This is a genomic window from Jejuibacter sp. L23 (assembly GCF_050815825.1).
Lineage (GTDB): Bacteria > Pseudomonadota > Gammaproteobacteria > Enterobacterales > Enterobacteriaceae > Jejubacter > Jejubacter calystegiae.
This window is the reverse complement of sequence record NZ_CP138199.1, coordinates 1,782,063-1,837,492: the sequence shown is the minus strand read 5'-3', so window position 1 is coordinate 1,837,492 and position 55,430 is coordinate 1,782,063. Positions and strand designations below refer to the sequence as shown.

The following is a 55,430-nucleotide window of genomic DNA, read 5'->3' as shown; positions in this document are numbered from 1 at the left end:
TCGTCACTGAGGAGATTGTGGTTAAAAACCATAATGCCGTGGGGCGTCGCCTGGGCCAGCTTAAGCTGACCGATCAGGGCTGCTTCCTGAACCGCGTGATCCGTAGCCAGATCGAGATGCCTATCGACGACAATATCCTGCTGAATAAAGGTGACGTCCTCCAGGTCAGCGGCGATGCCCGCCGGGTAAAAACCGTGGCCGACCGTATCGGCTTCGTCTCGATTCACAGCCAGGTTACCGATCTGCTGGCCTTCTGCTCTTTCTTTATTATCGGCCTGATGATCGGGATGATCAGTTTCCAGTTCAGCACCTTCAGCTTCGGTATCGGTAACGCCGCCGGGCTGCTGTTTGCCGGTATCATGCTCGGCTTCCTGCGCGCCAACCACCCGACCTTCGGCTACATCCCTCAGGGGGCGCTGAATATGGTGAAAGAGTTTGGTCTGATGGTCTTTATGGCCGGGGTGGGGCTGAGTGCCGGTAGCGGCATCAACCACAGCCTGGGCGATGTGGGCTGGCAGATGCTGGTGGCCGGTCTGCTGGTCAGCCTGCTGCCAGTAGCAATCTGCTTTCTGTTCGGCGCCTGGGTATTGCGTATGAACCGGGCGCTGCTGTTTGGCGCCATTATGGGGGCCAGAACCAGCGCACCGGCGATGGAGATTATTAGCGACGTGTCGCGCAGCAACATTCCGGCGCTGGGCTACGCCGGTACCTATGCCATTGCCAACGTCCTGCTGACGCTGGCCGGTACCCTGATTGTGATCATCTGGCCGGGGCTCAGTTTCTAGTCCGATAAAGAAAAAGTTAAGTTTTTTGCAAAACCCGTGAACTTTTTGGGGCGGCGCCAGTCATATTAAGTGCCACTGCTTTTCTTTGATGTCCCCAATTTGAGGAGCCCATCAATCCCGCCGATTTCGGTTCAAGATTGATGGGTTTTTTATTATCTTCACGACAGATAGCCCACATTTTCATCCTTATCCTGGCGACTTTTCGCTCCGCTCCCCCGCGCTTTTAAGCCCTAAAGTGACGTCCCGCTATTAATTAGCAGGATTCATTTGACATTTTGTGCCATCTTTTTCTTCCCGTCGACCATGCTTCACCGAATCAAAAGCCGTTGATGTACAAAAGGATAGAGAGTTGCTAGTGTCTCTCTTATTTTCTTACTCTGGATACTCATGACGGCTGTCTCCTCCCGCAAGGCCCTGCGTCAGCGCTGTTGGGCTCTGTTTGCGTTGTTCTTTCTTCCCGGTCTGCTTATGGCCTCCTGGGCCACCCGAACCCCGGATATTCGCGATACGCTCGGCGTTTCCATCTCGGAAATGGGGATGGTGCTGTTCGGTATCTCCGTCGGCTCTATGAGCGGCATTCTGTGTTCCGGCTGGCTGGTTAAGCGCTTCGGCGCCCGTCAGGTTATCCGGGTCGGTATGGCGCTGGTGGTGGGCGGGATGCTGCTGATGAGTCTGGCGCTGTGGCTGGCCTCGCCCTGGCTGTTCGCCGCCGGATTGGCCCTGCTGGGCGGCGGACTGGGCAGCGCCGAAGTGGCAGTTAACGTGGAAGGCGCCGTGGTGGAACGTCTGATGAATAAGACGGTACTGCCAATGATGCACGGTTTCTACAGTCTGGGAACCCTGGCAGGCGCCGTTGCCGGTATGGCCCTGACCGGCCTGAGCCTGCGCGCCGACCACCACCTGCTGCTGGCGGGGCTTATCGCCATTATCCCGATTATTATCGCCATCGGCGCTATTCCCGACGGCACCGGCCAGCAGCCTGCCGAAGGCGCTGAGCAGTCCACCACCGCCCCTCACCGCCCGTTCTGGAAAGACAGCACCCTGATGCTGATAGGCGTTATCGTCCTGGCTATGGCCTTCGCAGAGGGCTCTGCCAACGACTGGCTGCCGCTGTTGATGGTGGATGAACACGGTTTTAGCCCCACCTCCGGCTCCCTGATCTACGCCGGATTCACCCTGGGGATGGCACTGGGACGCTGCTGCGGCGGCTGGTTTATCGATCGCTTCGACCGGGTGTCGGTGGTGCGCGCCAGCGCCATACTGGGCGCGCTGGGCATCGGGCTCGTTATCTTTGTCGACAGCCCCTTCATCGCCGGACTGTCGGTGCTATTCTGGGGACTGGGCGCCTCGCTGGGTTTTCCGCTCGCTATCTCAGCCGCCAGCGACACCGGCCCGGATGCCGCAACCCGCGTCAGCGTGGTAGCAACCACCGGCTACATCGCCTTTCTGGTCGGGCCGCCGCTACTTGGCTTTTTGGGGCAGCACTACGGTCTGCGTAGCGCCATGCTGCTGGTGCTGGCGCTGGTGGTGATTGCGGCAACGCTTGCCCGGGCAGTGGCGAAACCCAAAGCTTCAACACAACAGCCATAACAGGAGACAGCATGGACACCATTGAGTGGCAGGACTTTGAACGTGTAGAACTGCGGGTGGGTACAATTATTCATGCCGAACCCAACGTGAAAGCGCATAAGCCCGCCTGGGTCATGGATATCGACCTTGGCGATCTGGGTGTCAAGCGTTCGAGCGCCCAGATAACCCAACACTATCCGTTAGAATCGCTGCCCGGCCGTCAGGTTCTGTGCGTCTGCAACTTTGCCCCGCGCCGTATCGCTGGCGTAAAATCCGAAGTGCTGGTCACCGGCGCCCACGATGCCGACGGTTCGGTGGTACTGGCCGAATTCACCCTGCCGGTGCCCAACGGTACCCGGCTGGCCTGATTCTGAATCGCGGAGGTCCCGTGACAATCAAACTGATCGCCGTTGATATGGACGGCACCTTTCTTGATGATACCAAATGCTATAACCGCCCGCGGTTTATGGCGCTATATCAGCGTATGAAACACCAGGGAATTCGCTTCGCGGTCGCCAGCGGCAATCAATACTGGCAGCTACGCAGCTTTTTTCCTGAGATTGCCCACGAGATTGGTTTTGTGGCCGAAAACGGCGCCTGGGTGCTGTGCGGCGATCGGGATCTGTTTAACGGCGCCTTCAGCTATGAACAGTTGCGCCGCGCCATTGCCGAGCTGCTCCAGCTACCGGATGTGGAGATCGTCGTCTGCGGCAAGCGCTGCGCCTGGACGCTGTCCCACTATCGCGACGAAGTGAAACAGGCCGCGGCGCACTACTATCCACGACTGGAGCAGGTCGATGATTTCGCCGGTATCGAAAGTCGCGATACCTTCTTTAAATTCGCCCTTAACCTGCCGGATGCCTCCCTGGCGCACACCATGGCGCGGCTGCGCGATACCCTGGGTGATATCATCACCCCGGTCACCAGCGGCCATGGATCCATCGATCTGATTATTCCCGGACTACACAAGGCAAACGGACTGGATCTGCTACGCCGTCACTGGAACATCGACAGCGGTAAGGTGCTGGCCTTTGGCGATGGCGGCAACGATACCGAAATGCTGCAACAGGCAGATTTCGGTTTCGCGATGGCCAATGCCCCCGCAGTGGTACAGGCACTGACGCCCCACCGGGCGCCAGACAATAACCGGGAAGGGGTTCTGGAGATTATCGAACGAGCCCTTAACCGCACGCCGCCGTTCGACTGAGGTTGCCACTCAGGGCTGCAGCGCCGCACCGGCGCTGTGGTCGCGCAGGAACAACATCACCAACCCCAGCCACAGCAGGCCGCTCGTCAGGTTCACCAGGTTAAACAGCCCATTACCGCCGCTCAGCCAGGCGTGTTTACTTACTTCAATGCCGAAGGTGAAGATCAGCATCTGCATCATCCCCATAGCCGCCGCCACGGTGCCCTTGCTCATCTCACTGGCGAACAGAGTCAGGCGCACCAGACCGGCATTGGATAAACCGATGCCGAAAGCGTACAGGCTAAGCCCGGCTATCATCCACAGCCAGGCGTGCGCCGCCACCTGAGTCGCCACCGCAGCCAGCGCCAGCCCGCCCACAATCGGTATGACGCCCGCCAGGATAAGACGCCGCACGCTATGGTGAGCCGTCAGGCGCGCCAGGGTCAGGTTGCCGATGATCAAACCGCCGAATACCGGAACCTGTAACAGTCCGTACTGATAGCTGCTCATATTCTCGCCCTGTATCAGCATCACCGGCGACTGGGCTATCCACGTCAGCAGCGGCAGCGCCGCGAAGCCGGTAGCCAGCGCCCCGGCGACAAAACGGCCATTATGCAGCACTTCGCGGTAGTCGCGCCCCAGGCGCGGAAGGGAAAGCGGTTCGCCAATACGGGTGGCGGTTTCCGGCATCGCGCGCCACAGCCCGGCCAACGCCACCGCAGCCAGCAACGCGAACAGAACAAACATCATCTGCCATGGCGCGACATGAATCCAGGCGGCCCCCACCAGCGGCCCCAACAGCGGAGCAATCAACGCCACATTAGCCATCAGGGCGGTTATTTTAATACAGACCGACTCTTCAAAGGATTCCTGCACCGCCGCATAGCCCACTGCGCCGATAAAGCACAGGCTCACCCCCTGCAGGAAACGCAGGAAAGTAAACTGTTCAATATTCTGCGCCAGCAGCGTTCCCAGGCAGGTCAGGATAAACCACAGCACGCCAGCCAGCATAACCGGACGACGGCCGACCCGATCGGAAAGCGGCCCCAGCAGCCACTGCAGCAGCATACCGCCCGCCAGATAGGCGGTCATCGAGGTCGGCACCCACTCGCTTCCCGCCTGATATTGCTCAACCACCGCCAGCATTCCCGGCTGGATCATGTCGTTAGCGATATAGGTAGAAAATTCGTAGAGCACCAGGCAGAGCGGAAACAGCAGCGCGCCGCGTCCAAGGGGTTTTGCAGCCAGGGTTTGCATAAAAAACAACCAGAGAAGAAAAAGACGCGCAGAGTGTAATGAAATTCCGGTTTTCGGCAAAGCAAAATCTTTACCGGTACAGATATCCCTTTTCGTTTAAGGTTTTCTTCATCCAGCCCCACTATTCTGACGCCACTCCCGATTGCTGTGGACAGGCTTATGTTGTTCACCCGAACTCAGTGCGACACCGCCGATACCCTGATAAATAAGAAAAACCTGCTTTACGCCCTGCCGCGTAGCTTCTACCTTTACCAGGCTCTGGGACTCACGTTCTGCGGCGCTATTTTTTTCTGGCTGTCGCGCAGCGAAGCACTGGATCGCCTGCTGACCGGTTACTGGTACGATGCGGCGAGCCGCCGCTTTCCCTGGCGAGACAATCGCTGGCTGGCGCTTTTCAACCATCAGTTGTTAAAGGATGTCATTATCGTCGCCGCCGTGGTCCTGCTGCTGTGGGGCATTTTTCGCCGTCGGCCGCGGGCGACAATGGTCGCGCTGCTAATGGGTCTGGGCGCATTAAGCGTGGGGATCCTGAAAGCCACCAGCTATCACAGCTGTCCCTGGGATCTGGTGGAGTATGGCGGTCAGGCCGTGGGCTACCCGCTGTTTGACCCGGCGCCGCTTAACAGCGGTTACGGGCACTGTTTTCCCGGCGGGCACGCTTCCAGCGGCTTTATGGTAATGGGGCTGTTTTTTCTGTTTTACCGCGAGCGCCCCCGACTGGCCTGGGGCTGCTTTCTGGGAGGCATTGCGCTGGGATTGACCATGGGCTACGGCCAGGTCATGCGCGGCGCGCACTTTTTTTCCCACAATTTGTGGGCTGGATGGTGGGTCTGGTTGACCCAGGTCACGGTCTGGTGGGCCGTGACCCGATTACGAAAAAAGGAATCTGTTTAAGATGTTAGAAGAGCTCAACCGAAGCTGGTTTTTACTGATTAACGCCACCCCCAACAGCGCCGGATGGATGCTGGACAGCGCCCAGTATATTGCGCGCGATCTAATCCTCGTGATGCCCGCGCTGGTCGTGATCCTCTGGCTGTGGGGGCGTAAGCACGAAGTCTCTGCCCAGCGCCAGATGGTTCTCAAAACCGCTATCGCGCTGGTGGCCAGCCTGGCCATCTCCTGGTGTATGGGGCATCTGTTCCCCCATGCCCGCCCGTTCGCAATCGGTCTGGGCCATAATTTCCTCTATCACGCGCCGGACAACTCCTTCCCGAGCGATCACGGTACCACCAGCTTTACCTTCGCGCTGGCCTTCCTGTTCTGGCACCGCCTGTGGTCCGGCGCGCTGCTGATGGCGGCGGCCGTCGCTATCGCCTGGTCCCGGGTCTACCTGGGGGTTCACTGGCCGATGGATATGGTGGGTGCCCTGTTCACCAGCCTGTGCGGCTGCCTGATCGCCCAGCTTATCTGGAACCAGTGGGGCTCCGTGCTGTACCAGCGCATCTCTCAGCTCTATCGCTACTGTTTCGCCATGCCGATTCGTAAAGGATGGGTGCGTAACTAGTCGGCCTGCCCGCAGAAGGGGGTCTCCCCTTCTGCTTTTTGGTCAGACTAACCCCGTCAGGTAGAAGAGCTCGATAAGATTGGCTACCGGATCCTGTTGTTCTCAATGTTGCAGGACGACGAGACAGTTCCGTTGATGGAAGAGATTCTGCGTCATCGGGTTGAAGTTCTGGTGCTGATCTCCAGCAGACGGGCTTGCCTGTACTCCTGCTTAGCCGCGGTAACGACAGCAATTCGGTCTCCAGCGTCACCAGCGATAACCTGATGGTCAGTGCCGAAATTGCCGATTTTCTGATAGCTGGCGGACACCGCCAGATGGCATTTATCGCCGTACGGGGAACGACCCGCCCGAGTGCGTGACTCGCCGCCCCCGCGCCGTTAAGATAGTCAGGAATCTCCCCTCCCTCTGCGGGAGGGGTTTTCTTTTTATGCCGCGGAGAAACTATGGAAACACGCCGGGAAGCGCGTATTGATCGCCTGGTTCAGGCGCTAAAACGCAGCGATAAACTGCGCCTGAAAGAGGCCGCCGCGCTGCTGGGGGTGTCGGAAATGACGGTGCGTCGCGACCTTCAAGACGAACACCAGCCCGTGGTGCTACTCGGCGGCTATGTGGTACTGGCGCCTGGCAGCACGGCAGCCAGCCACTATCTGCTAAGCGATCAGAAGGGGCGCCACGTCCGCCAGAAACGTCAGGCGGCCCGGCTGGCGACGACGCTGGTTCAGGCGCACCAGACGCTGTTTTTTGACTGCGGCACCACGACTCCGTTTATCATCGAAGCGCTGCCCCATGACCTGCCCTTTACCGGCATCTGCTATTCGCTGAATACTTTTTTGGCCCTGAGCGAAAAGCCCGGGTGTCGGGTAATTCTGTGCGGCGGTGAATTTCAGCCCGGCAATGCCATTTTCCGGCCGCTGAACTTTCGCGAGATTCTCGGCAACCTGTGCCCCGATATCGCCTTCTTATCGGCGGCGGGTATTCATCCCCAGACCGGGGTGACCTGTTTTAATCTTGAAGAGCTGCCGGTGAAGCAGTGGGCGCTGGAGATGGCCCAACGGCGGGTACTGGTGGTGGATGAGAGTAAATTCGGCAAGGTCCGTCCGGCCTGCATGGGGCCGCTATCGGCATTCGATATGCTGGTAAGCAACTCGCCACCGCCAGAGGCGCTGGTAGAACAGGCCCGCAGCCTGGGCGTTATGCTCAGTCACGAATAAGGGCACTACGGCCCTTATTCGTTAAGGCCGTCAGGAGAAGAAGCGCTCAAACCAGCCGCCGGTCCACTGATTCACCTTCATCAGCACGAAGTCGAGGATGCGTCGGAAGAATCCGCCCTCTTCCACCGGCTCCATCACCACCAGCGGGCGCTGTTCAATGGATTTTCCATTAAGCTGGAAATCGATGGTGCCCACCACCTGACCTTTCTTCAGAGGCGCGGTCAGTTGTTTATCATTCAGGGTGTAGCTGGCCTTCAGGTTTTTCAACTGCCCCTTGGGAATGGTAATAGAGCCGCTGTCGCCCGCCCCCAGCTTCGCCTCTTTGGTATCGCCAAACCAGACCCGCTGCGTCACAAAGGGGGTATCCGGCTTAATGGGGGTGACCGTTTCAAAGAAGCGGAAGCCCCAGGTCAGCAGCTTCTGGGATTCCCGAAAGCGGATACCGTCAGTTTTGGCGCCCAGCACCACGGAAATCAGGCGCATATCGCCCTGAGTGGCGGAGGAGACCAGATTAAAGCCCGCCCCGGCGGTGGTGCCGGTTTTAACGCCATCCACGTTCAGGCTGGTGCTCCACAGCAGCCGGTTACGGTTCGGCTGGCGGATATTGTTAAAGGTGAACTCTTTCTCTTTGTTAATGGCGTATTCATCCGGCACGTCGCGAATCAGCGCCTGAGTCAGCAGCGCCATATCCCGGGCAGTACTGAACTGCCCCGGCGCATCCAGACCGTGGACGGTTTTAAAGGTGGTATTGGTCAGCTTCATGCGCTGGGCATAGCTATTCATCAGGCCGATAAAAGCATCCTGACTGCCCGCCACATAGTCCGCCAGGGCGATACAGGCGTCATTGCCTGACTGGATAATGATCCCTTTATTAAGATCTTCCACCGACACCTGAAGCCCGGGCTTCAGGAACATCACCGAAGAGCCACGCAGCGCCGGATTGCCGGTCGCCCATGCGTCCTTACCGATGGTCACTTTATCATCAAGATGTATTTTACCGGCCTTCAGGGCCTGGCCGACCACATAGCTGGTCATTATCTTGGTCAGACTGGCTGGGTCCAGCTTTTCATCCGCATTCCCCTCTGCCAGTACTTTGCCGCTGTCGTAATCCATCAGGATCCAGGCTTTGGCATCCACTTGCGGCGCGCCCGGCGCCTGTTCAGCCTGCACAACAGGGGAGACAACCAGCAGCAGCGTGGCGCCTGCTGCTAATCCGCGCAACACAGAAAACGTTCTACTCGTCATATAAGCCCCGGAAATCCATTCGATCAAACTCCCCGCAGGCCGGGCGGCCCGGGAGAAACCGAGAGTAAACCCCACAAATCATCTTAAAGAAACAGCGGGTTGGTAAAGTTTGTTAAGTTTATTCGATATCGCCCGGTCATGCCTTAGCTGCAGTAATTTTTTATGAGCCCTGGCGCACTCACCGGTGGCAGAGCATACTAATAACCGCCATTCGCTATGTTAACGGGAGCTTTGATGATCACAGTCTGGGGCAGAGAAAATTCCACCAATGTGAAAAAGGTATTGTGGTGTCTGGAGGAACTGGAACTAAGCTATCATTCCATCCCCGCCGGGGGCCAGTACGGCCTGAACCACGATCCCGACTACCTGGCCATGAACCCTAACGGCCTGGTTCCCTGCCTGCGCGACGAGTCCGCCGACCTGACGCTCTGGGAATCTAACACCATCGTGCGCTATCTGGCCGCTCAGTACGGCGCAGGCGGTCTGTGGCCTTCGTCACCGGCCCTGCGGGCCCGGGGGGAAAAATGGATGGACTGGGCCATCGCCACTCTGGCGGGCCCTTTCCGGGATGTATATATCAGCCTGATTCGTACCGCTCCGGAGAAGCGCGATCCGGCCGTGATTGAGCGCGGTAAACAGGCCTGCGAAGCGGCGTTCGCGATTCTTAATAACGCCCTGGCGCAAAGCCGCTGGCTGGGCGGAGAAGCCTTCGGACCCGGCGATATCGCCCTGGGGCCCTTTATTTACGGGCTGTTTAATCTGGAGATTGACTGGGCGCCGCGCCCTGAGCTGCGGCGCTGGTATCAGCAACTGGGTGAACGCCCCGCGTTTCGCAAAACGGTGATGCTGCCCCTCAGTTAATCCTGCGTCGGGCTGACCTTTAACAACTGGCCGTCCGATTCGTCGGTCAACACATACAGGTAGCCGTCCGGCCCCAGCTTCACATTGCGGATCCGCTGGTTACGCTCGGTCAGCAGGCGCTGTTCATCCTTCACCGTATCGCCATCCACGGTCAGGGCGATCAGCGCCTTCTCTTTCAGCGCGCCGATAAATAATTTCTGGCCCCACTGTGGGAACTTATCGCTGTTATAAAACGCCATGCCGCTAATGGCCGGGGAGACTTTCCAGTGCCAGATGGACTTTTCCATACCCGGTGCTTCACCGCCCCGGGTTTCCGGATAGGCCTCGCCGCCATAGTCGATGCCCCAGGTCGCTATCGGCCAGCCGTAGTTAGCGCCCGGATGGGGAATATTGATCTCATCGCCGCCGCGCGGACCGTGCTCATGTAGCCAGATCTGATGACTCCAGGGATTCAGGGCCAGCCCCTGAGGATTGCGGATGCCATATGACCAGATCTCCGGTCGCGCGTCTTTGCGCCCCACGTACGGATTATCTTCCGGTACAGTCCCTTCCGCCGTCAGGCGTACCACTTTACCTTGCAACTTAGTCAGATCCTGAGCGGTATTGCGCTGGTTATTTTCCCCCAGCGCCACGTAGAGGTAGCCCTTACCATCAAAAGCCATGCTGCCGCCAAAATGGTTGCCGGTGGAAAGCTTCGGCTGCTGGCGCAGTACCACCCGGAAATCCTCAATCCGGGTCATGGACGGATTCAGTTTGCCGTATCCCACCGCAGTGCCCGCCTTACCGTTTCCGTCACCTTCAGCGAAACTCAGCCACACCCGGCGACTGGTCGCGAAATCCGGCGCCAGGGCCACATCCAGCAATCCCCCCTAGCCATTGGCCCAGACGTCGGGAACGCCGTTGATGGGGTCGGAAAGCCCTGCGCCAGGCTGCCATCGTTTTAGCTGGCCGTCCTTCAGGGTTATCAGAATGCCCTGGTTTTCTGGCAGAAAGGCCAGCGACCAGGGATGATCGAGCTTACTTTGCAGCACCTCAACCTGGGTCGTGGCAGCCAGGGTACTACCTGCGGTGATTAACGTCAGTCCGGCGATCAGCGCGCGGGGGGAAAAAAATGCCATGGCGGTCTCCTTGATTTTCGCTCCCCGTAAAGGTTAGACAGCCGTGGCGCAAAAGGGGCTGAATTTACATATTCTTAAGCCGGGTGATAGGCAGTTGAGGCGTGCGGGTCAGCAGCGTTATCGCTGGTTCCGGATTATCAGGCAGCTGCCAGCATACATTATCCGGGGGGCCGACGACGCCTGGCAGGCCAGCTACCCCAAAGCCGTCCCTTTCCCCGGTTTGCAGTACCCTTACGGACAGGAACCCTGTAAAATCCCAGCCCTGATAATTCCATAAACGATGAATTTTTGAGCTTATGAGCAATGTGAACCCGGCGCCGAAAATCGGTTTTGTCTCTCTCGGCTGCCCGAAGAACCTGGTGGATTCAGAACGTATCCTGACCGAGCTGCGTACCGAAGGCTATGACGTGGTGCCCAGCTATGACAATGCCGATCTGGTGATCGTCAACACCTGCGGCTTTATCGACAGCGCGGTGCAGGAGTCGCTGGAAGCCATCGGTGAAGCGCTGAACGAGAACGGTAAGGTGATCGTTACCGGTTGTCTGGGCGCCAAAGAGGATCAGATCCGTGAAGTGCATCCCAAAGTGCTGGAGATCACCGGTCCTCACAGTTATGAGCAGGTGCTGGAGCACGTTCACCGTTACGTGCCCAAACCGCAACACAACCCGTACCTGAGCCTGGTGCCGGAACAGGGCGTCAAACTGACGCCGCGTCATTACGCTTATCTGAAGATTTCCGAAGGCTGCAACCATCGCTGCACCTTCTGCATTATCCCTTCCATGCGCGGCGATCTGGAAAGCCGGGCCATCGGCGAGGTACTGGCCGAAGCCCAGCGTCTGGTGGAATCGGGGGTCAAAGAGCTGCTGGTAATCTCTCAGGACACCTCGGCCTACGGCGTGGACGTGAAGCACCGCACCGGTTTCTGGAACGGACAGCCGGTCAAAACCAGCATGGTCAGCCTGTGCGAGCAGCTTGCGAAGCTCGGGGTCTGGACCCGCCTGCACTATGTCTACCCCTATCCTCACGTCGATGAGGTGATTCCGCTGATGGCCGAAGGCAAGCTGCTGCCCTATCTGGACATTCCGCTGCAGCACGCCAGCCCGCGCATTCTGAAGCTGATGAAGCGCCCGGGCGCGGTAGAGCGCACCCTTGAGCGTATCCGTCGCTGGCGTGAGATCTGCCCGGATCTGACCCTGCGATCCACCTTTATCGTCGGCTTCCCGGGTGAAACCGAGGAGGACTTCCAGATGCTGCTCGACTTCCTGAAGGAAGCGCGTCTGGATCGCGTAGGCTGCTTTAAATACAGCCCGGTAGAAGGCGCTGGCGCTAACAGTCTGCCGGATCAGGTGCCAGAAGAGGTGAAGGAAGAGCGCTGGCACCGCTTTATGCAGTTGCAGCAGCAGATCTCCGCCGAGCGACTGCAGGAAAAAGTGGGCCGCGAGATTATCGTGATGATCGACGAGGTGGATAAAGAAGGCGCTACCGGTCGAAGCATGGCGGATGCGCCGGAGATCGACGGCGTGGTGTGGCTGAACGGCGAACGCAGCGTGAAGCCCGGCGATGTGGTGCGGGTGAAGGTAGAACACGCCGACGAGTACGATCTGTGGGGCAGCCGGGTGTAAACCACCGGGCTACCTGCCCGAAGCCGGTCAGACGACCGGCTTTTTTTATTCCTTAATCTTCGGATCCAGCGCGTCGCGCAGCCCGTCTCCCAGCAGATTAAACGCCAGCACGGTCACAAAAATCGCCAGACTCGGAAACAGCGCCACATGAGGCGACATCACCATATCCGACTGGGCCTCGTTCAGCATCGCTCCCCATTCCGGCGTGGGCGGCTGCGCCCCCAGCCCCAGAAACGACAGGCTGGCGGCAGAGATAATCGCCGTGCCAATGCGCATGGTGAAAAAGACCACAATGGAAGAAAACGTGCCGGGCAGAATATGACGCAGCAGAATCACCCAGTCCGGTGCGCCGATACTGCGCGCCGCCTCGATAAAAGTCTGATGTTTCAGCACCAGGGTATTACCGCGCACCAGTCGGGCAAAGGCGGGAACGCTGAAAATGGCCACCGCGATCACCACATTCGCCATGCCGCTTCCCATAACCGCTACCACCGCAATCGCCAGCAGGATCCCCGGAAAAGCGAACAATACATCGCAGACGCGCATAATCAGCCGGTCCCACCAGCCTTCGTAATAACCTGCCATCAGGCCAAGTAGCGTCCCCACCGTACCGCCAATCAGCACCGAAAACAGCCCGGCCGTCAGCGAGATACGAGCGCCAACCAGCACCCGGCTATAGATATCCCGCCCCAGCGAGTCCACGCCGAACCAGTGCATCATCGACGGGCCTTCATTGAGCCGGTCGTAATCAAAATAGTTTTCCGCATCGAACGGCGCTATCCAGGGTGCCAGCAGCGCTACGGCCAATAACAGCAACACCACGATGCCAGCGATAAGCGCCACCGGCTGGCGGGAAAAGCGGCGCCAGAACTGCGCCATGGGGGTCCGTACCGGCGGCTCGCGCAGTACCGGCATGGCATTGATGATCGCCTGACGGCGCCAGTTAATCAGTCGCATCCTTATCGGTACCTGATGGTTGGGTTAATGGCAGCGTAGAGGACATCCACCACCAGATTGATTAGAATGAATTCCAGCGAAAACAGCAGTACCTCGGCCTGAATCACCGGGTAGTCGCGCATCTCCACTGAATCCACCAGCAGGCGTCCCAGCCCCGGCCAGTTAAAGACCTTTTCCACCACAATCGAGCCGCCCAGCAGAAAACCGAACTGCAACCCCATCATGGTCACCACCGGAATCATGGCGTTACGCAGACCGTGCTTGATGACCACCAGCCGTTCGCTCACCCCTTTGGCCCGGGCGGTGCGCATATAATCTTCCTGCAGCACTTCCACGAAGGAGGCCCGGGTAAAGCGCGCCATCACCGCCGCCACCGCCGCCCCCAGGGTAATCGACGGCAGAATATAGTGACGCCAGCTATCGGCTCCCACCGTCGGCAGCCAGCCCAGCTCCACCGAAAAGATCTGCATCAGCAGCATCCCCAACGCAAAAGCGGGAAACGAGATGCCGGAAACCGCCAGGGTCATGCTCAGCCGGTCCGGCCAGCGATTTCGCCACACGGCGGAAACCACACCGGCAAACAGCCCAAACAGCGTAGCCCAGACCATACTGCTCAGGGTCAGCCACAGAGTGGGCAGAAAGCGGCTGGCTATCTCTTCCGATACCGGACGATGCGACGCCATCGAGATACCAAAATCACCGCACAGCACGTTACCAATCCAGGTAAGAAACTGCTGCCACAGCGGCAGATCCAGCCCCAACTGGCTGCGAACCAGCGCCACCACTTCGGCATCCGCTTCCGGCCCGGCAATCAGCCGCGCCGGGTCCCCCGGCAGCATATGGACGAACAGGAACACCAGCACCGCCACAATCAGCAGCGTGGGAATCAGCCCCAGCAGGCGTTTAATGATGTAATTCAGCATGGATAAATGCGTATTCCACGGGAGTCGGCCGCCCTGAACGGGCGGCGCGCTCCGGACTAGTTAAGGTCGGCGTTTTCGAAGCTGAAGCCGGTATCCGGCATCACATAGAAACCGGTCAGCGTCTTATCATGCGCCGATACCAGCTTTTCCACCACCAGCGGTACCCAGGGGGACTCTTTCCAGATAGTGTCCTGGGCATCCTTATACAGCTTGCCCTTCTGAGCATCGTCAGAGGTCTGCAGCGCCTGATCCAGGTCTTTATCCACCTGCGGGTTGCTGTAGAAGGCGGTATTAAACAGGGTCGGCGGCCAGTTGCGGCTGGCGAACAGCGGTGAAAGCGCCCAGTCCGCCTCGCCGGTAGAGGCGCTCCAGCCGGTGTAGAACATCCGCACCCCGCTCTCTTTCTGGCCCTTTCCTTCCACCTGGGCGGCGCGCTGACCGGCATCCATCGCCGTGACCTTCACCTTAATCCCCACCTGGGCCAACTGCTGTTGGGTAAACTGCAGCACCTTACGGGCGGTGCTGTGGTTGTGTGACGACCAGAGCGTGGTGGTAAAACCGTTGGGATAGCCCGCCTCTTTCAGTAACTCACGCGCTTTCGCCGGATCGTATGGCCAGGGCTGATAAGCCTGGGAATAAGCAATGGCCGGCGGCACCACGCCGGTCGCAGGTTCGGCATAGCCGGAAAACGCCACCTTCACCAGCGCCTGGCGGTTGATGGCATAGTTAATGGCCTGACGCACTTTCAGATTATCGAACGGCTTCTGGGTGACGTTCATGCTGATGTAGCGCTGCATGATGGAAGGCGTGGTCACCAGCTCCAGCTTCGGATTCGTTTTCAGGCGTGCCGCCTGCTCGAAGGGGATCGGGAAAGCCAGATTCGCCTCGCCGGTCTGCAGCATGGCGGCCCGGGTATTGTTATCCACCACCGGACGCCAGGTAATGGTATCGAGCTTCGGCAACCCTTTCTGCCAGTAGTCCGGGAACTTCTTCACCTTCACAAAATCGGTCTGATTCCAGGTATCAAGCTGATACGGGCCGGTTCCCACAGGATGAAAGCCAATGTCTTTGCCGTACTTCTTCAAAGCCTCTGGCGAGATCATCGCCGTTGCCGGGTGGGCCAGAATATTGATAAATGCCGAGAACGGCTGTTTAAGGGTAATTTTTACCGTCAGCGGATCCACCACCTCAGTACTGGCGATATTGCGGTACAGGTTATAGCGCTTCAGATGGTTGTCCGGATTACTGGCGCGATCGAGATTCACCTTCACCGCCTGGGCATTGAAGTCGCTGCCGTCCTGGAACTTCACGCCGTCACGCAACTGGATGGTATACACCTTGCCGTCTGCCGAAACGCTGTAGTCCTTCGCCAGCACCTTCTGTACCTTCATCTCCTTATCCAGGCCGAACAGCCCCTGATAGAAGGATTTCGCCACCGCCTGGGACAGCGTATCGTTGGCGTCATACGGATCCAGCGTGGTGAAGTTTGATCCAACGGCAACCACCACATCTTTGGCGGCCAGAGCCGGGGCGGCGGCCGCCAGGGCCAGCAAAGCAGCCATCAGGCGTCCTGCGTTTTGTCTTTTCATTATCGTCTTCTCCTGTCATTACCCTGTCTTGCACCGGTTACTGCGCCGGCCTGTTATCGTGGTTGTGTGTTGTCTCTTCGGCCCGGGTGCGGGCGACATAGTGGCCGGGGCCCACCTCCACCATCGGGACCACCTCGGGCTCATCGCCCGGACGGCGGGCGGCGCTCGCGATTTCATCGGACAGCAAAATGCCCTGGGGGCGCTGATAACTGGGGTCGGCGACCGGAACCGCCGCCATCAGACGCCGGGTGTACGGATGCTGCGGATTCTCGAACACCGCTTGCCTGGGTCCGATCTCGACAATCTGGCCCAGGTACATCACCGCCACCCGATGGCAGATACGTTCCACCACCGCCATATCGTGGGAGATGAATAAAAAGGCGATGCCCAGTTCGCGTTGCAGACTGAGCATCAGGTTGACTATCTGGGCGCGGATCGAAACATCCAGCGCCGATACTGCCTCATCGGCGATCACCACCTTTGGATTCAGCGCCAGCGCCCTGGCAATACAGATACGCTGGCGCTGACCGCCGGAAAATTCATGGGGATAGCGAACCGCGTGTTCAGGGCTCAACCCTACCCGCTCCAGAAGCCAGGCGGTGCGCGCGCTGGCTTCCTGCCGGGAAGCGCCATGCAGCCGCATGGGCTCCATGATGGCATCGCCCACGGTATTGCGGGGATCGAGAGAGGCGTAGGGATCCTGAAATATCACCTGAATATCGCGCCGCAGGGCGCGCATCTCCCGGGAGCTCATGCCGTCGATGCGCTGACCTTCAAAGGTGATGGCACCGCTCTGGCTTTCCACCAACCGCAGCAGCGAACGCCCGGTGGTAGACTTACCGCAGCCCGACTCCCCCACCAGCCCCAGAGTTTCGCCGGGCAGCAGATCGAAGCTGACTTTCTCCACCGCGTGCACCACGCGCTGCACCCGGTTAAAAATACCGCCGCGCAGCACAAAGCGGGTCACCAGGTCACGCACCTGCAATATCGGCGTCGCCCCCGGCACCACCGTATCCTGCTCGCGCTCGTCCAGCGGCGCATCGGGATTATTCGGGTCAGTAAGCGGGAATTTACGCGGCAGCGTGCTGCCGTTCATTGCTCCCAGCCGCGGCACCGCCGCCAGCAGCGATTGCGTATAAGGATGCTGCGGCGCGCTGAATATCTGGCGAACATCACCGCTTTCCACAGCTTCACCGCGGTACATCACCAGTACCCGGTCAGCAATATCAGCCACCACGCCCATATCGTGAGTGATAAAGATCACCCCCATCGCCATTTCACGCTGCAGGACCTTAATCAGTTGCAGGATCTGCGCCTGGATGGTGACATCAAGCGCGGTGGTGGGTTCGTCGGCAATCAGCACCGCCGGGCGGCAGGAGAGCGCCATGGCAATCATCACCCGCTGGCGCATACCGCCGGAAAGCTGATGCGGATAGCGGCGTAACATCGCCTTTGCATCGGGGATGCGTACCAGGTCCAGCATCCGTTTGGCATCGTTCAGCGCCTCTTTATGGCTCATGCCCTGATGCAGGCGGATGGATTCGGCGATCTGCTCCCCAATGGTAAAGACCGGATTCAGGGAGGTCATCGGCTCCTGGAAGATCATCGCCACATCGGCGCCGCGCACGCCGCGCATCCGGGCATCGCTCAGCTCCCGCAGATCGACCACCTGGCGGTTACGGCGTCGCAGCAGTAGCGGGCCGCTCTTTATCGACGCGCTTTGGGCAGAGAGCAGTCGCATCAGCGCCAGCGCGGTCACCGACTTACCGGAGCCGGATTCGCCAACAATGGCCAGGGTCTCTCCTCTGGCCAGGCTGAAAGAAAGGTCACGCACCACGCGGGTCTGTTGCCCTTCGTGACGAAAACCCACATTCAGATCCTGTACTGACAGCACCTGTTCGGCTGACAGTTCATGGCTATGAGGCATCCGCCCCCCTTTGTCCTTTACTTTTAATAAATGCCCACGCTGGGCGAGTCACCCACAAAAGCCCAGGCCCGGTACATGCCTTCGCAGTTAAACGGCAGCGCCACATTCCCCTGATTATCAACGGCTATCGCGCCGCCGCTGCCGCCCAGAGCCGGGAGTTTTTCCATAATCACCCGCTCGGTGGCCTGCTGCAGACTAAGCCCCCGGTACTCCATCAGCGCGGCGATATCATAAGCCGCCAGGGTACGGATAAAGAGTTCGCCATTGCCGGTGCAGGAAACCGCCACATTGGCGTTATTGGCATAACAGCCCGCCCCCACCAGCGGTGAATCCCCCACCCGCCCCGGCAGCTTATTGGTCATGCCGCCGGTAGAAGTGGCCGCCGCCAGATTACCGTCGAGATCGAGCGCCACAGCCCCGACAGTGCCGAATTTGGTATCCGGACTGGCCGGCGCATCGTGATCCAGCAGAATGGCGTTTCTGGCGTTGTGTAGCTGCGCCAGGCGTTCCGGTGTATCGAACAGCGTCGGCGTCACCAGTTCCATACCCTGCTGCTGAACGAAGCGTTCCGCCCCTTCGCCCACCAGCAGCACGTGTGGGCTTTGCTCCATGACCAGACGCGCCGCCAGCACCGGATTGCGCAGATGGCTGACGCCAGCCACCGCTCCGGCATTCAACGTGACGCCATCCATCACACAGGCATCGAGCTCGTGAGTTTCGTCCCGGGTATAAACCGAACCTATCCCGGCGTTAAACAACGGGCACTCTTCCAGCAGCCGTACCGCTTCGCAGACCGCGTCCAGGGCGCTTTCCCCCGCCGCCAGCATCTGCTGCCCGGCATCGACAATATCCGACAAAGCCTGAATATAGCGCTGCTCCTGCTCCGCGCTCATTTGCAGCCGGGAGAGGGCTCCCGCGCCGCCGTGAATGGCGATTACCGCTTTTCCCATAACAACATCACTCAATTAGAGAAGGAATATGCGGCGCTTTTGTATTGATATCATTGTTTTTTAGCGCCGGTTAATACGATTTCTGAATATAGAAAGATGTAAATGTGTTGTAAAGACCAGGACACCGGGGCTACCCCGAAAGCAGGCGTTTAGCCGTGGGCTTTTCTCTGCCATAATACGCTTTTATCAGATTTTCCCGCCCAGGAGCTATTCATGGATTTTACCGCCGGACTGATTCCTCTGGATGATGCCCTCCAGCAGATGCTCGACCGCCTGACGCCCGTCACCGAAGTAGAAACACTGCCGCTGCAACAGGCCTTTGGCCGCGTTACCGCCCAGGCGATCGCCTCTCCCATTGATGTGCCAGGTTTCGATAATTCGGCGATGGACGGCTACGGTGTACGACTGGCGGACCTGGCAAGCAGCAAAGCGCTGCCGGTGGCCGGTAAAATCTTCGCGGGTCAGCCGCTCCAGGGCGAATGGCCGACCGGGACCTGCGTGCGTATTATGACCGGCGCGCCGGTGCCTGCGCAGTGCGAAGCGGTGATCATGCAGGAGCAGGCGGAAACTCATGACGACGGGGTGTTGTTTACCGCCCCGGTGAAAGCGGGCCAGAATATTCGCCGCTGCGGCGAAGATATCCGTCAGGGAGCCACGGCTATTGAAGCCGGTGTACGTCTGAGCGCCGCCGAACTGCCGATGCTGGCTTCGCTGGGCATTGGCGAGGTTCCGGTGCTACGCCGCCTGCGGGTGGCGCTGTTCTCGACCGGTGATGAGCTGCAACTGCCCGGCACGCCGCTCCAGCCCGGCCAGATCTATGACAGCAACCGTCTGACGGTGCATCTGATGCTGGAACAACTGGGCTGCGAGGTCATCAACTTAGGTATCGTCCGCGACTCCCCCGAAGCGCTACGCGCCACCTTCCTGGAAGCGGATTCCCGGGCCGACGTCACCCTCAGTTCAGGGGGCGTCTCCGTGGGGGAAGCCGACTACACCAAACAGATCCTCGATGAACTGGGCGAAATAGGCTTCTGGAAGCTGGCCATTAAGCCCGGAAAACCGTTCGCCTTCGGTCGTCTGCGTAACAGCTGGTTCTGCGGCCTGCCGGGCAACCCGGTTTCTGCCGCGGTGACCTTTTATCAACTGGTGATACCGCTGCTGGCGAAGCTCTGCGGGCAGCATACGCCAGCCCTGCCGCCGCGCCTGAAGGTGCGGGCAGCGCAGGCGCTTAAGAAGAGCCCGGGGCGCCTCGACTTCCAGCGCGGCGTGCTGGGCACCGGCGCAGACGGCCTGCCGGAAGTGACCAGCACCGGCCATCAGGGCTCCCATATCTTCAGTTCGTTCAGCCAGGGAAACTGCTTCATAATTCTGGAGCGTGAACGCGGCAACGTAGCGCCGGGCGAGCTGGTCGAGGTTCAGCCGTTTAATCACCTGTTCGGAGGCTGAGATGTCCGTTGAGCTCTCCGACGCAGAGATGATGCGCTACAACCGCCAGATTGTACTGCGCGGTTTTGACTTCGACGGCCAGGAGCGCCTGAAGTCCGCTCGCGTGTTGATCGTCGGCCTCGGCGGGCTGGGCTGCGCCGCCAGCCAGTATCTGGCAGCCGCGGGCGTCGGGCAGCTCACGCTGCTCGACTTCGATACCGTGGCGCTCTCCAACCTGCAGCGCCAGACGCTGCACCGCGATGCCTCCATCGGCCAGCCTAAGGTGGCCTCCGCCGCCGCCGCGCTGCGCGATATCAACCCACATATCCAGATTGAAACTGTCGATGCGCTGCTGGAAGAGCCTGAACTACAGGCGCTGGTGGCACGCCACAGTCTGGTTCTGGACTGTACCGATAACGTGGAGATACGCAATCAGCTCAACCGCTGCGGCTTTGCCACTCAAATTCCGCTGGTTTCCGGCGCCGCCATCCGAATGGAGGGGCAGATTTCGGTCTTCACCTGGCAGCCTGGCGAACCCTGCTATCGCTGTCTGAGCCGGCTGTTCGGCTCAGAGGCCCTTACCTGCGTCGAAGCGGGAGTGATGGCGCCGCTGGTGGGGGTTATCGGCACGCTCCAGGCCATGGAGGCCATTAAGCTGCTCGCCGGTTACGGCACGCCGATCACCGGTAAGATCCTGATGTACGATGCCATGCGCGGCCAGTTCCGGGAAATGAAGCTGGCGCAGGATCCGCACTGCGAAGTTTGCGGCGCATCTCAGTCATAAAGCCCTGCCGCCCGCACGCCGTGGGGCGCCCTGCCCCCACGGATGCGCCGCACCGAATCGTACACCGCCAGCTTGCCATGCAGTAACAGCGTGCTGACCGGCGCCTGCGGTCGAATCAGACGCTGCTGTAGTATATGCACCGCCTCTTCCCCCAGCTCATCCCGGGGAACCTGCAGCGCCGTCAGCGGCGTATCGCCCATCGCCGACAGATTGGCGCCGTCAATGCTCATCACCGACATATCCTGGGGTACCTTCAGCCCGGCTCGGGTCAGGGCCCGCACCACGCCTGCGGCCATAAAGTCTCCTCCCGCCAGAATCGCTGTCGGCAGCGCTTCGCGCGGCGTGCGCGCCAGCCATTCGCTGATTAATGCCTCGCTTTCGCTGGCGGCAAAACTGTCGGCCACCAGCAGGTGATTCGCCTCATCGAAGGCCAGGTTCGCACCGCGCCAGGCGTCAAGTATCCCCGCCAGCCGCAGCTCCATGGTGTAGCGGCGCAAACACAGCAGATTCAGCACCGAACGGTGCCCCATCGAAAACAGATAGCGGGCGGCGCACTCCCCGGTGGCTCGGTGGTCAGGCGCCACTGCCGGTAGCCGCATATCCCGGGTACGGCAGTTAATCAGTAAGCAGGGCTTCCCCACATCGACAGCCAGTTCGTGGATGTGCGGATCGTCAATACCCAGCAGCATCGCCGCTTCGGTGCGCGGCTCATTAATACGGTTCAGGAACAGATTGGCGTCGCTGTCCTGCTCTTCCAGCGCGCAATAGCGCAGCCGGACATCGTGCGGCGCCAGCGCCCGACTGATACTCTGAATCACCCGGTAGTAGAAAATATCAGAACGCTCATCGAAGGCCCGCTGCGGCGCAAACACCACCAGCTCATTGAGCAGCAGGCGCCCCGCCGCCATACCTTCCATCACTCCCAGTCGTTCGGCACACTGGCGTACCTGCTCCCGGGCCTGTTCGCTGGTGTTGGCCTTGCCTGCCAGCACCCGGGAAACGGTGCTGATCGACAGCCCGGTGAGTGCCGCGATCTCGGTGATTTTGAGCCTTTTTGTCATTCTGTGATCCATGCCCAAATGTGAAATGAAAAAATTTTCACCCGCCATACTAGTCACAAAAGCGGGCAACCAGCACAGCATGCCAGTACGAATCACTATTTTATGAGAATCTTTTCACAATTTTCGCTACGACCTCCTCACCGGCTCCTTTAGTCTCCGGTTATGGGCACGCCGGGGGCCTTATTTCCGGTAATTCCCTCTTTATTCAACAGCTTCCCTGCTGTCTTTCCCCGTTATGACGGGGATGCAGGCGGTTTATCAAAACCAATAATGCGGAGAACGTAATGAGTCAGGGAGTTAACTCAACCGTCACGGCGAGTAACGTACGGCGGACAATCAAAAATTTACGCTGGTGGGTGCTGGTTCTGTTTCTGCTGGGCGTCACCGTCAACTACATTACCCGTAATTCACTGGGTATTCTGGCGCCGGAACTGAAGAGCAGCCTGGGGATCACCACCGAACAGTACTCCTGGATTGTCGGCGCATTCCAGCTGGCTTACACCCTGTTTCAGCCCCTGTGCGGCTGGCTGATTGACGTGATCGGTCTGAAGATCGGCTTCCTGATCTGCGCCGCTATCTGGGCGCTGGCCTGCCTGTTCCACGCCGGTGCGGGAAGTTGGTTGCATCTGGCCTTTCTGCGTTTCGTGATGGGCGGCGCCGAAGCCGCGGCGACTCCCGCCAACGCCAAGACTATCGGCGAATGGTTCCCCAAACAGGAACGCCCCATCGCCGCTGGCTGGGCCGGTGTCGGCTTTTCGGTAGGCGCTATGCTGGCGCCGCCAATTATCTATTTCGCTCACGCCTCGTTCGGCTGGCAGGGCGCCTTTATGTTTACCGGTGTTCTGGCATTGCTGTGGGTGGTGTTGTGGTGGCTGTTCTATCACAACCCGGAACAGCATCCGCGCCTCGGCAAAGAGGAGCTGGCATTTATCCGCCAGGATAACGAAGCCCCTGCGGTTACCCAGCCTTTTTTCACCACCCTGAAAGTGGTGGCAAAAAATCGGCGCTTTTACGGCATCGCCATTCCCGCTTTTATGGCGGAGCCCGCCTGGGCGGTAATGAGCTTCTGGGTGCCGCTCTACCTTGCCCGGGAGCACGGTATGGATCTGAAACAGATCGCCATGTTCGCCTGGCTGCCGTTCCTGGCCGCCGATCTGGGCAGCGTGGCCAGCGGCTATATCACCCGTCTGTATACCCGCTGGTTCGGTTTGACCCGGGTCAATTCGGTGGTGGCAAGTTCGGTCACCGGCGCCTTTTTAATGATCTCGCTGGCGGTGGTGGCCTTCACTCGCGATCCGTACGTCACCATTGTGCTGATCTCCATCGGCGGTTTCGGCCATCAGATTATCTCCTGCATGCTGAGCGCGCTGGTGGTGGAGTCCTTCGACAAAGGCCAGATGGCCACCGTTAACGGGATGCGCGGCTCCGCCGCCTGGATCGCCAGCTTTGCATTTTCGCTGATTATCGGCGTTACCGCCGACACCATCGGCTTTAATCCGCTGTTTATCGCCATGGGGCTGTTCGACCTGATCGGCGCCTGTTTCCTGATCGCTTTTATTGCCGAACGCCGCGGGCATCGCATCTGATGAGGTATTACTGATGAAAACCCTGAAACACTGGAGCCTGACCCATTGTGACGATAGCCGCATTACCCTGAGCGTGGAAAACCGGCACCGGCTAACGCTGCACGTGCTGGAGCAGGGACTGTTTCGCGTATCGATACAGCGCGGCGGCAACTGGGCGCTGGATCGCACCTGGAGCATCGCGCCGGATCGGGATGTTCCCTGGGAAGGACGCTCCCGGGACGATATCAGCGGCTTCACCCTGCCGGGCTATACGCTGACTGAACGCGACGACGTACTGGAGATCGCCACCGGGCGACTGCGGGTCACCGTTCACCAGCCGCTGTGGCTGGAGTGGCACTATCGCGACGCCAGCGGTCAGTGGCTTTTCCTTGCCAGCGATCGCCCCACTAGCGCCTATCTGCTTAACGCGCACGGCGACGGCGTCGCCCACTATCAGCGCCGCTTTAAGGACGATCGCTATTACGGGCTGGGCGAAAAGGCGGGGCCGCTGGCCCGTAACGGCAAACGCTATGAAATGCGTAATCTGGACGCCATGGGCTATAACGCCGCCAGTACCGATCCGCTCTACAAGCATATCCCCTTTACCATCACCCGCCGCGATGAGGTCAGCTTCGGGCTGTTTTACGATAACCTGAGCAGTAGCTGGTTCGATCTGGGCAACGAGCTGGATAACTATCATGCCCCTTACCGCCGCTGGCAGGCGGAGTCCGGCGATATCGATTATTACCTGTTTGTGGGCGACCGGGTTCTGGATGTCACCAAAACCTTTGTGCGCCTGACCGGCAAAACGCTGTTTGGCCCACGCTGGAGCCTGGGGTATAGCGGCTCAACGATGCACTATACCGACGCGCCGGATGCCCAGAATCAGCTAATGAACTTTATTCGCCTGTGTCAGGAACACGCCATTCCGTGCGACTCCTTCCAGCTTTCATCCGGCTATACCTCGATTAACGGCAAGCGCTACGTCTTTAACTGGAACTATGACAAGGTGCCTGAGCCGAAAGTCATGAGCCAGGCGTTTCACGATGCCGGCCTGCGGCTTGCCGCCAATATTAAGCCCTGTCTGTTACAGGACCATCCCCGCTATCAGGAGGTGGCCCGCCAGGGGCTGTTTATTCAGGATTCGCAAAGCGATGCACCGGAACGTTCCAGCTTCTGGGACGACGAAGGCTCCAACCTGGACTTTACCAACCCGGCCACCATTGCCTGGTGGCAGGAAGGAGTCACCACGCAGTTGCTGGAGATGGGAATCGACGCCACCTGGAACGACAATAACGAATTCGAAGTGTGGGACGGCGAAGCGCGCTGTCACGGTTTCGGCCAGCCTGTCGCCATTAAGCATATCCGCCCGGTGATGCCGCTACTGATGATGCGCGCCTCAATGGAGGCACAGCAGCGCTTTGCGCCAGAGCTACGTCCGTATCTGATCTCCCGCTCCGGCTGCGCAGGTATGCAGCGCTACGTTCAGACCTGGAGCGGCGATAACCGCACCAGCTGGCAGACGCTGCGCTATAACATCCGCATGGGTCTGGGCATGAGCCTGTCCGGGTTATATAACGTGGGCCATGACGTCGGCGGTTTCTCCGGCGATAAACCCGATGCCGAGCTGTTCGTACGCTGGGTGCAAAACGGCGTGATGCATCCGCGTTTTACCATCCACTCCTGGAACGATGACGGTACCGTCAACGAACCCTGGATGTATCCGGCGGTCACCCCGGCGGTGCGCGCTGCCGTTGAGCTGCGCTATCGCCTGATGCCTTATCTGTACACGCTGCTGTGGCAGGCCCACGCCGACGACGAGCCGATGCTGCGCCCCACGTTCCTCGATCATGAGCAGGATCCTCAAACCTGGCAGGAGTGCGACGAATTTATGCTGGGCCGCGATCTGCTGATAGCCAGCGTCGTAGAGGCAGGTCAGCGCGAACGCACCCTGTGGCTGCCGGATAACGGTCGCGGCTGGTATGACTTCGCAAGCGGCGTCTGGTACGCGGGCGGCCAGCAGGTCACCCTGCCCGCCCCGCTGGAGCATCAGCCCATGCTGGTTCGCGCAGGGGCCGGAGTACCGTTAAGCCAGCGTCTGGCCCATAGCGATGCCCGGGCCGACGACAAGCGTGAGCTGCGGCTGTTTCCGCTGAAAGGGGTCGGGCACTCTCAGGGCGAGCTGTTCGAAGATGATGGCGAAAGTTGGGGTTATAAAGAGGGCAACGCGCTGTGGCTCAGTTGGGAGATGACCTGTAACGCCGATTCCATCAACCTGAAGTTTAACGTTCGCGGCGACTGGCGCCCGGCCTGGTCTGAACTGCACATAACATTACCGGAAGGCGAAACGCGTCGTCTGACTATCGACGGCGTGGAGGGAAATTGCTGGGCGCTTAAATAAAGGCGCTGTCGTTCCCTCTCCCGCCCGGGGAGAGGGAACGCACGGTACCGTTATTCGATACCTTTACTGCGCAGATACTCTTCGTAACCACCGCCGAAGTCGACCACGCCCTGAGGCGTGATTTCCACGATGCGGGTCGCCAGAGAGCTTACGAACTCACGGTCGTGGGAGACAAAGACCAGCGTTCCTTCATAAAGCTCCAGCGCGCTGTTCAGCGACTCGATGGACTCCATATCCAGGTGGTTGGTAGGTTCATCCATCACCAGGATATTGGGGCGCTCCATCATCAACTTGCCGAACAGCATCCGTCCTTTCTCACCCCCGGACAGCACCTTCACCGGTTTGCGGATATCGTCCTGGCTGAACAGCAGACGACCCAGCACGCTACGCACAGCCTGCTCGTCATCTCCTTCCTGTTTCCACTGGCTCATCCAGTCGAAAACATTCAGATCGCAGTCAAAGTCCGCGGCGTGATCCTGAGCGTAGTAGCCAATGCGCGCGTTTTCGGACCACTTCACCGTACCATTGTCTGGCGTCAGTTCGCCCACCAGGGTTTTCAGCAGGGTCGATTTACCCACGCCGTTGGTGCCCAGCACCGCAAGCTTCTCGCCCACTTCCATCAGCGTGCCGAAGCCGCTGAACAGCGGGCCGTTATCGAACCCCTTGCTGAGATCCTTCACTTCCAGCGCATTACGGAACAGTTTTTTATCCTGCTCAAAGCGGATGAACGGGTTCTGGCGACTGGAGGCTTTCACCTCTTCCAGCTTGATTTTGTCTATCTGACGGGCGCGGGAGGTGGCCTGACGCGATTTGGAAGCGTTGGCGCTAAAGCGACTGACGAATGACTGAAGTTCGGCGATCTGCGCCTTCTTTTTAGCGTTATCCGACAACAGGCGTTCGCGCGCCTGGGTCGCCGCGGTCATATACTCATCGTAGTTGCCAGGATACACCCGCAGCGAGCCGTAGTCGAGATCCGCCATATGGGTGCAGACCATGTTCAGGAAGTGGCGGTCGTGGGAAATAATAATCATGGTGCTGTCGCGCTCGTTAAGCACCTGCTCCAGCCAGCGAATGGTGTCGATATCCAGGTTGTTGGTCGGTTCGTCGAGCAGCAGGATATCCGGGTTGGAGAACAGCGCCTGAGCCAGCAGCACGCGCAGTTTCCAGCCAGGCGCCACCTCGCTCATCGGCCCGTAGTGCTGCTCCTGGGGAATGCCCACGCCCAGCAGCAGTTCACCGGCTCGCGCTTCGGCGGAATAACCATCCATTTCGCCGTATTTCACTTCCAGATCGGCAACCTTATAGCCTTCTTCTTCGCTCATTTCCGGCAGAGCATAGATGCGGTCGCGCTCCTGCTTAACTTCCCACAGTTCCGTATGCCCCATGATGACCGTATCCAGCACCGTGTACTGTTCGAAGGCGAACTGATCCTGACGCAGCTTACCGATACGCTCATCGGGATCGTGAGAGACATTGCCGCCGCTCGGCTGCAGATCGCCCCCCAGGATCTTCATAAAAGTTGATTTTCCGCTACCGTTGGCGCCGATCAGACCGTAGCGATTACCGCCGCCAAACTTAACGGAGATGTTTTCGAACAGCGGCTTACTGCCGAACTGCATGGTGACATTACTGGAAACTAACAAGAATCTTCCCCAGGTTGAAAGTGTGATAAACACGACATTATGCCATAAGTGCGTTCAGGGATCGCCCGGATCCAAATCCGTGACAAAATAACCTACACTAATACACAAATTCAGGTGAAAAATGTGATTTCATCCACATCCGAATTTCCTCAGCGCCCCAATGCTCCTATAATGCGCTGGCGGCACTTTCACCGTATCTTAACCAATAGCCTCTGTGGCACCGATAACAACTGCGCGACTTAACTATGAAATTACGTACGCTTTTACTGGCAGCATTTACCCTTGTCGGTTTTTGTAAAACTGCCTCTGCGGTAACCTATCCGCTGCCCCCTGAGGGGAGCCGTCTCGTCGGCCAGAATCAGGTTGTCACCGTTCCGGAGGGTAACAAGCAGCCTCTGGAATACTTTGCGGCACAGTACCAGATGGGGCTGTCCAACATGATGGAAGCCAACCACGGCGTGGATCCCTATCTGCCAAAAGCCGGTACCGTGCTGACCATTCCTCAGCAGCTCATCCTGCCGGATGCGCCGCGTAAGGGCATCATCATCAACAGTGCCGAAATGCGTCTTTACTACTACCCGAAAGACAGCGGTACCGTCGTGGTTCTGCCGATTGGGATCGGCGAGCTGGGTAAAGATACGCCGATTAACTGGACCACCAAGGTAGAGCGCAAGCGCGCGAACCCCACCTGGACCCCGACCGCCAAGATGCACGCCGAATATAAGGCTCGCGGTGAATATCTACCTGCCGTATTCCCGGCGGGTCCGGATAACCCGATGGGTCTGTACGCCCTGTATATCGGCCGCCTGTACGCCATCCACGGCACCAATGCCAACTTCGGTATTGGCCTGCGGGTAAGCCACGGCTGCGTGCGTCTGCGTAACGACGACATTAAGTTCCTGTTCGAGAACGTGCCGGTCGGCACCCGCGTGCAGTTTATCGATGAGCCGGTAAAAACCACGACCGAGCCGGACGGCAGCCGCTATATCGAAGTGCATAATCCGCTCTCTACCACCGAGGCCCAGATGGCCGGTAAAGAAGAAGTGCCGATTGTGTTGACGAAGAAACTGCGTGAAGTGACCGACCAGGCAGACGTCGATCAGAGCGTGGTGCAGCAAGCCGTTGAGAACCGTTCCGGTATGCCGGTACGTCTTAACTGATAGCCGTTATGCCAGCAAAAAAGGCCGCACAAGCGGCCTTTTTTATTATGGGGGCGACGGTTATTCCTGACGCGTCTCGCTAAAGCGGCGGAATAGTTCCAGCGTCTCTTCGCTAACGTGGTGCTCCATCCCTTCCGCATCGCGGCGGGCGGTATCCGGACTCACTCCCAGCGCCAGCAGGAAGTTTTCCACTATCTGATGACGTTCCCGACTCTCCTCTGCCAGCTTCGCCCCTTCTGCAGTCAGAAACACGCCGCGCCAGGGGATCTGCTCGATCAATCCCACCGAGGCCAGGCGCTTGAGCATTTTCGCCACCGTTGGCTGTGAGACCCCCAGACGCGCCGCCATATCCACCTGACGCGCCTCTCCCACTTCGCGGATCAGATCGTCAATCAGCTCAACGTAATCATCGATCAACTCCCGGCGGTGGGCCTCGCGTACCTGACGAAAACCTTCAACGTGGGCTTCCACATCAACCAGCTTTCCTTCTCTGGGGCTTTCTGGCTTACCTGCGCGACGGCTCATTCAACTTCTCCCGGGTGCTGCATATGAAATTTAACGGCCCTTATTGTAAACCAGCATCGCGTAACCACAAAAAATTAACTCAATAGCAATAGCTATGTAATATAGCTTGTGCTATATCTGTATAGAATACAGACGGTCGCAAAGGAAGCGCGGCAACGAGTGAAGAAGGAGGAGCCGATGAATGAATTTAAGAGGTGTATGCTGGTGTTTACCCACTCTCCCTTTCGGGTGCGGCTGATGCTGCTGAACATGCTGTGTGATATGGTGAACGGTAAGGCGTCGCGTTCGAACAACGAGCAACGCTAACCTCCCTTTCCCATACCTCCCCTGACCGGCAACCAGCCAGCGTCGCCTTTCATCCTCTTAATCCTGTTTTTGCGAACTGCCATGCCGCGTCGGCCTTCGCTTTCGGACGAATTAATCCCGGCTATACTCAAACTGCAGGCAAAAAAAATCCGCCGTGAAGGCGGATTTTTCTCTTTCCCTGTAAGAGGGAAGGATTAGAAGCGGTAACCAACACCAGCGATCCAGGTGCCAACGTCAACGCTACGAATACGGCTCTGCTCGTAAGAGAAGTCCAGAGCAACGTTTTCGATCGGGTTGAACTGCAGACCCGCACCGTAAGAGAAGCCTGCGTCGCTCATGTCGCCGTGATCCGGGTACTGGGTGGTCTGGAATTTACCATAGCCCACACCGATTACGCCGTAGATGCTAACCCAGTCAGCCAGACGGTAAGCCGGACCCGCAGTCAGACCATAGTACTGGCCTTTCTGATAGTCACCACCGCGACCGGTACGATCGTGCTCGGTGTAGGTGAAAGAGCCGATAACGCCCAGCGGGCTGTTGTCGAACTCATAACGGTACTTCAGGTTGAAACCGTTAGCTTTGCTGGCAACGCCCTGGAAATCACTCTGCGCGTAGCCACCAGAAACAGTTGCGGTACCGGCCACTGCAGAACCGGCGGAAACGGCCAGAACACAGGCCAGAGCTGAAAGACATGCAATTTTTTTCATAACCACCTCAAATGTGCTTCAAGTAAGTCCTAAGTTATAAATATATCAAACTACTTTAAGAAACTCTGCGGGATTTGCGTTGTCTAAGGCGCCATTTCATGTAACAGAACGTTTCCAGAACTGACTATCCCTTTCATAAGACACGTAATTTTGCAGGCGGAATGCTATTATGGTCCTCATTCCCGCAGGCTTCCATTCAGATTAATCCTAAAATCATCGTTCGTAGGGAACTTCTGATGCCGCGAATCATAACGATCGGCAGAAACTTTTTTTTCAACGGATGCTAAACCAGAAACAACTCTTCCATTACACTGAGCCAGATTTTCCTTTATTAACGATTCATTGACAAAAACTGACAGGATGCAGGATGCCAACGTTGTCCCGTAAATCGCCCGCCTGGGTGCCCGTGGTGCTGCTGCTCATCGCCATGACCTCTATTCAGAGCGGCGCTTCTCTCGCCAAATCCCTGTTCCCCCTGGTCGGCGCCCCCGGCGTCACCGCGCTGCGCCTGGCGCTGGGCACCCTGATTCTGGTGGTGGTATTTAAACCCTGGCGTCTGCGCTTTCAGCCCGAACAGCGCATCCCGCTGCTGCTTTACGGACTGGCTCTGGGGGGAATGAACTACTTCTTTTACCTCTCTCTGCACAGTATCCCGCTGGGGATCGCCGTAGCCCTGGAATTTACCGGGCCGCTGGCAGTGGCGCTTTTCTCATCCCGCCGCCCCGTTGATTTCCTGTGGGTGCTGCTTGCCATCGGCGGCCTGTGGATGCTGCTGCCGCTGGGTGACGGGATTTCGGGCATTGATCCAGCAGGCGCCGCCTGGGCGCTGCTGGCGGGCGCCTGCTGGGCCGTCTATATCCTGACCGGTCAGCGCGCTGGCGACGGCCACGGTCCGGCCACCGTGGCGATGGGCTCAGTGATTGCAGCACTGGTTTTCATTCCTGTCGGCGTCTGGCAGGCGGGCCCTGCATTATGGCAGTGGTCGCTGCTGCCGCTGGGACTGGCCATTGCCGTACTTTCCACCGCACTCCCCTACTCGCTGGAGATGGTGGCGCTGACCCGTCTGCCTACCCGTACTTTCGGTACCCTGATGAGCATGGAGCCGGGTATGGCTGCGCTCTCCGGAATGCTGTTCCTGGGGGAACGCCTGAGTGCCATCCAGTTGTTGGGCCTGCTGTCGATCGTTCTGGCCTCTGTGGGCTCCACACTGACGCTAAAACGCGAACCGAAAGTCGAGAGTATTGATATTAATTAAGCGGCTTAAATTTCACAAAATAATAACAATACGTCGTTACGCTTTTTCTGCCAGTATTTCGCAAGAAATGCTGGCTTTTTAATACAACACTTTGATTATTAACAATTTGATAAAGACAATTTCATCATTACTATTTAACTAATAGGCAATATCGCAACCAGCAGAGTAAAAAAGCGGTGCTATACTTATTCCCGAAGTTTTTTGGGACATAAACATCAAGAGGACATGAAATCATGAGTACCGCTAAACTGGTGAAAACAAAATCTTCTGAGCTGCTTTACACCCGCAATGATGTGGCTGATGGCGAGAAAAAAGAGACCATTGAGTTGCTGAACCGTCAGGTTGTCCAGTTCATCGATCTGGCGCTCATCACCAAACAGGCTCACTGGAATATGCGCGGTGCTAACTTCATTGCCGTACACGAAATGCTGGATGGTTTCCGTGATGCGCTGAACGAGCATATGGATACCATGGCCGAACGTGCCGTGCAGTTAGGCGGCGTTGCACTGGGCACTGCCCAGGTGATCAACAGCAACACGCCGCTGAAAAGCTACCCGCTCGATATTCATACCGTTCAGGAACACCTGAAAGAGCTGGCTGACCGCTATGCCATCGTCGCTAACGACGTACGTAAAGCCATTAGCGAAGCCAAAGATGAAGACACTGCAGATATCTTTACCGCGGCTTCCCGCGATCTGGATAAATTCCTGTGGTTCATCGAAGCCAACCTCGAATAAGTCCCCCTGTCGCGCCTCCTCCCTAAGGGGGCGCACTATCAGAGTGCATCCCCCCTTCTTTCTTCCTGCAAAAGTTAAATTATTGCAATAAACACCTCACACAATTGTTATCAGGCGATTGTTCCTCCTGTGGATTTTACGCTAAATAGAGTAGTGCTAACCGGATGAGCAAGCGCGCCCCACTCCGGTGCAATATCCGATTATTGTCTGCACGCTGGTGCAGGGCTCACTTTTAACAATCAATGAATTCAGTCAGTTAGATATCATGGCATGAATTTTTCATACTGCGTTTAGTCCGATCCGGTGCGTTCACCGGGCATACCAAAAGGAAGAGCTATGAAGTCTGTTTTGAAGTGTTCTCTGGCTGCACTCACTCTCGCTTTCGCCGTTTCGACTACGGCTGCAGAAAAAAAATTGATCGTGGCGACCGATACCGCCTTTGTTCCCTTTGAGTTTAAGCAGGGAAATCAGTATGTCGGTTTTGATATTGACCTCTGGGCCGCCATCGCCAAAGAGCTCAAACTGGACTACACCCTGAAGCCCATGGATTTCAGCGGCATTATTCCGGCGCTGCAAACCCGTAATGTCGATCTCGCGCTGGCGGGTATCACTATTACCGACGAGCGCAAACGCGCCATCGACTTCTCCGACGGCTACTACAAGAGTGGTCTGTTAGTAATGGTCAGGGCTAATAACGACGAGGTGAAGAGCGTTAAAGATCTCGACGGTAAGGTGCTGGCCGTGAAGAGCGGTACGGGTTCGGTGGATTACGCGAAGCAAAACATTAAGACCAAAGATCTGCGCCAGTTCCCGAACATCGACAATGCCTATATGGAGCTGGGCACCAATCGCGCCGACGCGGTGCTGCACGACACGCCAAACATCCTCTACTTTATTAAGACCGCTGGTCAGGGCAAGTTCAAAGCGGTGGGCAATTCGCTGGAAGCCCAACAGTATGGCATCGCCTTCCCGAAAGGCAGCGAACTGCGTGACAAGGTCAACGGCGCGCTGAAAACCCTGCGTGAAAACGGTACTTACGACCAAATCTATAAAAAGTGGTTCGGCAAAGATCCGGAATAATCCTCACGGCGAGGGGGGAGCTCGCCCCCCGCCCACTTCTGCTTTGTTTGCGACAGGAAATCATCATGGAGTTTGACTGGAGCGCCATCTGGCCTGCGATACCGCTGCTGCTGGAAGGCGCAAAAATGACGCTTTGGATCTCGGTACTCGGCCTGCTGGGCGGGCTGGTTATCGGTCTTATCGCCGGTTTCGCCCGCAGCTTTGGCGGCTGGATCCTGAATCATCTGGCCCTGGCATTTATTGAACTGATTCGCGGCACCCCCATCGTGGTGCAGGTCATGTTTATCTACTTTGCCCTGCCGATGGCCTTTTCCGATCTGCGTATCGATCCCTTCACCGCCGCAGTAGTCACCATCATGATTAACTCGGGCGCCTATATTGCTGAAATTACCCGCGGCGCCGTGCTCTCTATCCATAAAGGATTTCGCGAAGCAGGCCTGGCGCTGGGCCTTTCACGCCGCGATACCATTCGCTACGTGATTCTGCCGCTGGCCCTGCGCCGCATGCTGCCGCCGCTGGGTAACCAGTGGATTATCAGCATCAAAGATACCTCGCTGTTTATCGTGATAGGCGTAGCGGAGCTGACCCGCCAGGGGCAGGAGATTATCGCCGGTAACTTCCGGGCACTGGAAATCTGGAGCGCCGTCGCGGTTATCTATCTGATTATCACCCTGGTGCTGAGCTTTGTTCTGCGTCGCCTCGAAAGAAGGATGAAGATCCTGTGATTGAGTTTAATAACGTTTCCAAGCACTTTGGGCCAACTCAGGTGCTGCACAATATCGATCTGCACATTCAGCAGGGCGAAGTAGTGGTAATAATCGGCCCTTCAGGCTCCGGTAAGTCGACCCTGCTGCGCTGTATTAACAAGCTGGAGGAGGTCACCTCTGGCGACCTGATCGTCGATGGTATGAAGGTCAATGACCCGAAAGTGGACGAACGCCTGATTCGCCAGGAGGCGGGCATGGTATTCCAGCAGTTCTACCTGTTCCCCCAAATGACGGCGCTGGAGAATGTGATGTTTGGTCCGGTTCGGGTACGCGGCACCCGCAAGGCCGATGCCGAAAAGCAGGCCAAAGCGCTGCTGGATAAAGTCGGACTGGCGGACCGCGCCGCTCACTATCCTTCCGAACTTTCGGGCGGCCAGCAGCAACGGGTCGCCATCGCCAGAGCGCTGGCGGTGAAACCCAAAATGATGCTGTTTGATGAGCCCACTTCGGCGCTGGATCCGGAGCTACGCCACGAGGTGCTGAAGGTGATGCAGGATCTGGCCGAAGAAGGGATGACCATGGTGATTGTCACCCATGAAATAGGCTTTGCCAGACAGGTCGCCTCACGGCTGATCTTTATCGATAAGGGGCGGATAGCCGCCGACGGCAACCCGCGTGAACTGATTGAAAACCCACCCGGTCAGCGGCTGCAGGAGTTCCTGCAGCACGTCTCCTGACCGCCAATAACGGCCCCCTTAGCGGGGCCGCTTCTCGCTAAAGCTCCAGCCGATAAAACGGCTCTGCTTCTGGCCCTGGGCCATGTTCTTTTTCACGACCCGAACCGCACCGGCACCCTGAAGCGCCCGGTAGATTTCCGGCAGGTGCTCGCCGCGTGATACCAGGGTGGTGAACCATCCCACCTGGCGGGCAAACGCCTTGCTCTCATCAATCATCTGCTGAATAAAACGTACTTCGCCGCCTTCGCACCACAGCTCTTTCGGCTGGCCGCCAAAGTTCAGGGCGTTTCCTTGCTCGCTCAGCCCCAGATTGCGTCGCTTGCGTTCGCTGCCCGCCTGGGCTGAGGCAGCCGAATCATGAAACGGTGGGTTACACATTGTCGCCGCGTAGCGCTCATTCGCGTGGATAATCCCCCGAAAAATGGCGTCGTCCTGCTTCTGACGACGTAGCCGAATGCGGCGGTTCAGGCCCGGATTCGCAGCCACGATAGCGGCGGCGCTGCGCAGCGCGTCCGGGTTAACCTCGCTGCCGGTAAAGCGCCAGCCGTACTCATACTGGCCAATCAACGGATAAATGCAGTTGGCGCCAGTACCGATATCCAGAATATCGGCCTGAGTCGGAACCGTTCCCTGGTTATCCTCTGCCAGCAGATCCGCCAGATAGTGCAGATAGTCGGCGCGCCCCGGCACCGGCGGGCACAGAAAGCCTTGCGGAATATCCCAGTGGATTATCTGATAGAAGCAGGCCAACAGCGCCTGATTCAGCGCCCTGACCGCCAGAGGGTCGGCGAAATCGATGGTCGGTTCGCCGCGGGGGCTGGTACGGACAAAGGCCTCCAGCGCCGGGCAGGCCGCAATGAGCGCGGGAAAATCATAGCGGGACTGGTGACGATTACGCGGGTGTAACCCGGAGCGCCTGGCGGGCTGGCTGGTCATGAGCATTCTCCTGTGTGGGCGCGTAAGATACCCGTTGTCGGCTCACAGGTAAATAATATCGGCGCCGTTGCGATACACTATCAGGGAATAAAAATCGCCATTAACGGGAAAACCAATGTCTGACGACTACTACTATTACGAGCCAGCAGCGGGCCATGGCCTGCCCCACGATCCTCTCAACGCGATTATCGGCCCGCGGCCTATCGGCTGGATAGCCACTCAGGACAGCAAAGGACAGCGCAACCTTGCCCCCTACAGCTTTTTTAACTGCTTTAACTACCGTCCACCGATTATCGGCTTCGCCAGTAGCGGCTATAAAGACAGCCTGCGCAATATTCTGGAAACCGGCGAGTTTGTCTGGAATCTGACTACCCGCCCTTTGGCGGAACAGATGAATGAAACCTCCGCCACGCTGCCGCACGGTGAGGACGAATTCGTCCGGGCCGGGCTGACGCCGCTGGCAGGAAAGCAGGTCAAAGCGCCGCGGGTGGCGGAAAGTCCGGTGAATTTTGAGTGTCGCCTGTCTCAGCACTGGCAGTTAACCTCCGCCGACGGCGAGCCCACGGACACCTGGCTGGTGCTGGGCGAAGTGGTGGCCGTTCATATCGACAGGCGGTTGCTGGAGCAGGGAATTTATCAGACTGCAAAAGCCCAGCCGGTACTGCGCGCCGGAGGGCCGAGCGCTTACTACAGCATTAGCGATGAGCAGCGTTTCGATTTGGTACGTCCCGATGCAATACCTGCAAAATCATAGCGTTAGTCAATTTTCATGGGTCAACTTTTGTCAGTAAATGTCGACCAGTGAAAAGCCATTTTTTGCGCCATATCACAGTCTACGGCGGACTACACTTTACTTCGCGGTGGTTAATTTTTAACCGCCATTGAGACCTGTCGTGAGGATGTGATCATGAAAAAACTGTCGCTCTTTTCTGCCGTTGTCACCTTCATTGTCTGTGTTCCCGCAAGCTTTGCGGCAACGCCGCTCACCAACCCGGAAACCAGCCAGCTCCGCCCCGCCGGCACGGTTTCAGCCAGCGGTGCCACCCACCTTGGCGATCTGGAAGACAAACTTGCCGAAAAGGCCCGTGAAGAGGGAGCGACGGGCTACGTTATCACCTCGGCTGGCGGCAATAATCAGATGCATGGTACCGCCACCATCTATAAATAAGCGCCGCTACCGGCGCGTCTGGCAGCGTCCCCGGCCTTCTGCGGGCGGGGCGCTATCGCTACCTGGCCTCTGGCGAATCCGGTGTGACCAAATGTGCCTTTTCCATACTCTTGATGGCGTTTTTGGTGACGCAGTAGACAAAACCACAAAATAGCATTTAAAAATCAATATATTAATGAATGGTCAATTTTTTAGAACAACACCATCAATTCTTCCAGGTTTTATCTCTGTAAAAATACCGTGATAATGATCACATAAACGGAACGAAAGATTTTTTACAGAATAACCTGCGAGATATGACCATGAAAAACATTAAATATACTGTTGCTGCAATTGTGCTATCTACCCTGTCCTTCGGCGCCTTCGCCGCCCAGCCGGTCACCGATAATGACCAGCACGGCCAGAAGATCGGCGTTGTTTCCGCCTCTGGCGCCTACACCCTGACCCAGCTGGAAGATCAGCTGGCGGCTAAAGCCGATGCCCAGGGCGCCAGCGCCTATAAAATCACCTCTGCCTCCGGCGAAAATCTGCTGCACGGCACCGCGGTGATCTACAAGTAACCCTCAGCCGGGATCCCTCTCCCGGCCCCTTGTTCTGATCCCTAAATATGACGGAAACCCTGATGTTATCCCTTGCCCGCCGGCCACTGGCGGGCTTTTTTTTGGTTTGTTTTCGGATGAATATGTTGCGCTGGAAAAGATTCCGTTGACGGATATCATGCTTAACCGGGACAAATAATTATCCTGCCCGACTCGATGGTCACCTTCACCGGACTGCCGGTTTCAAATCCGGCTTCACCCAGCCAGTTGCCTTTCAGATGCAGACTGGGGTGGCGGCTGTAGTATGTTGTCATGCCGGTGGCGCGATTTTCGTGACGCGTGCTGATATATCCGACGGTCAGGTTGCGTTGTGTTTTGGAAATAGCGGGGCGTGGCTTATGATGGGTATCAGCCATAATCAACTCTCCTGTAGTTGGTTGTGGTTAGCGGCCTGTCAGTGTTCGTGCACTGGCGGGTCGCGTCTGTATAATTAGACGTTTCTTGCTGCGTTCCTGGCTCCCTTGAATAAAAAATCGCTGTCGGTATTTTAACCTGTAATAAATTACAGTGGTGGACTGAATATTTTATTGCTGAAACTGTCTCGCAATAATTCTGAGTTGTTTCATGAAGGTGGCAATATTTTCGTAATGATGCTGTCTTCAGGGGAAATATGTCGCGCTGGCGAAGATTCCGTTCACTTTAAGGTGATTTCTCTTATGTCGGTTTCGGAACCGGTGAACGGGTCGCCAGGGGGGTGGCGCCTGAGCCCCCCTGGCCCGTTCACCGGCTATGAATCAACAGAGAAGCAGTCACGCAAAGTGAACGGAACAGCCCACAGCGTCATTATATTCTGCCGCTTTTCTCCCCGGAACGTACACCAGGAAGGGAAAGGGAGTTCCCCCCTGCTCACCGGTTGTGAATCAACAGAAAAGCAGTCACGTAAAGTGAACGGAACAGCCCACCGCATCGCCATATTCCGCCGCTTTTCCCCTGAAACAAAGCCCGTTTACCCAAACAGCCGATTCACCTGCGCCAGCGCCGCAGCCATATCATCCTGCTCGCCGCTCGCCACCAGACAGCAGGCCAGCTGCTGCTTAATAGAGGCCGGTACCGGCTCTTCGCCCGCCACGCAGCGCTGAATCCAGCGGGCGGTGACTTCCGCGTCTTTATCGCCAGGCAGCGCGATATCCTGCTGCGCCTCATCCTGACGTTCGCACAGCACCTGCACATCCTGCTCCGCCACCAGGCTGATTTGCGGGCAACGCTGCGGATTCGCGTACACTTCGCCTTCCGTGCCGTGCATCAGCAGTGCCCGTCCGCCGGTCTGGTTAAAGAACTGCGCCACCCGGGTGACATACTCCGGATGCGAAACGCTGGACAGACGCAGCGCCCGATCTTCGCCAAACGGTGAGATGAGCTTCGCCAGGGTATGGGCGCTGCTACGCACTCCCAGTCGCCAGCGCAGCTCGAGCTGCCCGGTCAGCGGAGGGCACAGGGCATCCACTGGCATAAATAGCGGTTCGCTGGATTCCAGCTTCGCCTGGGCCTGACCGACATGCAGCGTGGGCGCAATACCCAGCAGCTCAAAGATAGTGGCCGAGATAACCCGGGTCGGATCTTCACTCACGCCGTGCACCACCACCGGGAAACCCATCCGGCTAAGCAGCAGCGCCAGCAGCGGCGTCAGGTTCGCCTGACGGCGGGCGCCGTTATAAGTCGGAATCACCACCGGCATCGGTCTGCCTGCAGGCGGGGTCAGCGTCAGGGTTCGCTGGCGCACCGCATCATAAAAACCGCGCAGTTCCGCCTCGCCTTCACCTTTAATACGCAGCGCAATCAGGATGCCGCCCAGCTCCAGTTCAGGCACCTTGCCATCCAGCATATGGCTGTACAGGCCGCGCGCGGTATCGAAGTCGAGATCCCGGGCGTGATTTTTACCGCGCCCAATCTCTTTAATTATTTTGCGGTAATCCACCAGTTAGCTCCTCTTTTGGGTCTTGTTATTCAGTTTAACGCGCCCGCTCCGACCTGAGCGACTCTTTCGCCCCCGGGCTCCGGTAACCGCCGGTTTTTCCAGCAGCTTGCTGTCAATCTCTGGCGCAGGTGGCTGAAGCACCGGGAAAACCGGCAACGCCGCCAGCAGCCGCTGGCCGTAGCTTTTCGTCAGCAGGCGCTTATCGTAAATCACCACTTCGCCCCAGCAGGCGTGGCTGCGAATCAGCCTGCCGACCTGCTGAATCAGATTGAAGGAGGCGCTGGGTAGACTCTGTACCTCGAACGGATAGCGCTTGTGGGCCTTCAGCCACTCCCCTTCGGTTTCCACCACCGGGCTGTCTACCGGCGGAAAAGCTATCTTATGAATATGCACCTGGCTTAGCAGCTCGCCTTTTAAATCCAGCCCCTCGGCGAACGATTGTAGCCCCACCAGCACGCTGGTCTGGCCTTCCGTAACCCGCTGGCGATGCAGCTCCACCAGCCGGTAACGCGGCAGATCCCCCTGTACCAGCAGTTGCAGGCGCAGATCGGGAACGCACTCCAGGAAAGCGGTCATCGCCCTCAGACTCGCGAACAGTACCAGCATGCCCCGGTGCTCGCCCTTTTCCAGTTCGCCGCGAAAGAAGCCCGCCATCTCGGCAATATGCAGCCGCTCATGCTCCATCAGCGGCGCGTAGCGCATTTGCGGAATCACCAGCCGCCCCTGATGCACGTGATCGAACGGCGAATCCAGCGCCACAAAGCGGTCCCCGGCCTTTTCCTTAAGGCCGCTCAGCTCCTGGAGACGAGTGAAGCTGTTCAGCGAACGCAGGGTCGCCGAGGTGACCACCACATGGGGAACGCTGCGCCACAGCAGCTTTTCCAGTTGATCGCTAACCCGAATGGCCGCGCAGTGCAGCAGCAGCTTCGGCTGCCCTTCGCGCACTTCCCGGGCTATCCACTTGCACACCGGCGCGTTCGAACTGTTGGCCATGGCCGCCAGTTTCCACAGCTTACTCTGGGCCTCGAAGTGCCCCAGAGCGCGATTCATCTGCAGGAGCAGTCGATGCAGCCGCACGATATCGTGCTGGCCGGTACGTTCGCTAAGGTCATTCAGAAAGGCTTCCGCCAGGCCGCGCAGCGCGTCGGAAAGCTTCGCCATGCGCTGTACCATCGGCAGCATCTCTTCTGGTAGTTCGCCCATGGCGAAACGGTACAGGCCTTCATTTTCGCCTGGCAGGTACAGACCAAAGATCCCCGCCAGCGTCGTGGCCAGTTCGTCCAGCTCTTCGCAATGGTTGTTCAGGCGCTCCGGAGTGGCAAGCGGCGGAATGCTTTTCGGGCGGAACTGTTCAAGACTGGTGGCGATCAACTTACTGAACAGATCCAGCTGTAACCGCAGCCAGCCGGGGGTGATTTCAGCGCTGGTTTCCAGGGCGTCACGCGCCACATCCGGCAGGTGATGGCCTTCATCCAGCACCAGCAGCAAATGTTTCGCCGGTGGCAGTACGCTCTCATTTTCCAGCGCCGCCATCACCAGGGCGTGATTCGCCACCACCACTTCGGCTTCAACGATCTCACGGCGCGCCACGAAAAATGGGCATTCGCGATACCACTGACAGTTAGTGCCCAGACAGCCGACTTTGTCGGTACTCAGCCGCCGCCACAGGTCATCGGCAATGTTTTTCTTGCTGTGGTCACGCACCCCGTCCCAGCTGTAGCTATCCAGGGTCTGCTTCAGATCGATGCACAGCTTGCGTTCTTCTTTGCTGGTGGCGGTCAGGGCGTCATCAAGCATCGCCAGCAGGTCGCCCTGCTGCTGCTGTTCGTCACTGGCCAACATGGCGAGATTGCGGGGACAGACGTAGCGCCCGCGCCCGAAGGCAGCGGTAAATTTTAAACCGGGGATTATTTTGGCAAGCAACGGCAGATCTTTACTGAAGATCTGATCCTGCAGCGCCACGTTGGCGGTGCTGATCACCAGGGTTTTCTGTTCGGCCCGGGCCAGAGCGATGCCGGGAATCAGGTAAGAGAGCGTCTTGCCGACGCCGGTCGGCGCTTCAATGGCGAGATGGCGCCCCTCTTCATCCGCCAGGGTTTTCGCCACTTCGGCGATCATCTGGCGCTGAGGAGCGCGAGGAATAAAGTCCGGAATTTGCTGAGAAAGCGCCTTGTACCAGGCGCTGATTTGCGCCTTATGCGCCGCGGACAATGCCATGGGAGAACCGTATCTACTGTACAAACAGCCACTATTCTCCCATGTTTAAGGCATGGGGTACAGAAAGACCTTAGCGGTTACCTTCGCCGCCGCCCTGACCGCCGCGACGACGTCGACGACCGGAACGTTCACCGGCAGGCTTAGCCGCCTGGCCGCTTTCGGCGCGCTTACGCGGCTGCCCCTGGCTCTGGCCACGTCCGCCGCCATTACCGCGACCACCACCATTACCGCCGCGACCACCGCCGCTACGTCCCTGGCGGCCGTTCTGAATCGGCTCCGCCTTAATGGAGGGATCCGGCTCAAAGCCCGGCTCGGCAATACGCGGAATTTCGCGCTTCAGCAGGCGTTCGATATCACGCAGCAGTTTATGCTCATCCACGCAGACCAGCGACAGCGCTTCACCGGTGGCGGCAGCACGACCGGTACGGCCAATACGGTGCACGTAATCTTCCGGCACGTTAGGCAGCTCATAGTTGACCACGTGCGGCAGCTCTTCAATATCCAGACCGCGGGCGGCGATATCGGTCGCCACCAGCACCCGAATATCACCGGACTTAAAGTTGGCCAGCGCCCGGGTACGCGCTCCCTGGCTCTTGTTACCGTGAATAGCGGCGGCGGTGATGCCGTCTTTATTCAACTGTTCCGCCAGATGGTTAGCGCCGTGCTTGGTGCGGGTAAAGACCAGCACCTGGCGCCAGTCGCCTTTGCCAATCATCAGTGACAGCAGCTCGCGCTTGCGTTTCTTATCCACAAAATGAACGTGCTGGGTCACCTGCTCTGAAGCGGTGTTGCGGCGCGCTACCTCCACCTCTTCCGGGTTGTGCAGCAGTTTTTCCGCCAGCCCCTTAATTTCGTCAGAGAAGGTGGCGGAAAACAGCAGATTCTGACGGCGTGGCGGCAGCTTCGCCAGTACCCGACGGATATCGTGGATAAAGCCCATATCCAGCATGCGATCGGCTTCGTCCAGCACCAGGATTTCCACCTGGTCCAGATTCACGGCGTTCTGATGTTCCAGATCGAGCAGGCGCCCGGGAGTCGCCACCAGCACGTCAACACCGCCGCGCAGCTTCATCATCTGCGGGTTGATGCTTACGCCGCCGAACACCACCAGCGAACGGATGTTGAGGTATTTGCTGTAGTCGCGTACGTTTTCGCCGATCTGCGCGGCCAGTTCACGGGTGGGGGTCAGGATCAGGGCGCGCACCGGGCGACGCCCTTTGCTGTGCGGCTCGCGCTGAGTCAGCAGCTCCAGCAGCGGCAGCGTAAAGCCTGCGGTTTTACCGGTGCCCGTCTGGGCGCTGGCCATCAGATCGCGACCGCTGAGCACCACGGGAATCGCCTGGCGCTGAATAGGGGTGGGTTCGCGATAGCCCTGTTCGGCAACGGCGCGCAAAATATCGGGGCTCAGCCCAAGAGAATCAAAAGACATAACTACTCCAGACCCGCCCTGACCGGGCAACCGGTGTAGTTTCCAGGGGGAGTGTGCAAGCCGGGAACCGGCCGGTTACTTAAAGGCACAAACTACGGCGCCATTACAGGGGGCGGAGTGTATCAGTTTTTGCGACATGGCGCATAAATTCTCCCGTGTGGAAACATTGACAGAACAAATTGACGTTTCTGGACACGCTGGCAAAACCTGCTTACTCTTAATCAATCGATTGATTAAGTTTTCAGGAATTCTCCCGATGAGCAACGACGCCAGCCCCCCTACCGCCAGAGGTGAACAGGCAAAGCAGCAGCTGATTCAGGCTGCCATCGCCCAGTTCGGCGAATACGGTCTGCATGCCACCACCCGGGATATCGCCGCTCAGGCGCAACAGAATATCGCCGCCATTACCTATTACTTCGGATCAAAAGAGGCGCTTTATCTGGCCTGCGCTCGCTGGATTGCCGATTTCATTGATAATAATTTCCAGCAGCATGCCGCTGCCGCCGAAAAGCTGCTGGCAAGCGGAGACGATCGGAAAGCCGTGCGCCAGCTTATCGTTGAAGCCAGCCGCCATCTTATCGCCCTGCTCACCGCCGATGAAACGCTGAATATCAGCAAGTTTATTTCCCGCGAGCAACTGGCGCCGACCGAAGCTTACCAGTTGATTCACGAACGGGTGACCGCGCCGATGCATCAGCTTCTGACCCGACTTATCGCCAGCTACTGCGGGCGCGACCCGGAAGATACCGAAACCATTCTCCACACCCATGCCCTACTGGGGGAGATACTCGCCTTTCGGCTGGGGCGCGAAACCATTCTGCTGCGCGCCGGGTGGCAGCGCTTCGATGCGGCAGGGGTTAAGCTGATTATCCGGGTGGTGACCCAGCATATCGATTTCATTCTACAGGGACTTTCCGTCCAGCGAGGAGCCGACGAAAATGAAAAGTAGCAAGCCTGTCCTGGTAGTGTTAATCATTGTGGCACTACTGGCCGCCGCGCTCGGCGGCTGGTGGTGGTATCGCAGCCAACACAATCAGCCGCTAACGCTGTACGGTAACGTGGATATCCGCACGGTTAATATGAGCTTCCGGGTTGGCGGTCGTCTGGCAAGCCTTAACGTGGATGAAGGAGATACCATTAAGCGCGGCGACGTGCTGGGCGAGCTGGACCAGGCGCCTTTGCATAATGCCCTGCAGCAATCTCAGGCCAATGTTGCCGTTGCCCAGGCCAAATATGACCTGATGATGGCCGGCTACCGCAGTGAAGAGATAGCCCAGGCCGCCGCCGCTGAACGCCAGGCTCACGCCTCCTGGGAGTATGCGGATAAGTTTTATCAGCGCCAGTTGGGGCTGTGGAACAGCCGCGCCGTTTCGGCCGACGCGCTGTCTGACGCCCGTTCATCCCGGGATCAGGCCGCGGCGAACCTGAAAGCGGCCCGCGATAAACTGGCCCAGTACCAGGCCGGAAACCGGCCCCAGGAAATTGCCGAAGCTAAAGCCAGTCTGGAACAGGCCCAGGCCGCGCTGGCTCAGGCCAGGCTGGATCTTCAGGACGCCACGCTTATCGCCCCTTCGGACGGCACCCTGCTGACCCGTTCCGTTGAGCCCGGCACCATGCTCAGCGCCGGTAGCAGCGTTCTGACGCTGTCGCTGACCCGCCCGGTCTGGATCCGCGCTTATGTGGACGAGCCCAACCTCAATCAGGTCCAACCGGGTCGTAAAGTGCTGATTTACACCGACGGCCGCCCGAATAAGCCCTGGCACGGCCAGATTGGCTTTGTGTCACCGACCGCCGAATTCACCCCCAAGAGCGTAGAGACCCCGGATCTGCGGACCGATCTGGTCTACCGCCTGCGCATTATCGTGACCGATCCGGACGATACCCTGCGCCAGGGAATGCCGGTCACCCTGCGCTTTAGCGACGCGAAGGCAAGCACCGATGAGCCACGCTGAGCGTACCATTGAACTGAAGGGCGTAGTCAAACGCTTCCCTGATATGGAAAAGCCAGCGGTCGCCAGCCTGACGGTGACGCTCAGCGCTGGCGGCGTCATTGGCCTGGTAGGGCCGGACGGCGCCGGTAAAACCACGCTGATGCGCATGCTGGCGGGGTTACTACAGCCCAGCGAAGGCGCTGTTCGGGTGGCCGGGCTGGATCCCATTAAGGATTCCGGAGATCTCCACGCGCTGATGGGCTATATGCCGCAGAAATTCGGCCTCTACGAGGACTTAACGGTCCAGGAGAACCTGAATCTCTACGCCGACCTGCGTAGCGTCACCGGCGAACAGCGCCATCAGACTTTCGAAAAACTGCTGGCCTTTACCGCCCTGGCCCCCTTCACCGGGCGCCTGGCGGGCAAACTTTCCGGCGGGATGAAACAGAAGCTCGGGCTGGCCTGCACCCTGGTGGGCCAACCCCAGGTGCTGCTGCTGGATGAACCCGGCGTTGGGGTCGACCCTATTTCGCGCCGCGAGCTGTGGCAGATGGTGCACACGCTTTCCGACGAAGGCATGCTGATTCTGTGGAGCACCTCCTACCTGGACGAAGCCGAGCAGTGCCGCACTATTCTGCTGATGAACGAGGGAGAGATGCTCTGGCAGGGCGAACCGAAAACGTTGACCCGCCAGATGACCGGACGCAGCTGGCTGATGACCAGCCCCGACCTGAACAATCGCCAGCTGCTGCAGCGTGCGCTACGGCAGCCGACGGTCAGCGACGGCGTTATCCAGGGAAAATCAGTGCGGGTAATTCTGAACCAGGGGGCCCAGGCCGATGTCCTGGCCCAGGCTCTGGCGCTGCCGCCCGACCATATTGCACAGACCGCGCCGCGCTTTGAGGATGCCTTTATCGATCTGCTGGGCGGCGCGACGGCCGCCGAGTCGCCGCTGGGCGCCATTCTGCACGATGTGGAAGGCGCCCCTGGTGAAACGGTGATCGAAGCGCGCCAGCTCACCAAAAAATTCGGCGACTTCGCGGCCACCGACCATGTTGACTTCAAAGTGACGCGCGGCGAGATCTTCGGGCTGCTCGGCCCTAACGGCGCAGGCAAATCCACCACCTTCAAGATGATGTGCGGCCTGCTGGTGCCCACCTCCGGTCAGGCGCTGGTGCTGAATATGGATCTTAAGACCGACTCCGGCCAGGCACGCCAGCATCTGGGCTACATGGCCCAGAAGTTTTCACTGTACGGCAACCTGACGGTCAACCAGAACCTGCACTTTTTCTCCGGCATCTATGGCCTTAAGGGACGACGCCAGCGTGAAAGCATTGAACGGATGAGCCAGGCGTTTAACCTGACGCCCATCGCCCGCCACAATACCGATGCCCTGCCGCTGGGTTTCAAGCAGCGGCTGGCGCTGGCCTGCTCGCTGATGCACGAGCCGGATATCCTGTTTCTGGATGAACCCACCTCCGGGGTGGATCCTCTCACCCGCCGAGAATTCTGGCTGCATATCAACAGTATGGTCGAACGCGGCGTGACCGTGATGGTCACCACCCACTTTATGGACGAGGCGGAATACTGCGACCGCATCGGTCTGGTGTACCACGGCAAGATCATCGCCAGCGGTACGCCGGATGCCCTGAAGCAGCAGGCCGCAGACGCCGAACACCCGGATCCCACCATGGAACAGGCCTTTATCGCCCTGATTCACCAGTGGGACAAGGAGCACAGCCATGGCCAATAGTCGACTCTTCTCCGCCCGGCGGGTACGCGCCCTGTGCCTGAAAGAGACCCGCCAGATTCTGCGCGATCCCAGTAGCTGGTTGATTGCGGTGGTCATTCCCCTGCTGCTGCTGTTTATCTTCGGTTACGGCATTAATCTGGACTCCAGCCAGTTGCGGGTCGGCGTGCTGCTGGAACAGCGCAGCGAAGAGGCGGTGGACTTTACCCGCACCCTGAGCGCCTCGCCCTTTATTGACGCTACCGTCAGCAATAATCGCCAGCAGTTGATCGAAATGATGCAGAGCGGGCGGATTCGCGGGCTGGTGGTATTGCCGGTGAATTTCGCCGAGCGGCTGGCAAGCCCCGGCGACAGCGCGCCTGTCCAGGTGATTACCGACGGCAGCGAACCTAACACCGCCAACTTTGTGCAGGGCTACGTTCAGGGAAGCTGGCAAATCTGGCAGCAGCAGCGGGCACTTGCCCGGGGTGAAAATCTGCAGCCGCTGATCGACGTTCAGAGCCGCTACTGGTTTAACCCGGCCGCCATCAGCCGCCATTTTATTATCCCCGGCGCTATCACCATTATCATGACGGTGATCGGCGCTATTCTGACCTCGCTGGTGGTGGCCAGGGAGTGGGAGCGCGGCACCATGGAGGCACTGCTCTCCACAGAAGTGACCCGCAGCGAACTGCTGCTGTGCAAGCTTATCCCCTACTATTTTCTGGGCATGCTGGCGATGCTTATCTGTATGCTGATGACGGTCTTTGTGCTGGGCGTGCCCTACCGCGGTTCCCTGCTGCTGTTGTTTATTATCACCAGCCTGTTCCTGCTCAGTACCCTGGGAATGGGGCTTTTGATCTCCACCCTGACCCGTAATCAATTTAACGCCGCCCAGGTGGCGTTAAACGCGGCGTTTCTGCCATCGGTGATGCTATCCGGCTTTATTTTCCAGATAGACAGTATGCCTGCCGCCATCCGGGCGGTGACCTGGATTATTCCGGCACGCTACTTCGTCAGTACCCTACAGAGCCTGTTTCTGGCGGGCAATATCCCCATCGTGCTGCTGATTAATCTGCTGTTTTTGATTGGCTCGGCGGTGATGTTTATCGGCCTGACCTGGCTTAACACCAAACGCCGTCTCGATTAAGGAAGCCTCTGATGCTACATCGTTTATGGACACTGATTCGCAAAGAGCTACAGTCGCTGCTGCGAGAGCCTCAGACCCGCGCCATTCTGGTGCTACCGGTGATTATTCAGGTGGTGCTGTTCCCGCTGGCGGCAACCCTGGAAGTGACCAACGCTACCATCGCCATCTACAGCGAAGACAACGGCAGGCATTCGGTGGAGCTGACCCAGCGCTTTGCCCGGGCTAACGCCTTCAGCCACGTCCTGCGACTGCACGGCCCTCAGCAAGTCCAGCCCACTATCGATACTCAGAAGGCCCTGCTGGTGGCCCGCTTTCCGGCAAGCTTTTCCCGGGATCTCGATCAGGGCAAGCCCACCCAGCTTCAACTGATTCTCGACGGGCGAAATTCCAACAGCGCTCAGATAGCGGCCCGCTATCTGCAGCAGATTGTTATGGATTATCAGAATGAGCTGACTCAGGGCCAGGAGCGCAGCGGCAACAGCGAGCTGGTGGTGCGTAACTGGTACAACCCCAACCTGGACTATGACTGGTTCGTGGTGCCGTCGCTGGTGGCGATGATCACCACCGTCGGGATTATGATTGTGACTTCGCTTTCCGTGGCGCGCGAACGCGAACAGGGCACCCTCGACCAGTTGCTGGTTTCGCCGCTTACCACCTGGCAGATTTTTGTCGGTAAAGCGATTCCTGCGCTTATCGTCGCTACTTTCCAGGCCACTATCGTGCTGCTGGCCGGTATTTTGGTTTACCAGATACCCTTTGCCGGTTCGCTGCTGCTGTTCTACTTCACCATGGTGGTGTACGGGCTGTCGCTGGTGGGGTTCGGGCTGTTGATTTCGTCGCTGTGCGCCACCCAGCAGCAGGCGTTTATCGGGGTCTTTGTCTTTATGATGCCGGCGATTCTGCTATCGGGGTATGTCTCTCCGGTCGAGAATATGCCGGTCTGGTTACAGAACCTGACCTGGGTAAACCCCATCCGTCACTTTACCGAAATCACCAAGCAGATCTATTTGAAGGATGCCAGCTTCCACATCATCTGGCAGAGCTTATGGCCGCTACTGGTGATAGCGGCCACAACAGGATTAGCGGCGTACGCTATGTTTCGCAGGAAGATCGCCTGAGCGGCGGCGGTCTTTAATCAGCAGTGAGACCAGAGCCGGGCCAGCCAGCAGCGCCAGTCCGGCAACGGCCAGCAGAAAATTGTTATGCACCACCCGGGAAAGCAGCCAGATGGCGATCAGCGCAGCCCCGAAGTACCAGGCGGTGGTCAGTTCTTCCAGCAGATCGGCAAACTCCCGGCGCCAGCCTTCCGCATGGCGCTGGAACACTAACATCAGCATCAGCGTGACCGCGTACAGCGTGCAGAGCCCCAGCCCGACGCGCACCATCGTATTGCTCAACCAGCCCATAACCAGTAATGCGACTACCAGTAAATGCAGCATAATCTGCAGGCAACTCATGCCAGTTGCCACACGAATACGTTGTTGCCACTTCATGGCTCGTCTCCATTTAGTCTTTTTTTCTGTTCTTTCAGAGTACAGTACTTTAAGGAAAATTCCGTATCCCGCCAACTTTTTGTGACAAAGACTACACTTTATCGTCTACGGAGAGGCATTTGTGGGAGGCTCATGACCGACAAAACGGCGCATTTTTCGCTGCGGGTGCTGACCATCAACACCCACAAAGGGTTCACCGCCCTGAACCGGCGTTTTATCCTGCCAGAGCTGCGCGAGGCGGTTCGCAGCGTCTCGGCGGACATCGTCTGCCTGCAGGAAGTGCTGGGGGAGCATGAGATCCACGCCTTAAGGGTGGCCGGCTGGCCGGATGCGCCCCACTATGAATTTCTGGCCGATACCATGTGGCGCGACTACGCCTACGGCCGCAACGCCGTCTACCCCGAAGGGCACCACGGCAACGCCATTCTTTCCCGCTTTCCCATTGAGCAGTTTGAAAATCACGATGTCTCCATCCCCGGCCACGAAAAGCGCGGCCTGCTACGCTGCCGCATTCTGCTACCGGAAAGCGGTCAGCATATCCATATTATTTGCGTGCACCTGGGGCTGCACGACAGCCATCGCGCCATCCAGCTGCGGCAACTGGCGAGCCTGGTCAACGACCTGCCTGCCGATCAGCCGATAGTGGTGGCAGGTGACTTTAACGACTGGCGCCAGAAAGCCAACCGGCCGCTGCGGGAGCTGGCCGGGCTGGACGAGGTCTTTACCCGCGCCAGAGGACGCCCGGCGCGCACCTTTCCGGTACGCTTCCCCCTGCTGCGCCTGGACCGTATCTACGTTAAATACGCCTCTGCCAGCACCCCCTGGGCGCTGACGCTACGCGACTGGCGTCATCTCTCCGATCACGCCCCGCTGGCCGTGGAGATTCACCTGTGAAAAACCGCTGGCGCCAGGGCAACCATATTCAGTTACTGGAAAACGGCGAGGCGTTCTTCCCGGCGGTGTTCGACGCTATCGCCTCTGCCCGCACTCAGGTGCTGCTGGAAACCTTTATCTGGTTCGAGGACAGCGTAGGCTGGCGACTGCGCCATACCCTGCTGGCGGCCGCCAGACGCGGCGTTCGCGTCGAATGCCTGCTGGACGGCTACGGCACCCCGGAACTCTCCGCACACTTTATTGACGAACTGGTAGCCGCCGGAGTCATCGTCCGCTATTACGATCCGCGCCCCAGGCTGTTCGGCATGCGAACCAATCTGTTCCGCCGCATGCATCGTAAAACCGTAGTCGTGGATGAGCGAGTCGCCTTCGTCGGCGGCCTTAACTTTAGCGACGAGCATATGGCCAGCTACGGCACTGACGCCAAACAAGACTATGCCGTGATGGTCACCGGCCCGGTGGTGGAGGATATCCGCAGCTATGTGGAAAGTACTCTGCCGGAACCGGAGCGCCCCTTTTACGGCTGGCGCGGCCACGGCCCTTCTCACGAACCCCACGCCGGCGAGGCGCAGGCGCTATTTATCTGGCGCGACAACGGCCAGCACCGCGACGATATCGAACGCTACTATCTGAAAATGCTGGCGGGCGCCCGACGCGATGTCACTATCGCCAATGCTTACTTCTTTCCCGGCTACCGTCTGCTACACGCCATGCGTAACGCGGCCCGGCGCGGCGTGCAGGTGCGGTTGTTGGTTCAGGGACAGCCCGATATGCCCATCGTCCAGGTGGGGTCGCGCCTGCTGTATCGCTACCTGCTCAAGGCCGGGGTCCAAATCTTCGAATATCAGACCCGCGCCCTGCACGGCAAAGTGGCCGTGATGGACCAACACTGGGCCACCGTCGGCTCCAGTAACCTGGATCCGCTCAGCCTGTCGCTTAACCTGGAGGCCAATCTGATGATCCACGACAGCGACTTTAATCAGGAGCTGCGCGATAATCTGGACGCCCTTATCGAACACCAGAGCAAGCGGGTGGATGAGAACATGCTGCCGCGCCGCAGTTGGTGGAATCTGGCCTTCAGCGTGCTGGCCTTCCACTTCCTGCGCCACTTCCCCGCCATGGTGGGCTGGCTGCCGGCTCATCTGCCGCGCGTGACCCGGGTCAAACCTCAAAATAACGGGCAGTCTACCCAGAGTGACCGCCCGGAGGTTAAACCCTGATGGCCGCCGCCCATCCGCACTGGCGCCGCGTTACGCGCTTGCTGAACTGGCTGTTTGTGCTGGGGGTGCTGACGCTGATTGTCTTCTGGGCGCGTCAGGTCGACTGGCCGGAAGTGTGGCGGGCGTTTTTGCAACTCCCCCCTTCCACGCTGCTGCTCGCCGCCGGACTGGCGGCGTTCAGTTATCTGCTGTATGGCGGTTACGATCTGCTGGCCCGGGCCTGGTGCGGTCACTCTCTGGGTGCAGGCAAAGTGATCTCGATCGCCGCAATCTGCTACGCCTTTAACCTGACGCTAAGCACCTGGGTCGGCGGCATCGCCATGCGCTACCGCCTCTATTCCCGCCCTGGACTGAGCGGTAGCACCATCGCCGCTATCTTTTCGCTCAGCCTGACCACCAACTGGCTCGGCTATCTGCTGCTGGGCGGCCTGCTGTTCAGCCTGGGGGCGGTCCCCCTGCCCGCCCACTGGTACATTACGCCGCGAACGCTCCAGTTGCTGGGGGCGCTGCTGCTGGCGCTGGTGACGGGCTGGCTGTGGTGCTGCGCCCGCCTGAAACGGCGGCGCTTTACCCTGCGCGGCCTTACGCTGGCGCTGCCTGACGGAAAATTCGCACTGGCGCAATTACTGCTCTCCAGCGCCAACTGGATGACCATGGCGGCGATTATCTGGGTACTGATGGGCGACAGGCCCGCTTATCTGCTGGTGCTGGGGGTGTTACTGGTCAGCAGCATTGCCGGGGTGATCGTTCATATTCCGGCGGGAATTGGCGTACTGGAGGGGGTGTTTATTGCGCTGCTGGCTGGCAGTCACGTGAATCAGGGAACGCTGCTCGCCGCCCTGCTCACCTGGCGGTTGCTCTACTTCTTTATTCCGCTGCTGCTGGCCACCCTGGGCTATCTGTGGATGGAGGGCCGCGCCAGGCCTGAAAGCCCGGCGCGGTAGGCGGTTAACGGCGGTTGCCGAAAATACGCAGCAGCATCAGGAACAGGTTGATGAAGTCCAGATAGAGGGTCAGCGCCCCCAGAATGGAGTATCTGCGCATCTGGGCCTTATCCTGGGTATCTATCTGCTCGCCAAGATTCTTCAGCTTCTGGGTATCATAGGCCGTCAGCCCTACGAAGATCAGCACCCCGATATAGGTAATCGCCCACATCAGCGGCGTGCTTTTAAGCCACAGATTCACCAGCGATGCCAGAATCAGGCCAATCAGCCCCATAAACAGCAGGCTGCCCCATTTGCTGAGATCGCGCTGAGTGGTGTAGCCGTAGAGGCTCATGGCGCCGAACATGCCGCCGGTCACCACAAAAGTGCTGGCGATGGACGAATAGGTATAAACCAGGAAGATGCTGGAGAAGGTCAGCCCGGTGAGCGCCGAATAGAGCATAAACAGCCCGGTGGCGACACCAGGGCTTAACTTATGCACCAGTCCGGAAAGCACAAACACCAGCGCCAGTTGGGCGATAATCAGCCCGAAGAAGATAAACTTGCCGGAAAAGATGTACATCATCAGTTCCGGCGTGTTAGCGGCATACCAGGCGACAAAGCCGGTCAGCAGCAGGCCACAAGTCATCCAGCCATAAACCTGCGCCATATAGGTTTGCAGGCGGCTGCCCTGTTGAACGACGGTTGAATCAGAACGTGGATATCGGTCCATGATGGTTCCTCACAAAATTACCCCTGGGATCTTAAGATTAACACATTCGCAAGGGGGAGGATCACCAACGTCCGGCGGCGGACTTATCGCTCTCTTTGGCTTCGACCCAGCGCTCTCCTTCCGGCGTGGCTTCCCGTTTCCAGAACGGCGCCCGGGTTTTCAGGTAATCCATAATAAATTCGGCCGCTTCGAAGGCCTGGCTGCGGTGGGCGCCGGTCACACCGACAAAGACTATCTCGTCGCCGGGCCACAGTTCGCCGATGCGGTGAATTACCGTCACGCGCTGAAGCGGCCAGCGTTCGCGCGCTTCAACCACGATTTCCGCCAGCGCCTTTTCGGTCATTCCAGGGTAGTGCTCCAGAGTCAACGCGCTGACGCTGTCTCCCAGGTTATGGTTGCGCACCTTACCGGTAAAAGTCACCACCGCGCCATCGGCGTCGCAGGCGGCCAGCCACTGGTATTCTTCACCAACGTTAAAGCCGTCACGGCCTACGCGAATTCGGGTATCCTGCATCGTTTTAGCCCCCCGTAACCGGTGGGAAGAAGGCGACTTCGTCGCCGTCGCGCAGCGAATGGGTGACGGGCACCAGGGTCTGATTGACCGCGCAGAGCAGTTTACCGGGCGCCAAAGCCAGCGCCCAGCGGTCGCCACGTTCGACAAGGGCGCGACGCAGGGATTCCACGTCGCTAAACTCTCCTTCCAGGCTCAGGCTGTCGCAGCCCACCAGTTCGCGCACCTGGGCAAAAAAGAGCACATTAATCATGTTGTTCCACCCTGAAATCACCGGATTTGCCACCGCTCTTGGCCAGCAGACGCACCGGGCCAATCACCATATCTTTCTGCACCGCTTTACACATATCGTAGATAGTCAGCGCCGCCACCGACGCGGCGGTCAGAGCCTCCATCTCTACGCCGGTTTTACCGCTCAGGCGGCACATGGCCTCGATACGCACCCGGCTGTGCTCTGGTTCAGCGTTCAGGGACACTTCCACTTTGCTTAACAGCAGTGGATGGCACAGCGGAATCAGCTCCCAGGTGCGCTTGGCGGCCTGGATCCCGGCGATACGTGCGGTGGCGAACACATCACCCTTATGGTGCTGTCCGTCGACAATCATCGCCAGGGTTTCCGGGCGCATGGTGACAAAGGCTTCGGCGCGCGCTTCGCGGGTAGTTTCCGCCTTCGCGGAGACGTCCACCATGTGCGCTTCGCCGGACTGATTAATATGGGTCAGTTGCGACATCGTTAGCTCTTCAAATGCGGATGGAAATTACAGGGGCGGTTACGGGCATCAAGCTGGGCTGCGATAATTTTCTCCCAGGCTGTGTGGCAGGCTTTGGTCGCCCCCGGCATCGCGAAGATAAGCGTTCGGTTAGCGATACCGGCAATCGCACGCGACTGCAGCGTGGCGGTGCCGATCTCTTCAAAAGAGAGCATCCGGAACAGCTCGCCAAAACCGGTGACTTCACGGTCAAACAGCGGTAGCAGCGCTTCCGGCGCCTGATCGCCCTCGGTAAAACCGGTACCGCCGTTAATCAGTACCACCTGGACGTTCTCGTCGGCAATCCAGGCGGACACCTGGGCGCGAATGGCATAGCGGTTCTCTTTAACTATCGCTTTCGCCACCACCTGATGGCCAGCCTCCAGGGCTGCATCGCGCAGGTAGTGGCCGGAGGTATCATCATCTTCGCCGCGTCGGCTGGAAATAGTTAATACGGCGATGCGCGCCGCAATAAATTCTGCGCTTACCTTACTCATTGTTATTCTCCTTGATTGCGGAGCTGTTCGCCCGCCCCGTCAGGCTGTCCGCGGCTCAGCCGCCGATATACGAAAGATTCTGGGTAATGCCGGTATGGCCGTCATGCAGGAAGTGAGTCTGTTTTTTATGGGTCAGCGCGCGTTCGATACGCGCGCGCAGCTCATCCTGATGGTCATCGTCGGCCAGCAGATCGCGTAGCGCAATGCCGCCATCGCCGAACAGACACAGATGCAGATTTCCGATGGACGACACGCGCAGCCGGTTGCAGCTGGCGCAAAAGTCCTTCTCGTAGGGCATGATAAGGCCTATCTGACCGGCATAGTCGGGATGGCAGAAGACCTGGGCCGGGCCGTCGCTACGGCTGCGGATCTGGTGGATCCAGCCGCGTCTTAGCAGTTCGTCGCGCAGTACCGCGCCAGAGATATGATGCTTGCGGAACAGTTCGCCCCCTTCGCCGGTTTCCATCAGCTCAATAAAGCGCAGTTGGATCGGCCGCGACTGAATCCAGTCCAGGAAGGTGTCGAGCTGGTGATGGTTG

General features: G+C 58.5%; 57 protein-coding genes and 1 pseudogene (2 of these 58 cut by a window edge). 32 read left to right on the top strand and 26 right to left on the bottom strand.

The window, feature by feature from the left end; translation table 11 throughout:
• A protein-coding gene (locus tag SCU88_RS08485) for an aspartate:alanine antiporter (protein ID WP_138096569.1) crosses the window boundary here: on the top strand, positions 1-785 show its 3' portion. 904 nt of this gene lie to the left of the window's left edge; only the last 785 of its 1,689 coding nucleotides appear in the window; its start codon lies beyond the left edge, outside the window; it ends in the stop codon at positions 783-785.
• 16 nt (positions 786-801) lie between these two features.
• Here the strand turns inward: SCU88_RS08485 and SCU88_RS08480 are convergent, their stop codons facing one another.
• Positions 802-969, bottom strand: a complete 168-nt coding sequence (locus SCU88_RS08480) for a hypothetical protein (RefSeq protein ID WP_168198737.1) — start codon at positions 967-969, stop codon at positions 802-804.
• 203 nt (positions 970-1,172) lie between these two features.
• Here SCU88_RS08480 and SCU88_RS08475 point away from each other — a divergent pair, with 203 nt between their 5' ends.
• The 3 genes from SCU88_RS08475 to SCU88_RS08465 are packed head-to-tail and all read left to right on the top strand — an operon-like array spanning position 1,173 to position 3,561.
• Entirely contained in the window at positions 1,173-2,375 is a 1,203-nt protein-coding gene (locus SCU88_RS08475) for an MFS transporter (RefSeq protein WP_175339740.1), read from the top strand.
• Positions 2,376-2,386: 11 nt separating this feature from the next.
• A complete protein-coding gene (locus tag SCU88_RS08470) occupies positions 2,387-2,722 on the top strand; it encodes a tRNA-binding protein (RefSeq protein WP_138096567.1) in 336 nt (111 codons plus the stop codon).
• Positions 2,723-2,742: 20 nt separating this feature from the next.
• Positions 2,743-3,561 carry a Cof-type HAD-IIB family hydrolase gene (locus SCU88_RS08465; RefSeq protein ID WP_175339739.1) on the top strand — a complete coding sequence of 273 codons (819 nt, stop codon included), beginning with the start codon at positions 2,743-2,745 and terminating at the stop codon, positions 3,559-3,561.
• A 9-nt stretch (positions 3,562-3,570) separates the two neighbouring features.
• Here the strand turns inward: SCU88_RS08465 and SCU88_RS08460 are convergent, their stop codons facing one another.
• Positions 3,571-4,797, bottom strand: a complete 1,227-nt coding sequence (locus tag SCU88_RS08460) for an MdfA family multidrug efflux MFS transporter (protein ID WP_175339738.1) — start codon at positions 4,795-4,797, stop codon at positions 3,571-3,573.
• A 159-nt stretch (positions 4,798-4,956) separates the two neighbouring features.
• Between SCU88_RS08460 and SCU88_RS08455 the strand changes: the two genes are divergently transcribed.
• The 4 genes from SCU88_RS08455 to deoR all read left to right on the top strand — a co-directional run bounded on the left by SCU88_RS08455 (position 4,957) and on the right by deoR (position 7,512).
• A complete protein-coding gene (locus SCU88_RS08455; RefSeq protein WP_175339737.1) occupies positions 4,957-5,691 on the top strand; it encodes a phosphatase PAP2 family protein in 735 nt (244 codons plus the stop codon).
• 1 nt (position 5,692) lies between these two features.
• Positions 5,693-6,301: an undecaprenyl-diphosphate phosphatase gene (ybjG, locus tag SCU88_RS08450; RefSeq protein WP_138096563.1), complete on the top strand. Its 609-nt coding sequence runs from the start codon at positions 5,693-5,695 to the stop codon at positions 6,299-6,301.
• 194 nt (positions 6,302-6,495) lie between these two features.
• Complete coding sequence (locus SCU88_RS08445) at positions 6,496-6,660, top strand: hypothetical protein (RefSeq protein WP_175339736.1); 165 nt, start codon at positions 6,496-6,498, stop codon at positions 6,658-6,660.
• Positions 6,661-6,744: 84 nt separating this feature from the next.
• Positions 6,745-7,512 carry a DNA-binding transcriptional repressor DeoR gene (deoR, locus tag SCU88_RS08440; RefSeq protein WP_175339735.1) on the top strand — a complete coding sequence of 256 codons (768 nt, stop codon included), beginning with the start codon at positions 6,745-6,747 and terminating at the stop codon, positions 7,510-7,512.
• Positions 7,513-7,542: 30 nt separating this feature from the next.
• On the opposite strand, the gene dacC is transcribed toward deoR, so the two are convergent.
• Positions 7,543-8,757: a serine-type D-Ala-D-Ala carboxypeptidase gene (dacC, locus tag SCU88_RS08435; protein ID WP_175339734.1), complete on the bottom strand. Its 1,215-nt coding sequence runs from the start codon at positions 8,755-8,757 to the stop codon at positions 7,543-7,545.
• A 234-nt stretch (positions 8,758-8,991) separates the two neighbouring features.
• Here dacC and SCU88_RS08430 point away from each other — a divergent pair, with 234 nt between their 5' ends.
• Entirely contained in the window at positions 8,992-9,618 is a 627-nt protein-coding gene (locus SCU88_RS08430) for a glutathione S-transferase N-terminal domain-containing protein (RefSeq protein WP_175339733.1), read from the top strand.
• Here SCU88_RS08430 and SCU88_RS08425 read toward each other — a convergent pair.
• A pseudogene (locus tag SCU88_RS08425) lies at positions 9,615-10,736 on the bottom strand (PQQ-dependent sugar dehydrogenase). The gene SCU88_RS08430 and the pseudogene SCU88_RS08425 overlap by 4 nt on opposite strands.
• Positions 10,737-11,032: 296 nt before the next feature.
• Here SCU88_RS08425 and rimO point away from each other — a divergent pair.
• Positions 11,033-12,358, top strand: coding sequence for a 30S ribosomal protein S12 methylthiotransferase RimO (gene rimO / locus SCU88_RS08420; protein WP_138096557.1), 1,326 nt, complete (start codon positions 11,033-11,035; stop codon positions 12,356-12,358).
• Positions 12,359-12,403: 45 nt separating this feature from the next.
• On the opposite strand, the gene gsiD is transcribed toward rimO, so the two are convergent.
• From gsiD to iaaA, 5 genes are read right to left on the bottom strand one after another with little or no spacing between them, the layout of a single operon-like run.
• Positions 12,404-13,315, bottom strand: coding sequence for a glutathione ABC transporter permease GsiD (gsiD, locus tag SCU88_RS08415; RefSeq protein ID WP_175339732.1), 912 nt, complete (start codon positions 13,313-13,315; stop codon positions 12,404-12,406).
• Positions 13,316-13,317: 2 nt separating this feature from the next.
• Complete coding sequence (gsiC, locus tag SCU88_RS08410) at positions 13,318-14,238, bottom strand: glutathione ABC transporter permease GsiC (protein ID WP_138096555.1); 921 nt, start codon at positions 14,236-14,238, stop codon at positions 13,318-13,320.
• A 56-nt stretch (positions 14,239-14,294) separates the two neighbouring features.
• Entirely contained in the window at positions 14,295-15,827 is a 1,533-nt protein-coding gene (gene gsiB / locus SCU88_RS08405) for a glutathione ABC transporter substrate-binding protein GsiB (RefSeq protein ID WP_138096554.1), read from the bottom strand.
• Positions 15,828-15,864: 37 nt separating this feature from the next.
• Positions 15,865-17,754, bottom strand: a complete 1,890-nt coding sequence (gsiA, locus tag SCU88_RS08400; protein WP_175339731.1) for a glutathione ABC transporter ATP-binding protein GsiA — start codon at positions 17,752-17,754, stop codon at positions 15,865-15,867.
• Positions 17,755-17,777: 23 nt separating this feature from the next.
• Positions 17,778-18,704, bottom strand: a complete 927-nt coding sequence (gene iaaA / locus SCU88_RS08395; protein WP_138096552.1) for a beta-aspartyl-peptidase — start codon at positions 18,702-18,704, stop codon at positions 17,778-17,780.
• Between the two features lie 213 nt (positions 18,705-18,917).
• On the opposite strand from iaaA, the gene moeA reads away from it, so the two are divergent.
• Positions 18,918-20,150, top strand: coding sequence for a molybdopterin molybdotransferase MoeA (gene moeA, locus SCU88_RS08390; RefSeq protein ID WP_175339730.1), 1,233 nt, complete (start codon positions 18,918-18,920; stop codon positions 20,148-20,150).
• Between the two features lies 1 nt (position 20,151).
• Positions 20,152-20,913: a molybdopterin-synthase adenylyltransferase MoeB gene (moeB, locus tag SCU88_RS08385; protein ID WP_175339729.1), complete on the top strand. Its 762-nt coding sequence runs from the start codon at positions 20,152-20,154 to the stop codon at positions 20,911-20,913.
• Here the strand turns inward: moeB and SCU88_RS08380 are convergent.
• Entirely contained in the window at positions 20,904-21,974 is a 1,071-nt protein-coding gene (locus SCU88_RS08380) for a substrate-binding domain-containing protein (protein WP_175339728.1), read from the bottom strand. The genes moeB and SCU88_RS08380 overlap by 10 nt on opposite strands.
• A gap of 284 nt (positions 21,975-22,258) precedes the next feature.
• On the opposite strand from SCU88_RS08380, the gene SCU88_RS08375 reads away from it, so the two are divergent.
• Both SCU88_RS08375 and SCU88_RS08370 read left to right on the top strand, forming a co-directional pair.
• A complete protein-coding gene (locus SCU88_RS08375; RefSeq protein ID WP_175339727.1) occupies positions 22,259-23,560 on the top strand; it encodes an MFS transporter in 1,302 nt (433 codons plus the stop codon).
• 13 nt (positions 23,561-23,573) lie between these two features.
• Positions 23,574-25,940 (top strand): TIM-barrel domain-containing protein, encoded by a 2,367-nt coding sequence (locus SCU88_RS08370; RefSeq protein WP_175339726.1) that lies wholly within the window; start codon positions 23,574-23,576, stop codon positions 25,938-25,940.
• Between the two features lie 50 nt (positions 25,941-25,990).
• On the opposite strand, the gene SCU88_RS08365 is transcribed toward SCU88_RS08370, so the two are convergent.
• On the bottom strand, positions 25,991-27,583 hold the full coding sequence (locus tag SCU88_RS08365) for an ABC-F family ATPase (RefSeq protein WP_138096546.1): 1,593 nt from the start codon (positions 27,581-27,583) through the stop codon (positions 25,991-25,993).
• 245 nt (positions 27,584-27,828) lie between these two features.
• Here SCU88_RS08365 and ldtB point away from each other — a divergent pair, with 245 nt between their 5' ends.
• Positions 27,829-28,743 carry a L,D-transpeptidase gene (ldtB, locus tag SCU88_RS08360; RefSeq protein ID WP_138096545.1) on the top strand — a complete coding sequence of 305 codons (915 nt, stop codon included), beginning with the start codon at positions 27,829-27,831 and terminating at the stop codon, positions 28,741-28,743.
• Positions 28,744-28,803: 60 nt separating this feature from the next.
• On the opposite strand, the gene mntR is transcribed toward ldtB, so the two are convergent.
• Positions 28,804-29,268 (bottom strand): manganese-binding transcriptional regulator MntR, encoded by a 465-nt coding sequence (gene mntR / locus SCU88_RS08355; RefSeq protein ID WP_138096544.1) that lies wholly within the window; start codon positions 29,266-29,268, stop codon positions 28,804-28,806.
• A gap of 177 nt (positions 29,269-29,445) precedes the next feature.
• Here mntR and mntS point away from each other — a divergent pair, with 177 nt between their 5' ends.
• A complete protein-coding gene (mntS, locus tag SCU88_RS08350) occupies positions 29,446-29,574 on the top strand; it encodes a manganase accumulation protein MntS (protein WP_138096543.1) in 129 nt (42 codons plus the stop codon).
• A gap of 194 nt (positions 29,575-29,768) precedes the next feature.
• On the opposite strand, the gene ompX is transcribed toward mntS, so the two are convergent.
• Together ompX and SCU88_RS08340 are read right to left on the bottom strand one after the other, a co-directional pair.
• Entirely contained in the window at positions 29,769-30,281 is a 513-nt protein-coding gene (gene ompX, locus SCU88_RS08345; RefSeq protein ID WP_138096542.1) for an outer membrane protein OmpX, read from the bottom strand.
• A 55-nt stretch (positions 30,282-30,336) separates the two neighbouring features.
• Positions 30,337-30,399, bottom strand: coding sequence for a hypothetical protein (locus SCU88_RS08340; RefSeq protein WP_138099203.1), 63 nt, complete (start codon positions 30,397-30,399; stop codon positions 30,337-30,339).
• 249 nt (positions 30,400-30,648) lie between these two features.
• Here SCU88_RS08340 and rhtA point away from each other — a divergent pair, with 249 nt between their 5' ends.
• The 5 genes from rhtA (at position 30,649) to glnQ (ending at position 34,797) form a co-directional block, all read left to right on the top strand.
• Positions 30,649-31,536, top strand: coding sequence for a threonine/homoserine exporter RhtA (gene rhtA / locus SCU88_RS08335; RefSeq protein ID WP_175339725.1), 888 nt, complete (start codon positions 30,649-30,651; stop codon positions 31,534-31,536).
• A 233-nt stretch (positions 31,537-31,769) separates the two neighbouring features.
• Positions 31,770-32,273 carry a DNA starvation/stationary phase protection protein Dps gene (dps, locus tag SCU88_RS08330; protein WP_138096540.1) on the top strand — a complete coding sequence of 168 codons (504 nt, stop codon included), beginning with the start codon at positions 31,770-31,772 and terminating at the stop codon, positions 32,271-32,273.
• Between the two features lie 336 nt (positions 32,274-32,609).
• A complete protein-coding gene (gene glnH / locus SCU88_RS08325) occupies positions 32,610-33,353 on the top strand; it encodes a glutamine ABC transporter substrate-binding protein GlnH (RefSeq protein ID WP_175339724.1) in 744 nt (247 codons plus the stop codon).
• A 65-nt stretch (positions 33,354-33,418) separates the two neighbouring features.
• On the top strand, positions 33,419-34,078 hold the full coding sequence (glnP, locus tag SCU88_RS08320) for a glutamine ABC transporter permease GlnP (RefSeq protein ID WP_138096538.1): 660 nt from the start codon (positions 33,419-33,421) through the stop codon (positions 34,076-34,078).
• Positions 34,075-34,797 carry a glutamine ABC transporter ATP-binding protein GlnQ gene (gene glnQ, locus SCU88_RS08315; protein ID WP_138096537.1) on the top strand — a complete coding sequence of 241 codons (723 nt, stop codon included), beginning with the start codon at positions 34,075-34,077 and terminating at the stop codon, positions 34,795-34,797. The genes glnP and glnQ overlap by 4 nt, the downstream gene beginning before the upstream one ends.
• A gap of 18 nt (positions 34,798-34,815) precedes the next feature.
• Here glnQ and rlmF read toward each other — a convergent pair whose 3' ends face one another.
• Positions 34,816-35,733, bottom strand: coding sequence for a 23S rRNA (adenine(1618)-N(6))-methyltransferase RlmF (rlmF, locus tag SCU88_RS08310; protein ID WP_175339723.1), 918 nt, complete (start codon positions 35,731-35,733; stop codon positions 34,816-34,818).
• A gap of 115 nt (positions 35,734-35,848) precedes the next feature.
• Here rlmF and SCU88_RS08305 point away from each other — a divergent pair, with 115 nt between their 5' ends.
• The 3 genes from SCU88_RS08305 (at position 35,849) to bhsA (ending at position 37,461) form a co-directional block, all read left to right on the top strand.
• Entirely contained in the window at positions 35,849-36,487 is a 639-nt protein-coding gene (locus SCU88_RS08305) for a flavin reductase (RefSeq protein WP_175339722.1), read from the top strand.
• Positions 36,488-36,640: 153 nt separating this feature from the next.
• A complete protein-coding gene (gene mcbA / locus SCU88_RS08300) occupies positions 36,641-36,901 on the top strand; it encodes a DUF1471 family periplasmic protein McbA (RefSeq protein ID WP_138096534.1) in 261 nt (86 codons plus the stop codon).
• Positions 36,902-37,203: 302 nt separating this feature from the next.
• Positions 37,204-37,461: a multiple stress resistance protein BhsA gene (gene bhsA, locus SCU88_RS08295; protein WP_138096533.1), complete on the top strand. Its 258-nt coding sequence runs from the start codon at positions 37,204-37,206 to the stop codon at positions 37,459-37,461.
• Positions 37,462-37,622: 161 nt separating this feature from the next.
• Here the strand turns inward: bhsA and SCU88_RS08290 are convergent, their stop codons facing one another.
• From SCU88_RS08290 to rhlE, 4 genes are all read right to left on the bottom strand, one after another.
• Positions 37,623-37,856 (bottom strand): SymE family type I addiction module toxin, encoded by a 234-nt coding sequence (locus SCU88_RS08290; protein WP_175339721.1) that lies wholly within the window; start codon positions 37,854-37,856, stop codon positions 37,623-37,625.
• A 590-nt stretch (positions 37,857-38,446) separates the two neighbouring features.
• Complete coding sequence (ybiB, locus tag SCU88_RS08285; protein ID WP_175339720.1) at positions 38,447-39,415, bottom strand: DNA-binding protein YbiB; 969 nt, start codon at positions 39,413-39,415, stop codon at positions 38,447-38,449.
• Between the two features lie 3 nt (positions 39,416-39,418).
• Complete coding sequence (gene dinG, locus SCU88_RS08280) at positions 39,419-41,632, bottom strand: ATP-dependent DNA helicase DinG (protein ID WP_175339719.1); 2,214 nt, start codon at positions 41,630-41,632, stop codon at positions 39,419-39,421.
• A gap of 70 nt (positions 41,633-41,702) precedes the next feature.
• Positions 41,703-43,061, bottom strand: coding sequence for an ATP-dependent RNA helicase RhlE (gene rhlE, locus SCU88_RS08275; protein WP_175339718.1), 1,359 nt, complete (start codon positions 43,059-43,061; stop codon positions 41,703-41,705).
• Positions 43,062-43,317: 256 nt separating this feature from the next.
• Here rhlE and cecR point away from each other — a divergent pair, with 256 nt between their 5' ends.
• From cecR to SCU88_RS08250, 5 genes are read left to right on the top strand one after another with little or no spacing between them, the layout of a single operon-like run.
• Positions 43,318-44,010, top strand: a complete 693-nt coding sequence (gene cecR / locus SCU88_RS08270) for a transcriptional regulator CecR (RefSeq protein WP_175339717.1) — start codon at positions 43,318-43,320, stop codon at positions 44,008-44,010.
• Positions 44,000-45,013, top strand: a complete 1,014-nt coding sequence (gene hlyD / locus SCU88_RS08265; protein WP_175339716.1) for a secretion protein HlyD — start codon at positions 44,000-44,002, stop codon at positions 45,011-45,013. Before cecR ends, hlyD begins: the two co-directional genes overlap by 11 nt.
• The gene (locus tag SCU88_RS08260; RefSeq protein WP_175339715.1) at positions 45,000-46,745 is read left to right on the top strand and encodes an ATP-binding cassette domain-containing protein; all 1,746 of its coding nucleotides are present in this window, start codon (positions 45,000-45,002) and stop codon (positions 46,743-46,745) included. The genes hlyD and SCU88_RS08260 overlap by 14 nt, the downstream gene beginning before the upstream one ends.
• Entirely contained in the window at positions 46,735-47,871 is a 1,137-nt protein-coding gene (locus SCU88_RS08255) for an ABC transporter permease (RefSeq protein WP_138096525.1), read from the top strand. The genes SCU88_RS08260 and SCU88_RS08255 overlap by 11 nt, the downstream gene beginning before the upstream one ends.
• Positions 47,872-47,882: 11 nt before the next feature.
• A complete protein-coding gene (locus tag SCU88_RS08250; protein ID WP_138096524.1) occupies positions 47,883-48,989 on the top strand; it encodes an ABC transporter permease in 1,107 nt (368 codons plus the stop codon).
• Here the strand turns inward: SCU88_RS08250 and SCU88_RS08245 are convergent.
• Positions 48,951-49,364, bottom strand: coding sequence for a YbhQ family protein (locus SCU88_RS08245; protein WP_138096523.1), 414 nt, complete (start codon positions 49,362-49,364; stop codon positions 48,951-48,953). The genes SCU88_RS08250 and SCU88_RS08245 overlap by 39 nt on opposite strands.
• 132 nt (positions 49,365-49,496) lie before the next feature.
• Between SCU88_RS08245 and SCU88_RS08240 the strand changes: the two genes are divergently transcribed.
• From SCU88_RS08240 to SCU88_RS08230, 3 genes are read left to right on the top strand one after another with little or no spacing between them, the layout of a single operon-like run.
• On the top strand, positions 49,497-50,258 hold the full coding sequence (locus SCU88_RS08240; protein ID WP_175339714.1) for an endonuclease/exonuclease/phosphatase family protein: 762 nt from the start codon (positions 49,497-49,499) through the stop codon (positions 50,256-50,258).
• Positions 50,255-51,478: a cardiolipin synthase ClsB gene (gene clsB / locus SCU88_RS08235; RefSeq protein ID WP_175339713.1), complete on the top strand. Its 1,224-nt coding sequence runs from the start codon at positions 50,255-50,257 to the stop codon at positions 51,476-51,478. The genes SCU88_RS08240 and clsB overlap by 4 nt, the downstream gene beginning before the upstream one ends.
• Positions 51,478-52,422: a lysylphosphatidylglycerol synthase domain-containing protein gene (locus tag SCU88_RS08230; protein WP_175339712.1), complete on the top strand. Its 945-nt coding sequence runs from the start codon at positions 51,478-51,480 to the stop codon at positions 52,420-52,422. Before clsB ends, SCU88_RS08230 begins: the two co-directional genes overlap by 1 nt.
• 4 nt (positions 52,423-52,426) lie before the next feature.
• Here SCU88_RS08230 and SCU88_RS08225 read toward each other — a convergent pair whose 3' ends face one another.
• The 6 genes from SCU88_RS08225 to moaA form a co-directional block, all read right to left on the bottom strand.
• Positions 52,427-53,134, bottom strand: a complete 708-nt coding sequence (locus tag SCU88_RS08225; protein WP_175339711.1) for a Bax inhibitor-1 family protein — start codon at positions 53,132-53,134, stop codon at positions 52,427-52,429.
• A 61-nt stretch (positions 53,135-53,195) separates the two neighbouring features.
• Positions 53,196-53,648: a molybdopterin synthase catalytic subunit MoaE gene (gene moaE, locus SCU88_RS08220; protein ID WP_138096518.1), complete on the bottom strand. Its 453-nt coding sequence runs from the start codon at positions 53,646-53,648 to the stop codon at positions 53,196-53,198.
• A gap of 4 nt (positions 53,649-53,652) precedes the next feature.
• Positions 53,653-53,898, bottom strand: a complete 246-nt coding sequence (gene moaD, locus SCU88_RS08215) for a molybdopterin synthase sulfur carrier subunit (protein ID WP_138096517.1) — start codon at positions 53,896-53,898, stop codon at positions 53,653-53,655.
• Positions 53,891-54,376, bottom strand: coding sequence for a cyclic pyranopterin monophosphate synthase MoaC (moaC, locus tag SCU88_RS08210; protein WP_138096516.1), 486 nt, complete (start codon positions 54,374-54,376; stop codon positions 53,891-53,893). The genes moaD and moaC overlap by 8 nt, the downstream gene beginning before the upstream one ends.
• Positions 54,377-54,378: 2 nt before the next feature.
• Complete coding sequence (gene moaB, locus SCU88_RS08205) at positions 54,379-54,891, bottom strand: molybdenum cofactor biosynthesis protein B (RefSeq protein ID WP_175339710.1); 513 nt, start codon at positions 54,889-54,891, stop codon at positions 54,379-54,381.
• Between the two features lie 55 nt (positions 54,892-54,946).
• Positions 54,947-55,430, bottom strand: partial view of a GTP 3',8-cyclase MoaA gene (gene moaA, locus SCU88_RS08200; RefSeq protein ID WP_175339709.1) — the final stretch only. The gene runs 506 nt beyond the window's last position; the window shows 484 of its 990 coding nt (coding positions 507-990); its start codon lies off the right edge, out of view; its stop codon occupies positions 54,947-54,949.

Bases quoted from the DNA above. Each gene is read 5' to 3' on its own strand.
- dacC (WP_175339734.1), bottom strand. From the start codon at position 8,757: ATGACGAGTAGAACGTTTTCTGTGTTGCGCGGATTAGCAGCAGGCGCC.
- SCU88_RS08460 (WP_175339738.1), bottom strand. From the start codon at position 4,797: ATGCAAACCCTGGCTGCAAAACCCCTTGGACGCGGCGCGCTGCTGTTT.
- SCU88_RS08380 (WP_175339728.1), bottom strand. From the start codon at position 21,974: ATGACAAAAAGGCTCAAAATCACCGAGATCGCGGCACTCACCGGGCTG.
- SCU88_RS08370 (WP_175339726.1), top strand. From the start codon at position 23,574: ATGAAAACCCTGAAACACTGGAGCCTGACCCATTGTGACGATAGCCGC.
- SCU88_RS08250 (WP_138096524.1), top strand. From the start codon at position 47,883: ATGCTACATCGTTTATGGACACTGATTCGCAAAGAGCTACAGTCGCTG.
- SCU88_RS08480 (WP_168198737.1), bottom strand. From the start codon at position 969: ATGAAAATGTGGGCTATCTGTCGTGAAGATAATAAAAAACCCATCAAT.
- SCU88_RS08475 (WP_175339740.1), top strand. From the start codon at position 1,173: ATGACGGCTGTCTCCTCCCGCAAGGCCCTGCGTCAGCGCTGTTGGGCT.
- rhtA (WP_175339725.1), top strand. From the start codon at position 30,649: ATGCCAACGTTGTCCCGTAAATCGCCCGCCTGGGTGCCCGTGGTGCTG.
- moaB (WP_175339710.1), bottom strand. From the start codon at position 54,891: ATGAGTAAGGTAAGCGCAGAATTTATTGCGGCGCGCATCGCCGTATTA.
- dps (WP_138096540.1), top strand. From the start codon at position 31,770: ATGAGTACCGCTAAACTGGTGAAAACAAAATCTTCTGAGCTGCTTTAC.
- SCU88_RS08430 (WP_175339733.1), top strand. From the start codon at position 8,992: ATGATCACAGTCTGGGGCAGAGAAAATTCCACCAATGTGAAAAAGGTA.
- glnP (WP_138096538.1), top strand. From the start codon at position 33,419: ATGGAGTTTGACTGGAGCGCCATCTGGCCTGCGATACCGCTGCTGCTG.
- moeA (WP_175339730.1), top strand. From the start codon at position 18,918: ATGGATTTTACCGCCGGACTGATTCCTCTGGATGATGCCCTCCAGCAG.
- rlmF (WP_175339723.1), bottom strand. From the start codon at position 35,733: ATGACCAGCCAGCCCGCCAGGCGCTCCGGGTTACACCCGCGTAATCGT.
- iaaA (WP_138096552.1), bottom strand. From the start codon at position 18,704: ATGGGAAAAGCGGTAATCGCCATTCACGGCGGCGCGGGAGCCCTCTCC.
- moaE (WP_138096518.1), bottom strand. From the start codon at position 53,648: ATGCAGGATACCCGAATTCGCGTAGGCCGTGACGGCTTTAACGTTGGT.
- SCU88_RS08230 (WP_175339712.1), top strand. From the start codon at position 51,478: ATGGCCGCCGCCCATCCGCACTGGCGCCGCGTTACGCGCTTGCTGAAC.
- SCU88_RS08255 (WP_138096525.1), top strand. From the start codon at position 46,735: ATGGCCAATAGTCGACTCTTCTCCGCCCGGCGGGTACGCGCCCTGTGC.
- bhsA (WP_138096533.1), top strand. From the start codon at position 37,204: ATGAAAAACATTAAATATACTGTTGCTGCAATTGTGCTATCTACCCTG.
- SCU88_RS08240 (WP_175339714.1), top strand. From the start codon at position 49,497: ATGACCGACAAAACGGCGCATTTTTCGCTGCGGGTGCTGACCATCAAC.
- rhlE (WP_175339718.1), bottom strand. From the start codon at position 43,061: ATGTCTTTTGATTCTCTTGGGCTGAGCCCCGATATTTTGCGCGCCGTT.
- SCU88_RS08260 (WP_175339715.1), top strand. From the start codon at position 45,000: ATGAGCCACGCTGAGCGTACCATTGAACTGAAGGGCGTAGTCAAACGC.
- mntR (WP_138096544.1), bottom strand. From the start codon at position 29,268: ATGAGCCGTCGCGCAGGTAAGCCAGAAAGCCCCAGAGAAGGAAAGCTG.
- gsiB (WP_138096554.1), bottom strand. From the start codon at position 15,827: ATGAAAAGACAAAACGCAGGACGCCTGATGGCTGCTTTGCTGGCCCTG.
- gsiD (WP_175339732.1), bottom strand. From the start codon at position 13,315: ATGCGACTGATTAACTGGCGCCGTCAGGCGATCATCAATGCCATGCCG.
- SCU88_RS08455 (WP_175339737.1), top strand. From the start codon at position 4,957: ATGTTGTTCACCCGAACTCAGTGCGACACCGCCGATACCCTGATAAAT.
- moeB (WP_175339729.1), top strand. From the start codon at position 20,152: ATGTCCGTTGAGCTCTCCGACGCAGAGATGATGCGCTACAACCGCCAG.
- gsiA (WP_175339731.1), bottom strand. From the start codon at position 17,754: ATGCCTCATAGCCATGAACTGTCAGCCGAACAGGTGCTGTCAGTACAG.
- moaD (WP_138096517.1), bottom strand. From the start codon at position 53,898: ATGATTAATGTGCTCTTTTTTGCCCAGGTGCGCGAACTGGTGGGCTGC.
- hlyD (WP_175339716.1), top strand. From the start codon at position 44,000: ATGAAAAGTAGCAAGCCTGTCCTGGTAGTGTTAATCATTGTGGCACTA.
- dinG (WP_175339719.1), bottom strand. From the start codon at position 41,632: ATGGCATTGTCCGCGGCGCATAAGGCGCAAATCAGCGCCTGGTACAAG.
- mntS (WP_138096543.1), top strand. From the start codon at position 29,446: ATGAATGAATTTAAGAGGTGTATGCTGGTGTTTACCCACTCTCCCTTT.
- SCU88_RS08470 (WP_138096567.1), top strand. From the start codon at position 2,387: ATGGACACCATTGAGTGGCAGGACTTTGAACGTGTAGAACTGCGGGTG.
- cecR (WP_175339717.1), top strand. From the start codon at position 43,318: ATGAGCAACGACGCCAGCCCCCCTACCGCCAGAGGTGAACAGGCAAAG.
- ompX (WP_138096542.1), bottom strand. From the start codon at position 30,281: ATGAAAAAAATTGCATGTCTTTCAGCTCTGGCCTGTGTTCTGGCCGTT.
- gsiC (WP_138096555.1), bottom strand. From the start codon at position 14,238: ATGCTGAATTACATCATTAAACGCCTGCTGGGGCTGATTCCCACGCTG.
- SCU88_RS08225 (WP_175339711.1), bottom strand. From the start codon at position 53,134: ATGGACCGATATCCACGTTCTGATTCAACCGTCGTTCAACAGGGCAGC.
- mcbA (WP_138096534.1), top strand. From the start codon at position 36,641: ATGAAAAAACTGTCGCTCTTTTCTGCCGTTGTCACCTTCATTGTCTGT.
- deoR (WP_175339735.1), top strand. From the start codon at position 6,745: ATGGAAACACGCCGGGAAGCGCGTATTGATCGCCTGGTTCAGGCGCTA.
- SCU88_RS08245 (WP_138096523.1), bottom strand. From the start codon at position 49,364: ATGAAGTGGCAACAACGTATTCGTGTGGCAACTGGCATGAGTTGCCTG.
- SCU88_RS08290 (WP_175339721.1), bottom strand. From the start codon at position 37,856: ATGGCTGATACCCATCATAAGCCACGCCCCGCTATTTCCAAAACACAA.
- moaC (WP_138096516.1), bottom strand. From the start codon at position 54,376: ATGTCGCAACTGACCCATATTAATCAGTCCGGCGAAGCGCACATGGTG.
- rimO (WP_138096557.1), top strand. From the start codon at position 11,033: ATGAGCAATGTGAACCCGGCGCCGAAAATCGGTTTTGTCTCTCTCGGC.
- SCU88_RS08305 (WP_175339722.1), top strand. From the start codon at position 35,849: ATGTCTGACGACTACTACTATTACGAGCCAGCAGCGGGCCATGGCCTG.
- ldtB (WP_138096545.1), top strand. From the start codon at position 27,829: ATGAAATTACGTACGCTTTTACTGGCAGCATTTACCCTTGTCGGTTTT.
- glnH (WP_175339724.1), top strand. From the start codon at position 32,610: ATGAAGTCTGTTTTGAAGTGTTCTCTGGCTGCACTCACTCTCGCTTTC.
- SCU88_RS08375 (WP_175339727.1), top strand. From the start codon at position 22,259: ATGAGTCAGGGAGTTAACTCAACCGTCACGGCGAGTAACGTACGGCGG.
- ybjG (WP_138096563.1), top strand. From the start codon at position 5,693: ATGTTAGAAGAGCTCAACCGAAGCTGGTTTTTACTGATTAACGCCACC.